This window comes from Rhodospirillales bacterium (genome assembly GCA_020638175.1).
Classification (GTDB): Bacteria; Pseudomonadota; Alphaproteobacteria; order Micavibrionales; family Micavibrionaceae; genus JACKJA01.
In genome coordinates this window covers 806,246-863,916 of record JACKJA010000002.1, presented here as the reverse complement: position 1 = coordinate 863,916, position 57,671 = coordinate 806,246, and the positions used below count along the sequence as shown (strand labels likewise).

At 54.4% G+C, this 57,671-nt stretch carries 49 protein-coding genes (2 of these 49 running past the window's edge); 24 read left to right on the top strand and 25 right to left on the bottom strand.

Going from position 1 to position 57,671, the window contains the following annotated elements; all coding sequences use genetic code 11:
• The 3 genes in view from H6868_04135 to H6868_04125 are tightly spaced (at most 9 nt apart) and all read right to left on the bottom strand, a layout consistent with a single transcriptional unit that may run on beyond the window.
• Positions 1-1,572 carry the 5' portion of a choice-of-anchor D domain-containing protein gene (locus H6868_04135; GenBank protein MCB9988509.1) on the bottom strand. 33 nt of this gene lie to the left of the window's left edge, so 1,572 of the gene's 1,605 nt are visible here — the first part of the coding sequence; the start codon lies at positions 1,570-1,572; the stop codon falls past the left edge of the window.
• Between the two features lie 9 nt (positions 1,573-1,581).
• On the bottom strand, positions 1,582-3,198 hold the full coding sequence (locus H6868_04130) for a type II and III secretion system family protein (GenBank protein MCB9988508.1): 1,617 nt from the start codon (positions 3,196-3,198) through the stop codon (positions 1,582-1,584).
• Entirely contained in the window at positions 3,198-3,590 is a 393-nt protein-coding gene (locus H6868_04125; GenBank protein MCB9988507.1) for a response regulator, read from the bottom strand. The genes H6868_04130 and H6868_04125 overlap by 1 nt, the downstream gene beginning before the upstream one ends.
• A gap of 231 nt (positions 3,591-3,821) precedes the next feature.
• Between H6868_04125 and H6868_04120 the strand changes: the two genes are divergently transcribed.
• The 6 genes from H6868_04120 (at position 3,822) to topA (ending at position 10,061) form a co-directional block, all read left to right on the top strand.
• On the top strand, positions 3,822-4,325 hold the full coding sequence (locus tag H6868_04120) for a prepilin peptidase (protein ID MCB9988506.1): 504 nt from the start codon (positions 3,822-3,824) through the stop codon (positions 4,323-4,325).
• Between the two features lie 87 nt (positions 4,326-4,412).
• A complete protein-coding gene (locus tag H6868_04115; GenBank protein ID MCB9988505.1) occupies positions 4,413-5,345 on the top strand; it encodes an aspartate carbamoyltransferase catalytic subunit in 933 nt (310 codons plus the stop codon).
• 1 nt (position 5,346) lies between these two features.
• Positions 5,347-5,988, top strand: a complete 642-nt coding sequence (plsY, locus tag H6868_04110; protein MCB9988504.1) for a glycerol-3-phosphate 1-O-acyltransferase PlsY — start codon at positions 5,347-5,349, stop codon at positions 5,986-5,988.
• Positions 5,966-7,105 carry a DNA-protecting protein DprA gene (gene dprA, locus H6868_04105; GenBank protein ID MCB9988503.1) on the top strand — a complete coding sequence of 380 codons (1,140 nt, stop codon included), beginning with the start codon at positions 5,966-5,968 and terminating at the stop codon, positions 7,103-7,105. The genes plsY and dprA overlap by 23 nt, the downstream gene beginning before the upstream one ends.
• Before the next feature lie 3 nt (positions 7,106-7,108).
• A complete protein-coding gene (locus H6868_04100) occupies positions 7,109-7,516 on the top strand; it encodes a GNAT family N-acetyltransferase (protein MCB9988502.1) in 408 nt (135 codons plus the stop codon).
• A gap of 73 nt (positions 7,517-7,589) precedes the next feature.
• On the top strand, positions 7,590-10,061 hold the full coding sequence (gene topA / locus H6868_04095) for a type I DNA topoisomerase (GenBank protein MCB9988501.1): 2,472 nt from the start codon (positions 7,590-7,592) through the stop codon (positions 10,059-10,061).
• Here topA and H6868_04090 read toward each other — a convergent pair.
• The 5 genes from H6868_04090 to H6868_04070 all read right to left on the bottom strand — a co-directional run bounded on the left by H6868_04090 (position 10,058) and on the right by H6868_04070 (position 14,329).
• Complete coding sequence (locus H6868_04090; protein MCB9988500.1) at positions 10,058-10,351, bottom strand: hypothetical protein; 294 nt, start codon at positions 10,349-10,351, stop codon at positions 10,058-10,060. The genes topA and H6868_04090 overlap by 4 nt on opposite strands.
• 83 nt (positions 10,352-10,434) lie before the next feature.
• The gene (locus H6868_04085) at positions 10,435-11,124 is read right to left on the bottom strand and encodes a DNA replication protein (GenBank protein MCB9988499.1); all 690 of its coding nucleotides are present in this window, start codon (positions 11,122-11,124) and stop codon (positions 10,435-10,437) included.
• Positions 11,124-12,254, bottom strand: coding sequence for an AI-2E family transporter (locus tag H6868_04080; GenBank protein ID MCB9988498.1), 1,131 nt, complete (start codon positions 12,252-12,254; stop codon positions 11,124-11,126). The genes H6868_04085 and H6868_04080 overlap by 1 nt, the downstream gene beginning before the upstream one ends.
• A gap of 15 nt (positions 12,255-12,269) precedes the next feature.
• Positions 12,270-13,112, bottom strand: coding sequence for an amino acid ABC transporter substrate-binding protein (locus tag H6868_04075; GenBank protein ID MCB9988497.1), 843 nt, complete (start codon positions 13,110-13,112; stop codon positions 12,270-12,272).
• Entirely contained in the window at positions 13,106-14,329 is a 1,224-nt protein-coding gene (locus H6868_04070; GenBank protein ID MCB9988496.1) for a DUF2066 domain-containing protein, read from the bottom strand. The genes H6868_04075 and H6868_04070 overlap by 7 nt, the downstream gene beginning before the upstream one ends.
• A 64-nt stretch (positions 14,330-14,393) precedes the next feature.
• Between H6868_04070 and H6868_04065 the strand changes: the two genes are divergently transcribed.
• Genes H6868_04065 through H6868_04055 form a run of 3 tightly spaced genes read left to right on the top strand, consistent with a single transcriptional unit; the run spans position 14,394 to position 19,494 of the window.
• Complete coding sequence (locus H6868_04065) at positions 14,394-15,467, top strand: phosphoribosylformylglycinamidine cyclo-ligase (GenBank protein ID MCB9988495.1); 1,074 nt, start codon at positions 14,394-14,396, stop codon at positions 15,465-15,467.
• Positions 15,458-16,054, top strand: coding sequence for a phosphoribosylglycinamide formyltransferase (locus tag H6868_04060; GenBank protein MCB9988494.1), 597 nt, complete (start codon positions 15,458-15,460; stop codon positions 16,052-16,054). The genes H6868_04065 and H6868_04060 overlap by 10 nt, the downstream gene beginning before the upstream one ends.
• Positions 16,055-16,107: 53 nt before the next feature.
• A complete protein-coding gene (locus tag H6868_04055) occupies positions 16,108-19,494 on the top strand; it encodes a response regulator (GenBank protein MCB9988493.1) in 3,387 nt (1,128 codons plus the stop codon).
• Between the two features lie 56 nt (positions 19,495-19,550).
• On the opposite strand, the gene ndk is transcribed toward H6868_04055, so the two are convergent.
• The 3 genes from ndk to alaS form a co-directional block, all read right to left on the bottom strand.
• Positions 19,551-19,973, bottom strand: coding sequence for a nucleoside-diphosphate kinase (gene ndk / locus H6868_04050; GenBank protein MCB9988492.1), 423 nt, complete (start codon positions 19,971-19,973; stop codon positions 19,551-19,553).
• Between the two features lie 88 nt (positions 19,974-20,061).
• On the bottom strand, positions 20,062-20,667 hold the full coding sequence (locus tag H6868_04045; GenBank protein ID MCB9988491.1) for a hypothetical protein: 606 nt from the start codon (positions 20,665-20,667) through the stop codon (positions 20,062-20,064).
• 105 nt (positions 20,668-20,772) lie between these two features.
• The gene (gene alaS, locus H6868_04040; GenBank protein ID MCB9988490.1) at positions 20,773-23,430 is read right to left on the bottom strand and encodes an alanine--tRNA ligase; all 2,658 of its coding nucleotides are present in this window, start codon (positions 23,428-23,430) and stop codon (positions 20,773-20,775) included.
• A gap of 52 nt (positions 23,431-23,482) precedes the next feature.
• Here alaS and hisN point away from each other — a divergent pair, with 52 nt between their 5' ends.
• Entirely contained in the window at positions 23,483-24,232 is a 750-nt protein-coding gene (hisN, locus tag H6868_04035) for a histidinol-phosphatase (GenBank protein MCB9988489.1), read from the top strand.
• Between the two features lie 3 nt (positions 24,233-24,235).
• Here the strand turns inward: hisN and H6868_04030 are convergent, their stop codons facing one another.
• Both H6868_04030 and H6868_04025 read right to left on the bottom strand, forming a co-directional pair.
• Positions 24,236-26,194 carry a lytic transglycosylase domain-containing protein gene (locus H6868_04030; protein ID MCB9988488.1) on the bottom strand — a complete coding sequence of 653 codons (1,959 nt, stop codon included), beginning with the start codon at positions 26,192-26,194 and terminating at the stop codon, positions 24,236-24,238.
• Between the two features lie 102 nt (positions 26,195-26,296).
• Positions 26,297-27,130 carry a uracil-DNA glycosylase gene (locus H6868_04025; protein ID MCB9988487.1) on the bottom strand — a complete coding sequence of 278 codons (834 nt, stop codon included), beginning with the start codon at positions 27,128-27,130 and terminating at the stop codon, positions 26,297-26,299.
• Between the two features lie 122 nt (positions 27,131-27,252).
• Between H6868_04025 and H6868_04020 the strand changes: the two genes are divergently transcribed.
• The 3 genes from H6868_04020 (at position 27,253) to H6868_04010 (ending at position 31,599) form a co-directional block, all read left to right on the top strand.
• Positions 27,253-28,830, top strand: coding sequence for an electron transfer flavoprotein-ubiquinone oxidoreductase (locus tag H6868_04020; protein ID MCB9988486.1), 1,578 nt, complete (start codon positions 27,253-27,255; stop codon positions 28,828-28,830).
• 97 nt (positions 28,831-28,927) lie between these two features.
• Positions 28,928-30,679 carry a tetratricopeptide repeat protein gene (locus H6868_04015; GenBank protein ID MCB9988485.1) on the top strand — a complete coding sequence of 584 codons (1,752 nt, stop codon included), beginning with the start codon at positions 28,928-28,930 and terminating at the stop codon, positions 30,677-30,679.
• A gap of 11 nt (positions 30,680-30,690) precedes the next feature.
• Complete coding sequence (locus H6868_04010; protein ID MCB9988484.1) at positions 30,691-31,599, top strand: 4-(cytidine 5'-diphospho)-2-C-methyl-D-erythritol kinase; 909 nt, start codon at positions 30,691-30,693, stop codon at positions 31,597-31,599.
• A 10-nt stretch (positions 31,600-31,609) separates the two neighbouring features.
• On the opposite strand, the gene H6868_04005 is transcribed toward H6868_04010, so the two are convergent.
• Positions 31,610-33,637: an SEL1-like repeat protein gene (locus H6868_04005; protein MCB9988483.1), complete on the bottom strand. Its 2,028-nt coding sequence runs from the start codon at positions 33,635-33,637 to the stop codon at positions 31,610-31,612.
• Positions 33,638-33,854: 217 nt separating this feature from the next.
• Here H6868_04005 and H6868_04000 point away from each other — a divergent pair, with 217 nt between their 5' ends.
• The 6 genes from H6868_04000 to wbaP all read left to right on the top strand — a co-directional run bounded on the left by H6868_04000 (position 33,855) and on the right by wbaP (position 43,162).
• Entirely contained in the window at positions 33,855-34,859 is a 1,005-nt protein-coding gene (locus H6868_04000) for a glycosyltransferase family 2 protein (GenBank protein ID MCB9988482.1), read from the top strand.
• Between the two features lie 54 nt (positions 34,860-34,913).
• Positions 34,914-35,924 carry an NAD-dependent epimerase/dehydratase family protein gene (locus H6868_03995; protein MCB9988481.1) on the top strand — a complete coding sequence of 337 codons (1,011 nt, stop codon included), beginning with the start codon at positions 34,914-34,916 and terminating at the stop codon, positions 35,922-35,924.
• A gap of 33 nt (positions 35,925-35,957) precedes the next feature.
• Positions 35,958-38,861 (top strand): glycosyltransferase, encoded by a 2,904-nt coding sequence (locus tag H6868_03990; GenBank protein ID MCB9988480.1) that lies wholly within the window; start codon positions 35,958-35,960, stop codon positions 38,859-38,861.
• Positions 38,861-40,579: an ABC transporter ATP-binding protein gene (locus H6868_03985; protein MCB9988479.1), complete on the top strand. Its 1,719-nt coding sequence runs from the start codon at positions 38,861-38,863 to the stop codon at positions 40,577-40,579. Before H6868_03990 ends, H6868_03985 begins: the two co-directional genes overlap by 1 nt.
• 114 nt (positions 40,580-40,693) lie before the next feature.
• Positions 40,694-41,743 carry a UDP-glucose 4-epimerase GalE gene (gene galE / locus H6868_03980; protein ID MCB9988478.1) on the top strand — a complete coding sequence of 350 codons (1,050 nt, stop codon included), beginning with the start codon at positions 40,694-40,696 and terminating at the stop codon, positions 41,741-41,743.
• A 3-nt stretch (positions 41,744-41,746) separates the two neighbouring features.
• Positions 41,747-43,162, top strand: coding sequence for an undecaprenyl-phosphate galactose phosphotransferase WbaP (gene wbaP, locus H6868_03975; GenBank protein MCB9988477.1), 1,416 nt, complete (start codon positions 41,747-41,749; stop codon positions 43,160-43,162).
• On the opposite strand, the gene H6868_03970 is transcribed toward wbaP, so the two are convergent.
• The 4 genes from H6868_03970 to H6868_03955 form a co-directional block, all read right to left on the bottom strand.
• On the bottom strand, positions 43,159-43,893 hold the full coding sequence (locus H6868_03970; GenBank protein MCB9988476.1) for a hypothetical protein: 735 nt from the start codon (positions 43,891-43,893) through the stop codon (positions 43,159-43,161). The two genes, wbaP and H6868_03970, sit on opposite strands and share 4 nt — an antisense overlap.
• A 6-nt stretch (positions 43,894-43,899) precedes the next feature.
• On the bottom strand, positions 43,900-45,207 hold the full coding sequence (locus tag H6868_03965; protein ID MCB9988475.1) for a hypothetical protein: 1,308 nt from the start codon (positions 45,205-45,207) through the stop codon (positions 43,900-43,902).
• Positions 45,208-45,234: 27 nt separating this feature from the next.
• On the bottom strand, positions 45,235-45,969 hold the full coding sequence (locus H6868_03960; GenBank protein MCB9988474.1) for a polysaccharide export protein: 735 nt from the start codon (positions 45,967-45,969) through the stop codon (positions 45,235-45,237).
• Between the two features lie 137 nt (positions 45,970-46,106).
• Positions 46,107-47,057 (bottom strand): glycosyltransferase family 2 protein, encoded by a 951-nt coding sequence (locus H6868_03955; protein MCB9988473.1) that lies wholly within the window; start codon positions 47,055-47,057, stop codon positions 46,107-46,109.
• A gap of 114 nt (positions 47,058-47,171) precedes the next feature.
• Between H6868_03955 and H6868_03950 the strand changes: the two genes are divergently transcribed.
• The 4 genes from H6868_03950 (at position 47,172) to H6868_03935 (ending at position 51,573) form a co-directional block, all read left to right on the top strand.
• Complete coding sequence (locus tag H6868_03950) at positions 47,172-48,062, top strand: hypothetical protein (protein MCB9988472.1); 891 nt, start codon at positions 47,172-47,174, stop codon at positions 48,060-48,062.
• Positions 48,063-48,171: 109 nt separating this feature from the next.
• Positions 48,172-49,614: a lipopolysaccharide biosynthesis protein gene (locus H6868_03945; protein MCB9988471.1), complete on the top strand. Its 1,443-nt coding sequence runs from the start codon at positions 48,172-48,174 to the stop codon at positions 49,612-49,614.
• An 82-nt stretch (positions 49,615-49,696) separates the two neighbouring features.
• Positions 49,697-50,659, top strand: coding sequence for a glycosyltransferase (locus tag H6868_03940; GenBank protein ID MCB9988470.1), 963 nt, complete (start codon positions 49,697-49,699; stop codon positions 50,657-50,659).
• Positions 50,656-51,573: a glycosyltransferase gene (locus tag H6868_03935; GenBank protein ID MCB9988469.1), complete on the top strand. Its 918-nt coding sequence runs from the start codon at positions 50,656-50,658 to the stop codon at positions 51,571-51,573. The genes H6868_03940 and H6868_03935 overlap by 4 nt, the downstream gene beginning before the upstream one ends.
• Here the strand turns inward: H6868_03935 and H6868_03930 are convergent.
• From H6868_03930 to H6868_03920, 3 genes are all read right to left on the bottom strand, one after another.
• Positions 51,545-52,612 carry a glycosyltransferase gene (locus H6868_03930; GenBank protein MCB9988468.1) on the bottom strand — a complete coding sequence of 356 codons (1,068 nt, stop codon included), beginning with the start codon at positions 52,610-52,612 and terminating at the stop codon, positions 51,545-51,547. The genes H6868_03935 and H6868_03930 overlap by 29 nt on opposite strands.
• 14 nt (positions 52,613-52,626) lie before the next feature.
• Complete coding sequence (locus H6868_03925; protein MCB9988467.1) at positions 52,627-53,247, bottom strand: hypothetical protein; 621 nt, start codon at positions 53,245-53,247, stop codon at positions 52,627-52,629.
• Between the two features lie 69 nt (positions 53,248-53,316).
• Positions 53,317-53,925 carry a hypothetical protein gene (locus tag H6868_03920; GenBank protein ID MCB9988466.1) on the bottom strand — a complete coding sequence of 203 codons (609 nt, stop codon included), beginning with the start codon at positions 53,923-53,925 and terminating at the stop codon, positions 53,317-53,319.
• A 165-nt stretch (positions 53,926-54,090) separates the two neighbouring features.
• Here H6868_03920 and H6868_03915 point away from each other — a divergent pair, with 165 nt between their 5' ends.
• Complete coding sequence (locus tag H6868_03915) at positions 54,091-55,266, top strand: hypothetical protein (GenBank protein MCB9988465.1); 1,176 nt, start codon at positions 54,091-54,093, stop codon at positions 55,264-55,266.
• Here the strand turns inward: H6868_03915 and H6868_03910 are convergent.
• From H6868_03910 to H6868_03895, 4 genes are all read right to left on the bottom strand, one after another.
• A complete protein-coding gene (locus H6868_03910; GenBank protein ID MCB9988464.1) occupies positions 55,250-56,143 on the bottom strand; it encodes an acyltransferase in 894 nt (297 codons plus the stop codon). The genes H6868_03915 and H6868_03910 overlap by 17 nt on opposite strands.
• A complete protein-coding gene (locus H6868_03905; protein ID MCB9988463.1) occupies positions 56,127-56,387 on the bottom strand; it encodes an acyltransferase family protein in 261 nt (86 codons plus the stop codon). Before H6868_03905 ends, H6868_03910 begins: the two co-directional genes overlap by 17 nt.
• Entirely contained in the window at positions 56,387-57,517 is a 1,131-nt protein-coding gene (locus tag H6868_03900) for an acyltransferase (GenBank protein ID MCB9988462.1), read from the bottom strand. The genes H6868_03905 and H6868_03900 overlap by 1 nt, the downstream gene beginning before the upstream one ends.
• Before the next feature lie 74 nt (positions 57,518-57,591).
• Positions 57,592-57,671: the end of an O-antigen ligase family protein gene (locus tag H6868_03895; GenBank protein ID MCB9988461.1), read on the bottom strand. Its footprint extends 1,165 nt past the window's final position; 80 of the gene's 1,245 nt are visible here — the last part of the coding sequence; its start codon lies off the right edge, out of view — the gene reads right to left on this strand; it ends in the stop codon at positions 57,592-57,594.

Genomic DNA, 57,671 nt, shown 5'->3' with positions numbered 1-57,671 from the left:
AGACGATCCCCCACTTACCGATTGTCCCGAAGTCCGGTTAACAGAAGATAAAGACCGGTCAAAAAGAAGAAGAACCTTGTCCCGGCCGCTGCGGAACTCAACGCCGCTGGTGCGGATATTGACATACCACAAGAACCCGCCAATCACGACTTCCTCGCCGTCAAAGACGATCCGGCTGCCGCCCGGTCCGGCGATAATAGCCCGTTTAGGGGCATGGGATGTCACGATAAAGCCGTCGAGAACGCTGGCCGGATCGACATCGTTATCGCGTACAACAACAAAATCGCTTAACCCTTCTCCGCCATCATCCTTACCCGATGCCGCGGATTTTTCGTCGGTCGTAACCGCCAGCGTCCCTGCGGACGACCCCAGACGCACGGCCTTTGTATCCTGGCTGATAATCGCCGTTGATTCCCCGCGCACCGGCAGGACCAAAATCCCGCGCGCGCCATCATGGAGCACCTGGATATCGTCGATCACCGAGCCTTCGCGCACCGGCGACCATGAAATCGTCAGCGGGCACGCCTCGACAGGTTCCAGAACCGTCAACTGGGCGCAGCCCTTTTTGCTAATGCTCAGACCGTTATCCGATCCGGCCAGACGAATATCCTCCAGCGTAATCGGTGAATCCCCGACATTGACGAGGGATACCGTAATTGCCGACGTTGTGGCGATATCGCCGCCGAAATCTATCTCTTTTTGGGACGCGACCAGCAAGCCTTTGCCCGGAACAGCTTCCGGGAACACTTCGGCTTCCTCGGAACTGTCGGGGTCAAACTCCCCGTCCAGATTGACGCTGGTGATGGTCGTGGGGCCGCTGTGATCGACCAGCAGAACGCCGCTGGCCTGCCCTTTCAGAACCGGCGACCAGATAAGCGTTACGATACAGGCCTGCCCCGGCTCCAAAGATTCACAATCGCTTTTCAGCGAATATCCGGCTTGCTCGGCGGCCTCAATATAAATGGCGTTAATATCGACCGTTTCCGATGTGATATTCCGCAGGACAATCGCCTTGATAATCGGCTGGCTGGTATTCAGCGTTCCAAAATCCAGCTCATCGGGAATGGCTTCGATATCGCTGATAAATTTATCCTTCGATCCTTCGCCCGCCTCGATCTGGCCGGATAAGGTTGCCGTCACCAAACGCGCCCGGCCGCTGTGGCGCATCAGCATTTCAATGCGCCATGACCCGGCCTGCAACCCCTTTACGGATAACGCCACGGCACAGACAGCGCCCGCCGCCAGCGGCTCGCCTTCACACTGGTTCAAAGATACATTGGCCGATACGGTTGATGACGGGTAAAGCTGGATCGCACCGGTTTGAAGAGGCCGCCCACTGTCGTTGCGGAACAGGACAACAACCTGCGCCGAAGATCCGATGGAAACCGATCCGCCATCCACAGACGACTCAACCGGCACCAGATCACCGCCCGACCCCGCAGACCCGGCTGTCCGGGAGCGTGGATCGTCAAACGCCGTTTGCGCGCGCACAGGCGCCGCAGACGCTTGCAACAAGAACAGCACCGCCAAAAACGAAAATACCGTATATATCCCAGTCTTATTCAATACCATGATCTACCATCATTGTTGCTCGCCCCCGTCATTCGGCGCTACAGCATCCGGAACGATCTTCAAAGGAGAAAAATCATACTCAAAAACAAGCTTGTCATCATCAATAACCGGGGTTGAAACATTTTCAGCCACCCCTCTTGTATCTTCATGTGTCACCGCCCCGCCGCGCGCCGCACCATAATATTCCCCTTCAGAAGGGCTGGTGTACACAATCACCCGCGGACGCAGCAGGAAGACCAGCTCCAGGTTATCCGCCGTTGCTGTGCGGCTGGCCGGGATAACCGGCTTGGCAAAGCCGGGGCCAGAGCTGCTGAAAGCATCTGATTCACGAACCAGACCGGCAATCAGCAACGAATCACCCGGACGGATACGTACCTGGGTTTCCAGTTCACGTTCCGTCGTTTTAGGAAGCTGGACCGTCGTCGAACCGCCATCAGACGATTCGAAGTTAAAGTCTTCAATCTCGGAAACATCCGACAGGCTGATTTCGATGTTCGCATAAATTGTCGCATTATCCCACGCACTGCCGATCGTGACCGTAAAGCCGGTATCGACCGAAGACGTGCTGACCGACGTTGTCGACTGACCGTTATCAATCGTTTGCGAAACCTCAGCCACATAGTTTTCCTTGTCTGCCGCCCGCAAACGCGCCTCAGACCCGGATAGAACCGTGATTTGCGGCTGGGATATTGTCTTCACAGCGCCAAACTGGGAGAGGAAGTCAAAGATATCGGTCGGAGAAAATGCGCCGCCCTCGGCCCCTTGCGTTGTCGGCAAACCGATACTGATCGGGTTCGAGAAGTCGGCGCCCACAGAGCCATTAATATCGATGTTGGCCGCAAATTTTCCAAACGTATCAAGCGTTTGCCAGCGAATCCCGGTCGAGTTCCCGCTGTTCAGCGACACTTCCCAGATATAAGTTTCAAAGACGATCAGAGCCGTGCTCGACCGCATGCGCTGGAAATAGCGCTCGGCCAGACTGGCCGTTCTTTGCGTTGCTTCATACACCAGCGTCCGGGTCGACTGATCGACAATCGGGGACGAGCCGATGATCGCCTGCAGACCGGTCGCCACATTGTTCATGAAGCTTTCATCCTGACTGATCGGCGGGATTTTGACGGTAAAGGTTTGCGTTTCCTTGACAATCAAAAGCCCGTCTTCGTAAGCGCAGTACATATCAGCCAGACCGCAAATCCGGCGCACAACCTTGTTCAGGGGCCCCTTCAGGTTTGCCACAGTGATCTGGCGGGACAGTCCTTGCTCCGATTCAAACGCCAACGAAACATCGTAATCAGCCAAAATCAGCTGCAAAGCCCCGGCCAGCGTTTCCGAACGCAGCTCAAACGGCCCCACGATTTCAGACGGCAAAGGATCGTCCGAGCCAACCTCCGGCACCAGAACGTCCCGGCCCAGCGGCAAATACAGCACACTGTCCGGGCGTTCATTGACCGCCGCTTCCCGCTCGGATGCAAAGGTCGGGTTAGGGATGCTGACCTGACGAGCGCCAGGCAAATCAGCCTGCGCGCACCCCTGCAAAACCAGAAGCGCCGCCGCCACTAAAAAGCAGAAAAAAGCCCGGCTTCCCCCGCGCCGCAAAATGCCAATCCTGTTCCCGACCCCGTACATCAAACTTTCTTCCCGCGCTTAATCCCCAAAACCGTTCTCTCCACCGTCTTCAACAGGCGTTCCTTTTCGACCGGCTTCATCAAAACGGCGCCCACACCCCATTTTTGCGCTTGCTCCAGCAAGTCCGGTGTCTGATCCCCGGTCGCCAATATAATGGGCGTTTTTATTTCACGCCCCCGGAGCGCCTTGACGAATTCAAACCCCCCGACCGGTTCCATTCTTACATCCACAATCGCCAAGTCAATCCCTTCATTTCCCAGCACAGTCTCCAACGCCGCCTGCCCCTCGGTCGCCTCCAACGTCTCATAGCCGGCACCCTTAAGGAACCCAACGATCTGCATACGCACAAAGTCGTTATCCTCCACCACCAGAATTTTTGCCATTTCAGCCATAAAAGCGCACAAGAAAATTAGGTACAAAGACATGGGATATTTCTATCCCACAGAAAGAATCACCTTGTATTTTAAAGACAAATACACAAAACACAAAGACAAAAACCATTCCCGCCTGAATTTACCGAATCAAGCTGTGGACAATATTCGGCTCCCCGCGTGCCGGATGGCCCTGCCGCGGTGATCGTGATATCGTCAGGGACAATGGTTTTACTCTAACGACAAAAATTAATGACTGTCTGGATCGCCTACATCTGTCTGCTTGCCGCTCTTGCCCTGCTTGCCGCCCTGTCGGTTATCGACCTGCGGACGCGGCTTTTGCCCGACAAGCTGGTTGCCCCCTTCGCCTTGCTGGGGCTGGTTTTTCACGCGTCTCTTTCTTCGGCTATCTTGTCGCCTGCGGCCATCGTTCTGGGCGGGCTGACCGGGTTTGTTACCCTTTACCTGATCCGCGCCGTTGCCAACCGGCTGTATAAAATGGATGCGCTGGGATTGGGCGATGTCAAGCTGATGGCCGCCGCCGGATTATGGCTGGGGCCGGATGCCGTGATGCTGGCATTGTCGGCGGGGGCGTTTGCCGGGCTGCTGCATGGTTTGGGATACGGCCTGTATCGGGCATGGAAAACCGGGCGGAAAACCGATTTTAAAAACCTCCAGATTCCTGCCGGGCCGGGCTTTGCCGTCGGCATTATTCTGGCGGGGATCTACCGGTTTTATGAATTCTTCCCTTTTTAAACGGAAGCGAACGCGCTATAGAAAGACTCAGTTTTCCCGTAACGCGTTTGAATCGACATGACCCTGGCTATGGAACTGATAAAACCGATGGATACATCCCGCCCCGTTTTCCCGCACAAGCATTTAACCGGCATTGCGCCGCTGGCCGCAGACGACATCACAACGATCCTGAATATCGCGCAGGACTACGCGAACATGACCGCCGAGGGCGGTCGTCCTGAACGGACCCTGAAAGGCAAAGTGATCCTGAATTTGTTTTTCGAGGATTCAACCCGGACACGCACGTCGTTCGAGATGGCATCAAAGCGGCTGGGGGCCGAGGTGATTAACTGGAACATGAAAACCAGTTCGATCAACAAAGGCGAGACCTTTATGGACACGGTGCGGACACTGGACGCCATGCACCCGGATGCCATTGTGATCCGCCACAGCGAATACGGCGCACCGGACTATGTCGCCAAGCGGGTGAGCTGCCCGGTCCTGAACGCCGGAGACAGCTGGCGCGAACACCCGACGCAAGCGCTGCTTGACGCGCTGACGCTGCGGCAATATTTCGGTAAACTTGATGGCTTAACCGTGGCGATTGTCGGTGATATTGCCCACAGCCGCGTAGCGGCATCCAACATGCACCTGCTGACCAAGATGGGGGCAACGGTGCGTCTTGTCGCGCCGCCGGTATTGCTGCCGGAAAAGGCGCCGGTGGATGGGATCGCGATGTTTACCTCGCTGGCCGAGGGACTGCCCGGCGCCGATGCCGTGATGACCATCCGACCGCAAAAGGAACGGATGGATGACGCGCTGATCGAAGATGCCAGCTATTTCCACGATTACGGCATGACGCATGAGAAACTGAACCTTGCGGGACCGGACGCGGTATTACTCGATCCGGGGCCGTTCCTGCGCGGGCTGATGATCGACGACGACATGGCCGATGATAAAACCCGGTTTTTGTACGACCGCCAGGTCTCCAATGGCGTGTTTGCCCGTATGGCGGCGCTTGATTTGCTGGTGGGGGGGTGACATGCAGCTTGTATTTTTCTTTCTTGCCTATCTTATCGGCTCTATTCCGTTTGGATTACTGCTGACCCGGATTGCGGGGCTGGGTGATATTCGTCAGATCGGTTCCGGCAATATCGGCGCGACCAACGTTCTGCGCACAGGGAACAAAAAGCTGGCCGCTCTCACTCTCTTGCTTGATGGGGGTAAAGGGGCGGCTGTCGTCCTGTTGTACAGCGCTTTATACCCTTATACACCTTCCCAAGATTCAGCACCGCCCGGTTTATTTATAGCGACATATTTATTGATTGGATTTCTGGCGATCCTCGGCCACAACTTCCCTGTCTGGTTGAAATTCAGAGGCGGGAAAGGCGTGGCCACGACGCTCGGCGTTTTGTTGGCAGCCGTGCCGTGGGCCGGGGTGGCGGCGTGTCTGGTATGGCTGACCACGGCGTTCATTAGCCGCATATCATCTCTGTCTGCGCTTGTGGCTCTGGCAATAGCGCCTGTTGTCACCTTCTTTGTTTATGGCGCTGAACCAGCCGGTATTTGCCTGCTCATTACCGCGCTGGGTTATACCCGGCACAAAGACAACATCAAACGGCTGCTGAAAGGCGAGGAACCCAAGATCGGGAAGAAGAAAGATGCTCCAGCCACAAACGAATGACCGGCCGCTTGGCGAGAGTGAAAAGCTTGCCTGGCTGCGGCTGGCGCGGACGGAGAATGTCGGGCCGATTACCTTTCATAACTTCCTGCAATATTACGGTAGTGCGGAGAAGGCGCTGGAGCAAATTCCGACGCTGGCGGCGCGCGGCGGACGGAAAAAGCCACTGGTGATCCCCCCGGTTTCGGTGATCGAGCGCGAATACAAGCAGCTTAAGAAAATGGGCGGAGAGATGATCTGCGCGTGTGAGCCTGCCTATCCGCTGGCGCTGTCTGCGTTGGAAGACGCGCCGCCGGTGCTATCCGTTATCGGTAACTCAGAGCTACTCAACAAACCGTGTATCGGGATGGTCGGAGCGCGGAACGCCTCACTGAATGGCCGGAAGTTTGCCGAGAAACTGGCGAGAGAGTTGGGCGAAGCCGGGCAGGTTGTCGCATCGGGCCTCGCCCGCGGGATTGATACGGCGGCGCATATAGGATCGCTCAAAACCGGGACGATTGCCGTAGTGGCAGGCGGCATTGATGTTGTCTATCCACCGGAAAATCAGGATTTATACGATGAGATCATTAAGCACGGCATCATCGTCGCCGAAAGTCCGCTGGGCCAGAAACCGTTTGCCCAGAGCTTTCCCCGGCGCAACCGGATAGTATCCGGCCTGTCCGCCGGGACGGTTGTGGTCGAAGCGACGCTGCGCTCCGGCTCGCTCATTACTGCGCGGCTGGCCGGGGAACAGGGACGCGATGTATACGCCGTGCCGGGCCACCCGCTCGATCCGCGTGCCGCCGGGCCGAACAAGCTGATCCGCGAAGGCGCGGTTCTGGTCCGCGGCGCCGAAGATGTATTGGAGGGGATCATGAATTTTTCCGGGCAGCCGAAAATGCTGTTCGATTCCGCGCGGCCGACTTACGATCTCGATATGCCCGCCAACGACAGCGAACCGGATGACAGCGCCCGCGAGGCTCTCCTCTCTGCTTTATCTTTCACCCCGGTGCAGGCCGATGACATCATTCGGCAAACAGAGATCAGCGCCGCCGCCGCCCAGACAATCCTGCTTGAGCTTGAACTGGCCGGGCGCATCCAGCGCCTGCCCGGCGGACGGGTGATGCTGGTAGAGGGATAGAATTTGGATATTAAACAATATGATTCCGTTCCTGACTTTGTACAAAACGCTCTGCACGAGGGATTTGAAGAGCATGCCCGTGAAACCACAGGCGATGGCCGGAATTATTTTTGCCTGACTTTGGAAGAAGGCGGCGTTATCAAAGCGGCTTGTCACGGTTACAGCTACACGGATGACTTGTACATCAGCCAGCTATGGGTTGACAAATCCCTGCGCGGAACCGGAATGGGCCGCCGTCTGATGGACGAAGCGACGAGTATCGGTCGTGAACGCGGCTGCGGAAAATCGTGGGTAGACACCTATAGCTATCAGGCCCCCGAATTTTACCTGAAGCTTGGTTTTGAAGAATATGAGAGAATCCGGCGCTATCGCGGCCCTTATGACCGGATTTTTTTCAGGAAGCTCATCTAGCACGGTTGACGACCACCCCGGTTTCGTGGCAATGGCTAGAGACTAAATTTAAAAAATACGGGGCAGAGACACATTGAGCGCACAAAATCTAGTCATCGTTGAATCACCGGCCAAGGCTAAAACCATCAATAAATATCTGGGTCCGGATTACGTGGTGCTGGCTTCGTTCGGCCATGTCCGCGATCTGGTCAACAAGGACGGTTCGGTTCTGCCCGATGACGATTTTGCGATGCGCTGGCAACTCGGCGAGCGCTCGGCCAAGCATATCGGCGATATTAAAAAGGCCGTCAAGCAAGCCCAGACCCTGTTTCTCGCGACTGACCCTGACCGCGAAGGAGAAGCCATTTCATGGCATGTGCAGGAGATCCTGAACGAAGATAAATTGCTGACCGGCAAAACCGTGCGGCGGGTAACGTTTAACGCGATTACCAAGAAAGCCGTGCAGGAAGCGTTTAAAAATGCGCGGGAACTGGACCAGCCGCTGATCGAAGCTTATCTGGCGCGGCGGGCGCTGGATTACCTGGTCGGCTTTACGCTGTCGCCGGTTTTGTGGCGCAAGCTGCCGGGCAGCCGCAGTGCGGGCCGGGTGCAATCTGTGGCGCTGCGCCTGATTTGCGAGCGGGAATCAGAGATCGAAAAATTCCGCGCCGATGAATACTGGAGCATCGACACCAAGCTGCATACCCCGTCGGGCGCGCCCTTTACCGCCCGCCTGACCCATCTGGCCGGGAACAAGCTCGACAAGCTCGACATTAAAAATGAGGACGCGGCCACCCATGCCGCCGACCGCATCCGCCACAAGAAGCTGGCCGTGCAAAAGCTGGAGAAAAAGCAGGTACGCCGCAACCCGGCGGCGCCGTTTATTACCTCGACCCTGCAAATGGAAGCCTCGCGCAAGCTCAACCTGTCGGCCAGCCAGACCATGCGGCTGGCACAAAAGCTTTATGAAGGGATCGAGATCGACGGGGAAACAACCGGTCTGATTACCTATATGCGGACCGACGGGATCGACATGGCCCCGGAAGCCGTCATGCAGGCCCGCGATGTCATTAAAGACAAGTTTGGCGATACATACCTGCCGTCCAGCCCGCGCATGTACAAATCCAAAGCCAAAAACGCACAGGAAGCCCACGAAGCGATCCGCCCGACCGACCTGCGCCGCACGCCCGAAGTGATGCGCCGCGCTCTCGACAAGGACATGGCGGCGCTCTATGACCTTATCTGGAAGCGGACCATGGCGAGCCAAATGGAAAACGCCGTTCTGGATCAGGTCAGCGCCACGATTTCCGACGGCACGGACGATGTGATCCTGCGGGCCAACGGTTCGATTGTTTCCTTTGACGGCTTTTTGACGCTTTATCAGGAAAGCCGCGACGAAGACAGCGCCGATGAAAGCGACCGCCGCCTGCCGCCGATGGATGAAGGCGATGCCCTGAAACTCATCGACATCCTGCCCGAACAGCACTTCACCCAGCCGCCGCCGCGTTATTCCGAAGCTACGCTGGTGAAAAAACTCGAAGAGCTAGGCATTGGCCGGCCTTCCACCTATGCCTCGATCCTGCAAGTCTTGCGCGACCGCAATTATGTGCGGATGGACAAACGGCGTTTCATCCCGGAAGACCGCGGCCGGGTTGTCACAACCTTCCTGTCGAAATTCTTTGCCCGTTATGTCGACTATGATTTTACCGCCAATCTGGAAGAGGAGCTGGACGCGATCGCCGCCGGGCATGTCGCCTGGAAAGAAGCGCTGCGTTTGTTCTGGAAGGATTTTTCCAAGGCTGTCGAGGAAACCAAAGGCCTGACGATCACGGAGGTCATCGACCATCTGGATGCCGAGCTGGGACCTCATTTCTTCCCGCCGCGTGAAGACGGCAAAGACCCGCGGGTCTGCCCGGCCTGTAGCGAAGGGCGCCTGTCGCTGAAGCTCGGAAAATTCGGGGCGTTTATCGGCTGTTCGAATTACCCGGATTGCCGCCATACGCAAAAGCTGGAAATCAAAGGCGAGGAAGAGGCCGACGAGGACGCTGCCAGCGCGGCGCTGGCCAACGAGCCGAAAGTGCTGGGAACCGACCCGGAAACCGGGCGGACGATATCGCTGCGCAAGGGGCCGTACGGTCCGTATGTCCAGATCGACCCGCCGCCGGAAAGCAAGGACAAACCCAAGCGCCAAGGACTGCCCAAGGGCGTATCGCCCGCCGATATGGATCTGGCCGCCGCGCTCAAATTACTGGCGCTGCCGCGCGATGTCGGGGAACACCCGGAAACCGGCAAAATGATTCAGGCCGGGATTGGCCGGTTCGGTCCGTATCTGAAGCACGACAACGTGTTTTCATCCCTGCCGAAGGACGATGATTTGCTGACCATCGGGGTGAACCGCGCCGTGGTTGTGATTGCCGAAGCCGCCGAGAAAAAAGCCGCGCGCGCCGCCGCCAAGGGCGACAAAGGTGAGGATAAAGCCAAGAAAGCCCCGGCGAAGAAGAAACCCGCCAAGAAAAAGGCCGCGGCTAAAAAGAAAGCCCCGGCCAAGAAAACAAAAGCGGGTTAACCCTTCAGAAAAGTAACCGGTCTGCCGGTTGCTTTCATCACGTTTTGGCCTATGCTATCGCGCACTTTTTCGTGGCCGCCATGATGATCTGGGAAGCGCAGTTCAACCGTTACGCAAACCGTGTTATTCCAGGCAACCCCCAGCCCACGAACACTCTCATCCACCTGACGCTGAAGATCGTCGATTGAAAGGCTATCCGGCTGTTCGGGAACCACCAGATTCATATGCGCCCGATCAACTTCCCGAAATGAAATACGCAATGGTTTTGCTTCTAAAACCGTCTCATTCATAGTAAACACCCTCGTTATTTTTTTTACGTACACGTCTTATGGGGCGTGTCTTACGTCAATAAAGAGAATAGTTCAAGAAAAAATCAAAGCGTTTGATTGAGCAGCACCCGCCGGATCAACGGCACGGAAATCGGGCGTTTTTCGGCCAGCGCCAGTTTATCGGCGGCGGCAACCAGATCACGGGCGGCGGCAAAAGAACGCTCCATGCGCGGCAGGATGTAATTTAAAACCTCGTCGCCGATCTGGAGTTGCCGGTCGGCAAAAAGTTTTACCAAAACCGCCGAAAGCAAAACATCATCAGGCGGAGCGATGGCAGCGGCGGGGGCGGCGCGCAAGCGAGACGCCAGATCAGGCAGAACAAAGGCGGCGTGTGTCGGCGCCATCCGCATGGTCAAAAGCAGCGAGCGGCCCTCTTCCTTCATCAGGTTATAAAGATGGAACAGTGTGGTTTCGGCATCCCGGTCGCCAAACCACAGATCAATATTCTTGAGCACCAGATGCGGTGCCTGCGCCGCGATTTGATCGGCGGCCTGCCCGGCCAGATCATTGGTATCGGCGAAGGCCGCACCGGTTTTCTCTCCCCAGACCGCCGCCAGATGACTTTTACCGCTGGCAGCCGGGCCATAGAGCACCAGCGCCGGAGCCGGCCATTCCGGCCAGCGGTCGATCCATGCCACGGCCTCTCTGTTACTGGGTGCGACCAGAAAATCCTCCCGCCCTTGGGCCGGGCGGTGAGACAAATCGAGAGGAATTTGCATAGCAACGACACTCATTATTTTGCCTTGGCGTCTGTTTTTTTCTTTGGTTTGGGGGCGGCCTTTTTCTCTTCATAGAACGGGCTGGCCTTGTATTGTTTAATGGCAAAAGCCAGCAACACCCCGATCACCGCGGCCACCGGCACGGCCAGCAACATACCGACGATGCCAAACAGCGTCCCCCCCGCCAGCAAAGCGAACAAAATCCACAGCGGGTGCAGGCCAACGCTTTTGCCCAGCAGTTTGGGGGTGAGGATATTGCCTTCGACAAACTGGCCGATCAGAAAAATCGCCGCGATCAGGGCAACATAGGTCCATTCATAACTCTGGAACCAGGCCACGGTGACGGCGACGAACAGGCCCACCGTCGACCCCACCAGCGGAATAATCGACAATATCCCGGCGCTGATGCCAATTAAAAATCCGAAATCCAGCCCGGCCACCGTCAAGGCCAGCGCATAAATCACAGCCAGCGCGAAAGCGACCGTCAACTGCCCGCGGATAAAGCCGGACAATTTGCCGTTAATCTCGCCCAGCAAACCCTTGATGGTGTCATAGCTGCCGCGCGGGATCAGATTATCAACCCATTTCGTCATGTTGTCCCATTCCTTCAGCATGAAAAACGCCACGATCGGCGTGAAAATCACCAGTGACAAAAACCCGGCGATGGCCTGTCCGCCGCTGGCGAGGATAGAGCCCCCGCCCTGCAGAACGCCCAGAGAGCCTTGCAGGATTTTACCGATATTCTGCTCGATGGTTTGCTGGTAGCCGGCAAAGTTGCCGTTGCCCAGTTTTTCCTGTACCCACAGCGTATAGGGCGCCATGGCCGTCCATAGCCTATCCAGCAACGCCGGCGCCGAATCGGCCAGCTGCGTGATTTCACGATAGGCCAGCGGAATCATCGCGCCAAACAGACCGACGACGATCACAATGAAAAGCCCCAGAATAATCAGGGCTGCCATATCACGGGTAATTTTCCAGCGCGCCAGTCGTTCGACCAGCGGATCAAGCAAATAAGCAATCGCCACGCCCAGCACAAACGGCAGGAGCACCCCTTTAAACAGCCAGACAAACAGCAAAAATGCAGCAAACGCCGCCAGCCAGAACCGGATATGGGTTTTCAAGGAAATGGTGTTGGTTTTCGGCATGATGACTCTCGTATTCTATTCTTGTTCGTAAGGGATAGCCACGCGTTTAAACGAACCCGGCCATTTTTCGTAGAGGGAGATAATTTCATCGACTTCCCCGTTATTGAGCATATGGGTCAAGGCCACGTCGATCATGTGGTTAAAACGGTATTCTCCCCCCTTCATCAAATATGAATTCTGGAAGACCTTCACCGGGCGATCGGCCGGCACCATGCGGACTTTGCCGGGATTGTTCTCCATAAAGGAATTCAAAATGTAATTTTCCATGAACGCCACGTCGGCCTTACCCGTCATGACATCGACCAACGGCTGAGCGAGGTCGGTCAGGTCCGGATAGGATGAAATTTTGGCGTTCGGGAACTGCGTTTGCGCGATCACAGTATAAGCCGAGCCATCGACGCTGCCGACGGTTACAGCCGGATCGTTGATCGCCTTCAGATTGTTGTCGAAGCGGATGTCACCTTCGCGGGAAACGGCATTCACAACCGTGTAATAAATCGGCTTGGAAAAAGCGGCGTAACGGGCCCGCGGCAAGTTCAGCCATGCCGCTGTACAAAGCATATCATAACGATCATTTATAAGCCCCTGTACCATTGTCGCGGTCCCTACTTCTTCGGCCCATTCGATTTCCAGTCCCAGACCCTCGGCAGCTTTTTTGATAACATCCGGCGACATCCCGTAGATTTCACCTGTATTGGGATCTTTTATGGTATTGGGCGGGTAAATGACGTAACCACAGCGGATTTTCCCGGTACGCATAACGCGTTCATACACCGATTCATTATCCGCCGCATGGGCGGCGGTCCCCATAACAAGGAAGATCAGAAACAGAGATAGTAAAAGCGCATGTTTTACCATGACTGTTGCTCCAGCGGGTTTTCCGGCGCCGCAATCGGCGGGGCCGGGGCATATTTGTTCAAATACAGATCATATACGGTATTCGCCGCCGGCCGGTAGCCATATTGCAGACCATAGGGATCGGTCGGCATCGCGCTTTCCGGCAAGGTCAGCGTCATATCGGCCTGCTCCAGCGCCAGCCGCAGGCGGTCCTCTGTTCCGCGATACACGAGTTCGATATCGGCTTGCCGCGGGGTCAGAGATTGAAGCTTCACGTCGCTGACGCCCTGCACGCTGCGCAGGGATTTTTGGGTATCCACCCATTCCTTCATCGAGCTATAGCGCACGCGGGCCTTCAGGCTGTTTTGCGGCAGGTTTGATTCAACCAGCGTTTTATCCTTCCAGTCTTTTTGCAGCGCCCGCCGCACGCCCATCACGGCGGCGGCAAAGACATCGCCATCCTCCGGCGCGTTAACATGAAAGTTCTGGACGAAAACCGGGCGAATCAATTCAGTCCGGTAAATTGTGATATTCAGTCCGGCGGGGGTTTCCGCCCCTTCCGGTTCCGGTGCCGCCAGAACAATTACACCATCGCCGGTGCCATAGCGTTCCATCATTTCCGCCATTTTCTGGGCGTCGTAGGTCAGCATGGTATCATCATTAATCGCAGCTACATCCTGCAGATCCCCGATCGGCACAACCACCGGCACCAGCCCGTATCCGGCGCCGCTGCGGTTCCATGCTTGGCGCCACGGATTGTTATCTTCCCAGATGACCATCCGCGTCCCCCATTGATAGAACGGCAGGATCAAAACCGGCTTGCTGGAAACATCGGTATAAGACACGCCGTAGCCAGAAAAATATTTACGAACCGCATCGTTTTTAAATCTGAAGATATAGGTTCCGACGTAGCGCACCGCGGATAACCGCTCTTCCGTGATTTCAAAATCCTGAATCAGGCTGGACACGACATCCGGCGCCGGCGGCGTCAGGGCCGCGGCTTGTGCGTCGGTCAGGAGCCGGGCAGCCAGCTCTTGAAAAGCCTGAACCTGTGCCTTCTGGAAAGCCTGCTCCCGCGCGGCCACGGCATCGTCCGCCGTCACGTCGACATGCACGCCCGTGACGGTAAAGGCATCACTGCCCTGCGCATATGCCGTTCCCCCTATGCCCATCAAAAAAGACGCGCAAAAAGAAAAGACTAGGATTAAACGCGGAAGTTTTTTATAAAATCTGCTCATATTCTCTTTCCTGTCGGATCGGTCCCACAGGATGTATATAACCTTTGCCGCGGCAGGATGCAAAATGAAAGACAGTGCTTACAAACAATCCGGCGTTGATATTGATGCGGGCGCCGAAGTGGTCGACCGGATCAAACCGCATGTCCAGTCCACGTTCCGAAGCGGCGTGATGCAGGGACTGGGCGGCTTTGGCGCGTTTTTCGACCTGAAACAGACCAAATACACAGATCCGGTTCTGGTGTCTTCGAATGACGGGGTGGGCACAAAATTAAAAATCGCGATTGATACCGGCGTGCATAACAGCGTCGGAATTGATCTGGTGGCGATGTGCGTCAACGATTTGATCGTGCAGGGGGCCGAGCCTTTGTTTTTTCTCGATTATTTTGCCACAGGCAAACTTGACCCGGCGGCCGCCGAAGATGTGATTGCCGGGATCGCCGCCGGATGCAAAGAGGCCGGCTGCGCCCTGATCGGCGGCGAAACAGCGGAAATGCCCGGCATGTACGGCGCGGGCGATTATGACCTCGCGGGCTTTACCGTCGGCGCGGTAGAACGCGACCGGATCGTGACCGGGGAGCGCGTGCAGGCGGGCGACGTTATTCTGGCGTTGGCCTCCAGCGGGCCGCATTCCAACGGTTATTCCCTGATCCGGCGGCTGGCCGAAAGTAACTATGACCGCCCGGCCCCGTTTCAGACAGACGCGGCGACGCTGGGCGCGGCGCTCCTGACGCCGACACGGATATACGTGAAAAGCCTGCTGGCGGCGCTGGAGGAAAACGATGCCGACGGCCAGCCCCTCATCAAGGCAATGGCGAATATTACCGGCGGCGGGCTGATCGAAAATATCCCGCGGACCATGCCGGAAGGCACGCAGGCCGTCATCGACGCCGCTTCATGGGAATTGCCGCCTGTGTTCCGGTGGTTGAAAGAGGCCGGGAACCTCTCTGCCGACGACATGGCCCGGACGCTGAACTGCGGGATCGGCATGACGGTCATCTGCGCAGCCGAGGCCGCCGCCAAGCTGACTGCCGTCCTCGAAAGCCATGGCGAAACCGTATACCGGATCGGCCATATCGCGGCAGCGCCGGGCGAAGAGGCGCATGTTACCCTCAAACATCAGGATGCAGAATGGGCGTAGAAAAAATCAATCTCGCCATATTTATTTCCGGGCGGGGGAGCAATATGGAGGCATTGATTGACGCCTGCCAAGCCCTTGATTTCCCGGCACAAATATGTGTTGTCTTCTCAAATAAACCGGAGGCCGTCGGGCTGGCGAAGGCACAGGCGGCGGGGATTGCCACGGAGGTTGTCGATCACCGGGATTTTCCGAAAGACAAGCCGGGGTTTGAAGCCGCGATCCAAGAGAAGCTGGCGCAATACCCGGTCGATCTGATCTGTCTGGCCGGTTTCATGCGTATCCTGAGCGCCGATTTTATTGCGCGCTGGCCGGGCCGTATTATCAATATCCACCCGTCCCTGCTGCCGAAATTCAAGGGGCTGGACACCCATGAACGGGCGCTGGAGGCCGGGGAAACCGAGCACGGCTGCACGGTTCATTATGTCGTGCCGGAAATGGATGCCGGGCCGGTAATTTTGCAAAAAGCCGTTCCTGTCCTTCCCGGCGACACCCCGGACACTCTGGCGGCCCGCGTTCTGGTGCAGGAGCACGCCGCTTATCCGGAGGCTGTGCGCACGGTCTGTGAAACCATTAAAAAATCCTCATAAAAAAAGTTATTAAGCTTCTCATTTTGTTCATGATTCTGTAACGATTTCAGGGCATGATAACCTCTGGTGCCGCCCGAACCCGCGGTGGCACGGGGGAGTTACAAGCGATGAATATCCATGCCGGGCGGCCCTGTCGGCCAACAACCGTCGTTATATCCGAGCGCTTACCTGTCTTCTGGCAGGCAAGTTTACTCCTGTTTCTGGCTGCCTTGATCTTGCTGTGCCCGCTCCCCGGTCATGCTGCCAAGATATCGCCTCTCGTCCTTCAGGACAGCCAAGACACCTATGAGCTCGCCCCGCACATGTTTGTGCTGCCCGATCCCGACAAACGCATGAAACCCCGTCAGGTCATTAAAAAATATCAGGAACAACAAACGCCTTACCGCGTTACCGGCAATATTTTGTCTTTGGGCACGTTGTCAAAGACTCCCCACTGGATTCTGTTTACCATTAAAAACAGCAGCTGGCGCGAAGGCTGGACGTTGTCGTTCGGGCAACATCTGGATGGCCGCTATGGCACATTGGCCCAGATCGTTATTTACAACACCAGCACCCAGACGAAAATCCTCGATACGCTGGCCTCTACCCAAAACCCCTATATCATTCAAAAGCACCTGACGACGGCGAAACCGCTGCATCTGCCGCGCGGTGAAGAGACAACCATACTGCTCTATGTCATTCCGGAGCCGGGATTGCCAACGACCCTTGTTCCGCAGCTTATTGAAGACAACACCTATCTGGCGATCCAGAAAACGCCCCTCTTGCCGTCCCGCATGCTGGGGTATTTCCTGCTTATTATGGCCGGTATATTTTTGGGGAGCTGTATGGTCACACGGCTGGGGACCTGCACGTTTATCGCTATTTACTATCTTTTACACCTGTTTTTGTTTTATGCGCAAAACGACTTGCTGTTGTCCCATGCGCCTCTGACGTCGGAAATGCCGGGTATTTTGTTTAACCTGATCGTGATTTCCTCCATATGGGCCAGCCGCTATTTCTATAGCTTCAGCCCCACACAACAAGCGCAGATACGAAGCGTGCGCGTTGCGACAGCCTTGATCCTTTTGTCATTAGTCATCGCCGTGATCCTTCCGGATTCCAGTATTTTCCGGCCTGTTCTGATGGCCTTTCCGGCGCTGGGCGGGCTTGTTTACCTGTCTCTTCTGGCTTTTTCCCAAGGGCTGGAGGGGCGTCACGAATCCTATCTTATGGCTTTTGGCTGGCTTATCCAGATAACCGGGGCCGTTACCACCGGTCTGGCCCTGACCGGGATTTTACCGCCGTCGCCCTTACTGATTAACGCTTATTGGTGGTCCTTGATCCCGCAAGCTATTTTGCTCGCCACGTCTGTCTTTATATTAATACGGCTGCAAGCCGACCAAAACCCGTATGAGAATAAAGGAAAGAACCAAAATAACGAGCTGTCGGATGAATTGCGCTCCACACGGATTGAAAAGGAAAACACCCGCCTGATGCGCCTGATCGATCATGAACGGGCGGCTATGAACGAGCTGCGGGAACGTGAGCTTCAGCAAGCCCGTGAAATGCGGAAATCCAAGGAAATTGCGGATTTAGCCAACCGCGCCAAGTCAGCTTTTCTCGCCGTGGTCAGCCACGAAATTCGCACGCCGATGACCGGGATCATGGGGATGGTGCGGTTGCTGAAAGAAACCAAGTTGAGTCAGGAACAACGGCAACAGGTCCAGACCATTCAGGATTCCGGCGATACCATGCTGGCGCTTTTGAACGACATTCTGGATTTTGAAAAAATTGAAACCGGCAAGCTTGACCTTGAATATATTGATTTCGACCTACCCCGCCTGATTAACGACATTGTGACATTGATGTCCGGCCATGCCGCCACAAAGAAGGTGTATTTGCGGGCGGATATCGATTCAGATCTGCCCCGTTTCGTCGTCGGTGACCCGATCCGCCTGCGTCAAGTGCTTCTGAATCTAGCCGGTAATGCCGTAAAATTCACCAAAGAAGGCGGGGTTACTATCCGCGTGAAACCTGCGCCGGGGAGCACCGACGATGTTTCGTCTTCTCATACGCAGCGTATCTTGTTTTCGGTCGAGGATACCGGCATAGGGATCGCCCCGGAAGCCCAAACGAATTTGTTTAATCCCTTTGCGCAGGCCGATAAAACGATCACCCGGAACTTTGGGGGCTCGGGGCTGGGGCTGGCCATTTCCCAGCGGCTGATTGAAGCCATGGGCAGCCACATTGCCATTGATAGCACCGAAGGCGAAGGGTCAACGTTCTTTTTCACCCTGACATTGAAAGAGGGGCAGGAACAAAATGCGGAAATGAGCTTTAAAAGTCTTAATCTGGCCAGCCAGACATCGGCGCAGATGATGAAAATTCTTGTGGTCGAAGACAATGAAATCAACCAGAAGCTGGTCCGGGAATTCCTTTCCCGGATGGGACACGAGGTTACGTTATCCGGCAGCGGTGAAGATGCCCTGAGCCTGATCGAGCAAACAGAGCCGTTCAATATGATTTTGATGGATATACACCTGCCGGGCATTAGCGGGATCGGGGCGACCAAGGCCATTCGCGCAATGGCCGATCCGGCCAAGGCCACCGTGCCCGTGATTGCCCTGAGCGGGAACGTCAGTGACAGCGATAGACGCGAATGCTATGCCGCCAATATGAACGACCATGTTCCCAAGCCGATCGAACCGGAGATGCTGAAACGGGTTATAGACCGCGTTATCAACGGCAGTCTGCCTAACCCGGTTGTCGTCGAAGGCATTGACATGGATAATTTGCCCCTCCCCACGGCTCCGGTCACGCCTGCGCCACAGCCCGATCACGAAGAAACCTTGCTCAAAGGGCCGGACGCTTTATCGTTAGAAACGGAGGAAAAGAGCGCCAGTGATGATGGGGATAGTCCTGTGGAGGATGATCCTCTGGAGTCCATGAACCAGACATCGCCCCTGCGGGATTATATTTTGAATACCGACCTGAGCGAACTGGGTGATATGGGCGATCTTGACGATCCTGATTTTGACAGCTTCGCCGAAGCGCTGGAACTGGCCGATGATGACGAAGATGGCGATAACGAAAACATGGCGGCCGCGATGCCGACCGACAATTTGCTCGATTATCCCATGCTGAACCTTTTGCGGGAGAATATCGGGCGAGACAAGCTGATTTCCCTGCTGGACGACCTTTACCAGAAAGCTGATGAGCTTCTGGCCGCTATTAAAGAGTCACAAAGTACGAGCGATACGCAAAACATCGCGGCCCGCATCCATGAGCTTAAAGGCATGGCCGGGAATTTCGGATTCAAAGACCTCAGCGCCATCGCCAGAACCATCGAGCAGGAAGCCAAAGCGGAAAAGAACATCACGGATCAAGAGATCAATGATCTGCAAAATTCCTATGAACAATCAAAAGAAAAACTGGTGGTCTGGCTGCAGGAAACGCAGTGACCATAAAAAAAGAGGGCTGAACGGCCCTCTTTTCCAAATCACTTCACTGCGGCTCTTTAGCCCACGATTTCATCATCATTGAAGAAATAAGCAATTTCGATGGCTGCGTTTTCAAGGCTGTCGGAGCCATGAACGGAGTTTTCACCGATATTCAGGGCATATTCCTTACGGATCGTGCCTTCGGCAGCTTCCGCCGGGTTGGTCGCGCCCATGACTTCGCGGTTTTTGGCTACGGCGTCTTCGCCTTCCAGAACCTGAACCACCACCGGCTCGGAGCTCATGAATTCGGTCAGTTCGCCAAAGAACGGGCGTTCCTTGTGAACGGCATAAAAGCCCTGAGCCTGTTCCAGCGTCATGTGGATGCGTTTTTGCGCGATGATGCGCAGACCGGCTTCTTCCAGCTTTTTGTTGATCGCGCCGGTCAGATTGCGACGTGTCGCGTCAGGCTTAATAATCGAAAAAGTGCGTTGAACCGCCATTGTTAAATTCCTTTTTTGCTATCGGTAGAATCTTTTCGTGCGCGCCTTATAACGCAGTCAGATCAGAAGAGCAAGAGAGGATTTCTTTTTAGAAAGCCAGTTTTAGCGCCGGGACAAATGGTATAAATCCGATTGCTTTATAAGAACATTCCTTGACAGGCACGTCGGATAGCGCGCGGGCGCTATTCATCACGCTGTCAAAAATCTCTTCATCCTTGTGATAGCCATTATCGACTAAAAACGGGAGTGTCCGACTAACCTTCAAAAACTCAAGACGATGCTGTTCTTTGTGGGGACATAAATGCTCGCCATTCGCCCTGTAGCTTTGATGCTTACCTTCGACATGCCCCAACATATTTTCATGATCCGGATCAATGTTGTGCGCTTTTAAAGTGTTTTTGCAATTTCCCCATGGCGCCGCAGACACTTCATCCAAAGACCATCCATTATTACCATCTTTGGTGAAAACAACGGATCTCTCATCTTTTACCTCGGCAAGATATCTTTTGGGGTGTGTTTGTTTAAATGTCAGATGACCACCACCAAGAGACAAAGAAGCCGACACATTATATTCACCTATGCGGGATGTCAGCGTTATACCATTATCCAGACTTTTTTCTTGCAGCCGGGACACAATATTTTGAATCTCTTCGGGATTGTACTGGATATTTTGCACACTCATCATTCTCTCCATTACCAACTATTATGTGTCATTATTTTGGGTGCTTTATAGTTAAGCGCCATCATTATGTCAATGAAAAATCATTAACATGCAATCACATTGGTTAAGGGGAAAGCCTTAGCCTGCCAGCGCGGTTTCGACAGCACTAACGGCATCGCTGGCAGCGCCTGCATCCGGGCCACCGGCCTGCGCCATGTCGGGACGACCGCCGCCGCCCTGCCCGCCGAGTGCCGCCGCGCCGGCCTTCACCAGATCAACAGCGCTGATCTTGCCGGTCAGGTCATCGGTGACGCCGACCACGATCGAAGCTTTGCCCTCGTTCGTGGCAATCAGCGCGACAACGCCGGAGCCAATTCTGGCTTTCAGGTCGTCGGCCATCGGCTTCAAATCCTTGGGCGGGAAGCCGTCCAGAACCTTGGCAACGAATTTGATGCCGCCAATATCGCGAATATCGTCGTTGGCGCTGCCGCCTCCCGATGCGCCCGTGGCAACTTGCCTGCGCAGTTCGGAGACTTGCTGTTCCAATTTTTTCTTTTCCTGCGCCAGCGCCTTCACCCGGTCGACCAGTTCTGCCGGAGAGGCTTTGATGGCCTCGGCGGCTTCGTGCAGGCGGCGGTCTTGTTCTTCAAGATAAGCCAGCGCACCGCGCCCGGTCAGCGCCTCGATCCGGCGGACACCAGCAGCCAGCGCACTGTCAGATACGATTTTCAGCAGGCCGATATCCCCGGTGCGGCGGACGTGCGTCCCACCGCAAAGCTCGACAGAGAACGGCTTGCCGCTATCCTGACTGGTCGTGCCCATGGTGAGGACGCGGACTTCTTCGTCATATTTTTCACCAAACAACGCCATGGCGCCGGCTTCGATTGCTTCTTCCTGTGCCATCAGGCGCGTTTCCACGTCGGTGTTGGCGCGGATTTCATCGTTCACACGGGCTTCGATCGCGGCGGCTTCTTCGGCGGTCATCGGATGGTTATGCGAGATATCGAAACGCAGGCGCTGGTCGTCAACCTGAGAGCCTTTCTGGGTGACATGCGCGCCCAGACGTTCACGCAAAGCGGCATGCAACAAGTGCGTGGCCGAGTGATTGGCGCGGATGTCGCTGCGGCGTTCATGATCGACAATCATCTGCACGGCATCGCCGTTTTTGATTGCGCCTTTTGTAACCTTACCGATATGAACCCAGAGTTTGCCCACTTTTTTCTGGGTGTCGGTAATGCTAACCGTGTCACCGTTCACCGTTTTAAAGGTGCCAATATCCCCGACCTGTCCCCCGGACTCGCCGTAGAAAGGAGTCTGGTTGGTGATGATCTGGACATCTTCACCTGTTTTGGCCTCGTCAATGCGTTTTCCATCATGGACCAGCGCTTTGATCTGGCCTTCGGCGACTTCGGATTTATAGCCGAGGAAATCGGTTGCGCCGCACTCGTCGAGCAGATCGTACCAAAGCTTTTCCGTGGCAGCGTCGCCGGAACCGGACCAGTTTTTGCGGGCCAGTTCGCGCTGTTTTTCCATGCAGGTTTCAAAGCCCTCGTTATCGACTTCGATCCCCTTGGCTTTCAAGGCGTCCTGCGTCAAATCAAGTGGAAATCCGAATGTATCATAGAGTTTAAATGCCACATCGCCGGGAAATTTCTTGCCAGCGGAAAGCCTCTCAGTTTCCTCGTCCAGAAGACGCAGCCCGTTATCCAGCGTTTTCTTGAAACGGGTTTCTTCCATACGCAGGGTTTCGGTCACCAGTGCCTCGGCCCGGCGAATTTCCGGGTAGGCTTCGCCCATCAGGGACGTCAGCGTCGGCACTAGTTTGTACATCAAGGGCTCTGCCGCGCCGAGCAAGTGCGCATGACGCATACCGCGGCGCATGATCCGGCGCAGAACGTAGCCGCGCCCTTCGTTCGACGGCATCACGCCATCGGCCATCAGGAACGTGGCGGCGCGCAAATGGTCGGCAATCACGCGGTGAGACGGTGCTTGGTCCCCTTCCGGCGAGACGCCCGTCAGGTCGGCGCTATGTTCAATAATTTTCCGCAGCAGGTCGATATCATAGTTATCACTTTTTCCCTGCATAATCGCAGAAACACGCTCCAGCCCCATTCCCGTATCAATACATGGATTGGGCAGTTTTTCCTGTTCGTCGGCGGATATCTGATTGAATTGCATAAATACCAGATTCCAAATTTCAACAAACCGGTCACCATCTTCATCGGGACTTCCCGGCGGCCCACCGAAAATATGTTCACCGTGATCGTAGAAAATTTCGGTACAGGGACCGCACGGCCCGGTATCGCCCATGCGCCAGAAATTATCATCGGTCGGAATGCGGATGATCTTGTTATCGTTAAAGCCGGTGACTTTTTTCCAGATCCCGGCGGCTTCCTCGTCCGAGCTATGGACCGTTACCAGCAGCTTTTCAGGCGGCAGGCCAAAATTTTTCGTGACCAGTTCCCAGGCGAATGCAATGGCGTCTTCCTTGAAGTAATCACCAAAGGAGAAGTTCCCCATCATTTCAAAGAATGTATGGTGCCGCGCCGTATAGCCGACATTTTCAAGGTCGTTGTGCTTACCGCCCGCCCGCACGCATTTCTGGGCCGTTGTCGCGCGGCTGTAGGGGCGCGTTTCCTTGCCTGTGAAAACGTCCTTGAACTGGTTCATCCCGGCGTTGGAGAACATCAGTGTCGGATCATTCTGGGGCACCAGCGAGCTTGACGGCACGATGGTATGGCCCTTTGTTTCAAAAAACTTCAAAAATTCACTGCGGATGTCATTGACGGTTTTCATGCACGGCCTCTATGTTAGCTAAGTCCTAATAACATAGTGATTGCGGGGATTTATGCAAGAATTGATTGAACTGGCGAACAAACTGGCTGACGAGGCCGGGATCATTGCCCGGCAGTATTTTCGTCAGCCCTTTTCAGTTGAAAGCAAAAGTGATGAAACGCCGGTGACGATTGCCGATCGTGCGATAGAAAAGAGAATGCGGGAAATCATTGAATCCGAACGGCCTGACGATGGTATTCTGGGTGAAGAATTCAGCATAAAGGAAAGTAAGAACGGCTATGTATGGGTGCTCGACCCGATCGACGGGACGAAATCCTTTATCGTAGGGCGCCCGACTTTCGGCACTTTGATCGCCCTTTGTAAAGACGATGTTCCCGTTTTAGGCGTGGTCGACCAGCCGATTTCAAAAGAACGCTGGGTCGGGGCGGAGGGCCACCAGACAACATTTAACGGCCAGACCGTTCAGACACGCCCGTGTTCATCGCTGAAGGAAGCCTGTTTTTCAACCACCAGCCCTGCCTACCTGCCTATGTGGGCCGGGATTCGCGAACGATGCGCGCTTACCGTCTGGGGCGGGGATTGTTATTCCTATGCCCTGCTGGCGTCGGGCAATATTGATATGATTATCGAGAGCGGACTGGCCCCGCACGATTTTGCGGCGCTTGTCCCGGTTATCCATCAGGCGGGCGGATTGATATGTGACTGGGCCGGCCAGCCGCTGAGCCTGAAATCAGACGGGTGCATTATCGCGCTGGGTGATCCGGCGTTGAAAGACCAAGCGCTGGCGCTTTTAAATGAATAAGGGTTACTGAACAGCAGCGAAGCGCTGACTATCCATCTGGACGTAGCGGGCCCACTGGCCTTCCGCCACAGCGTCGAGTGAGGGCGTATCCTGTTTCAGGCGCAGGCGGTAAATCCAGTAGTTCGACATCACACGCTCAACAAACACTCGCGTTTCACCAACCGGGATGCTTTCGATAAAGAGCAGCGGATCGTCTTGCATAAAGGCCAGTTCGCGCTTCCATTTGCGCAAGTTTCCCGGCCCGGCGTTATAAGCCACCAGCAGCGAAAACAATTCCGTCCCGACATGATCCTGATACAAGAGTTCCTCGACGTAACGCTGGCCGATATCCAGATTGACCTGTGGGTCTTTTAACGTATGGCGGCCATCAGCGGTGCGGAAATCGTGGGTCCGGGCGACATGGGTGGCCGTGGCCGGCATTAGCTGCATCAGGCCGACAGCGCCGCTGCCGCCATTTTCAGCCGCCGGGTTAAACCGCGATTCCTGACGGATCAGGGCATGAATCAATGCCCTATCGACCTTGAACCCGCCCTTGGGCGTCCATGGCGCCAACGGATAAAGCGCGGCATCATACAGCCCGCCCGATGGCGGCGCATAGCTTTCCGCCAGCCGCATCGAGAAAGCCGGAAGGCCGGTATTTTCGGCATAAGCCAGAAGGGCCACGCGTAATTCCTGATCGCCGACGATATTCACATTACGCAATTCGCTCTCGGCGAGGTGATATTGACCGGCCGCCACCAGAAGCATGGCGCGCTGAGCCGCCGGATTGCCCCCCAGTTTCTTTCGGTAGCTATCGGAAAACTCAGGTATATCCCAGTTAAAATCAAAATCCCATCCCAATGCCCGCGTAGCGATCAGACCATAGAAAGTACGGGGATTTTGCGCCGCCTTTTGCAGCCATGGGCTGACAGCCTTGACATTGCCCGCCCGCAAATGCGCCCGCGACGCCCAATATGCGCCGGCCGCCGCCGTCCACGGAGAAGCATAGGACGAGTCTGCCATGATCTCAAAATAACGAGCGGCTTTCGCATATTCACCTTGCCGCCATGATACCAGCCCGGCAACCCAGCCCGATTGCGGCGCCTGCGTCCCGGAACGAAGGGCGCTGACCCGTGCGATATCCATGGCTTTATCCAGTTTGCCTTCCAGCATATAGCTGCGCGCGATCAGGGATTGCAGACGGTCATATTCCACCGTATCCAAAAGTTTACCGCGCGGGTCTTCCAGCAAACGCTTGTAGGCATTCGTCGGGGCGCTGCGCGACAGGTCGCGGCGGATTTCACGGGACAGGGCAATAATCTGGTCACGTTGTGCCGCTGTCCGGCTTTTCTTTGATTTATAGGGCCGGTCCCGGTCATTGATAATATCAAGATACCCGCCAAAGCTGCCGCCGCGCGCCTCTACCGGCTTGCGCAACGCACCTTTGTAATCCGCGGGCATACGGGCCAACGCCAGTTTGTAAATACGGTCCGCCCCCGGATGATCAGCATACATATCCATCCATCCCGACAATTCATCGAATGTGGCGCTGTAAGCCGAGGGGTGCATATAACGCTGGAACAGCACATAGCCGCGTAGACGCTGATCGGAAAGCCGGTTCATTAAAGCGCCCGCCGTATCCCACTGGCCGCGCGTCTGCGCCGAAAATATTTTTTGATACAGCTGGGAATCCTGAGGGGACAAAGGCGCACCCTTCGCCGGGATCGGCCGTTTTTTGGGAACAGGCGCTTTACCGAAATTAAGGAGTTGCGCGACGGCCGGCATCCCGAAATCAGGTTTACGCGGCGGCAACGGCAAAGCGCGCTCAATAATGACACCGCCTTGAGCGGCGGCCTCATTTATCATCAACGGCTTGACCGTCGGTATAGGTGGAACCGTCATCCCCGCCCCGGCATTATGGACAGGAACAAGGACAAAAACAGCCAGCAGCGCCAGCTTTCGCCCGATTCCGGTTTTCATCATGTTTCGCATAACGCGTATGGGATAAACGATCTTGTGGATAAAGTCTACAAAATCCGGCGCGGTTATCCCGCGTTATCAACAGATTCGCTGTCCGGCGCGTTTCTACAGGGCTTTTATTTTCTGCTGAATGGTCAGCATATCCTGCCAGACAGCCTGTTTTTGCGAAGGGGTACGCAGCAGGTACGCGGGATGATATGTAGCAATCGCCGGAATGGCGCCGGCGCTCGTGATTCCCGGTGTCAAAGGCCGGTAATCATGCCAGCGGCGACGCAGGCGTGAAATGCTCTCACCGCTGCCCAGCAGCGCCTTGGCCGACACACCGCCGCACAGAATCAGGATTTTCGGCTGGACCAGTTCAATGTGGCGTTCGATAAACGGCAGGGCTACGTCTACTTCGCCCGGCGCGGGCGTCCGGTTACCCGGCGGCCGCCAGTTCAGAATATTGGATATATAGACGGCTTTGGCCGGATCATCAGCCGTCCGGTCAAGATCTATACATTTCAGGATACGGTCGAGAAGCTGCCCGGACACCCCGACGAATGGCTTGCCCAGACGGTCCTCATCGGCGCCCGGCGCTTCGCCGACCAGCATAACGGAAGCTTTCGGATTACCATCGCAAAACACCATATTGGTTGCCGTTTTCTTGAGCGGCAACCCTTCGAAACCGGCAATAGCTTCACGCAATTCATCGAGCGTCTGCGCCGATTGCGCCAGACGAATGGCTTCGGTGCGCGCCTCGGACGCCCCCAACGCCGCAGGGGAAACCGCCGGAAACGACGTTCCGGGCGTCACGGCTTTGGTTTTTGTTGCCGCGCTTTTTACTTCCGAGGCGGGCGCAGGCTTCAACGCTGTTTTATCAAGCGGCTCTGCCGCCAGTGCCTCATCGGCTCCGGCTTCGATTTGCCATTCCAGTGCTGATAAAAGAGCGTCGCGCATGTGCTTAAAGACTATTCCTTATTCTTCCAAGATTCTTTAGGATTATCGGATAAAGTAAAAAGACTCAAGAATTACCGAGGATCAAGAGCATGCCAGATACAATTCGCACCGACCGTGAAGCCATGGAATACGACGTTGTGATCGTCGGGGCGGGACCGGCGGGGCTGTCCTGCGCGATCCGGTTGAAACAAATCAATCCGGACATATCCGTTTGTATCCTTGAGAAAGGCGCGGAAGTCGGCGCCCATTTGCTGTCCGGCGCGGTGTTTGAAACGCGGGCGCTGGACGAGCTGATCCCCGACTGGGCAGAAAAAGGCGCGCCGCTGGCGGTCAAAGCGAAAAAAGACCACTTTTTGTTCCTGACCCGGAAAGGTTCGTTCAGGCTCCCCACTCCGCCGCAGATGAGCAATCACAGTAATTACATCATGTCGCTGGGCTTGCTGGGCCGCTGGCTGGCGGGTCAGGCCGAGGCTCTGGGCGTCGAGATATTTCCCGGTTTTGCCGCTGCGGAAGTTCTTTATCACGAGGATGGCCGGGTGAAAGGCGTGGCGACCGGCGACATGGGGATCGGCAAGGATGGCGAAAAAACGGCCAATTTCGAGCCTGGCGTTGAACTTCACGCCCGGCAAACCGTGTTTGCGGAAGGCTGTCACGGTTCCTTGACCAAGACACTGATTGCAAAATTCGACCTGCGCAAGAACAGCGATCCCCAGACTTACGGGCTGGGGATCAAGGAAATCTGGGAGGTTCCGCCCGAAAACCATGACGAAGGGCGGGTTGTGCATACGATTGGCTGGCCGCTGGATAACGATACCTATGGCGGCAGTTTCATGTATCACGCCGAAAACAACCAGATCTATGTCGGGTTTGTTATCGGGCTGGATTATAAAAACCCCTATTTGTCGCCGTTCGAGGAAATGCAGCGCTTTAAAACCCATCCGGCCATTCGCAAAACATTAGCCGGCGGACGACGCATCGCTTACGGCGCGCGGGCACTGGTCGAGGGCGGGATTCAGTCCCTGCCGACGCTTGAGTTTCCCGGCGGACTGTTGATTGGCGATACGGCCGGGTTTTTGAACGTGCCCAAGATCAAGGGCAATCACACCGCCATGAAATCCGGAATGGTCGCCGCGGAGGCACTGGCCGAATCACTCGACGCCCCGGCTTACAGCGCGAAAATGAAAGAAAGCTGGGTCTGGCAGGAGCTTTACAAGGTCCGCAATATCCGCCCCGGCTTTCACAAGGGGCTGTGGGCCGGCCTGATGAATGCCGCGCTTCAAACGCTGGGGCTGTGGCGATTGCCCGGCACGCTGAAAAACCATGCCGATTATGCACAGCTTGAAAAAGCAGCCAGCAGCGCGCCAATCGCCTATCCGAAACCGGATGGGACGCTGACGTTTGACCGGCTGTCTTCAGTCAACCTGTCCAACACCATGCACGAAGAAAATCAGCCCAGTCATTTGAAACTAAAAGATAAAAACGTACCGATCGAAAAAAACCTTCCGGAATATGACGAACCGGCGCAGCGCTATTGCCCGGCAGGCGTTTACGAAATAATAAAAGAAAACGGATCGGATCGTTTTGTTATAAACGCCCAAAACTGCGTCCACTGTAAAACCTGTGATATCAAAGACCCAGCCCAGAATATCAACTGGACCGTGCCGCAGGGCGGCGGCGGGCCGAATTACGGCAACATGTAAATCCATCCATAAAATCAACATAAGCCACTGGCCATTCCGGTAGTTATGCTATAATTGTTTTTTTTAGATATCTGCGAAAAACGCGTGAAGGAACGTCATGATCCGTCAAATTTTTCTTATGGTTTTATTGTTGGCCGCAATAGGAACGGCGTATGGCGTGCGGACGCTGTCCGACCACACAACGAGCGATGATACCGGCCAGACTATGACCGACGCGGCGCGGGCCAACCTTCAGCTCCTTCATATGGAACCCCGCAAAACCATGGCCGGGGAATTTCTGTCCAGCCATTTTGCCCAGTCGGAAAATGACTGGAAAAGCGCCAACGAACATCTGGGGCAGCTTCTGGTCTTCGATCCTGACAACGAAGAGCTTCTTAAGCGCTCCATGATTCTGGCCACCGGTTATGGGGATCTGGCTCTGGCGGCGCAGCGGGCGCAACAACTGGTCGACCGCGACCCGGAAAATGCGCTGGCCCTGATGATCGTCGCCGTCAATGCCATGACGAAAGACGATATGGACACGGCTGTCCGTGACCTGAAGGCCATGCCGATCGGCGATATTACCGATTACATACAGCCCTTGCTGCTGCACTGGGCCGAAGCCGGTCAAGGGACGTTGAATATGGACAAGTTCGATGCCACATCGATCCATGCTTTCCACGCTGCGCTTATGGCCCTGATGCTCGGTGACAAGGAAAAGGCCAGGGCCGCTATTGACGTTATTCTTAATGCCCCTTCGATAAATCCGTTCGAGGCAGAAAGAGCGGCGGATTTGCTGGCCCTGTCCGGCGACTACGAAAAAGCCATGGATATTTACAAGCAAACGGCCCTGCAAAACGGGCAGATGGATTCAGTCAGCAAAAAGATTGCCGCCCTGACCAAGGGGCCGGACGCCTTGTTGAAGCTGTTGAAGCCGCTCAAAATTGAAAATGCCGCGCAAGGGGCTGCGCTGGCCATGTATGACATGGCGGATCTTTTGTACCGCGAAAACAGTGCCACCAGCGCCCGCCTGTTTGCGCAACTGGCTTTGGCGCTCAATCCGGACCTGAGCGATGTGCATTTTATGCTGGCCAATGCGGCGGCCCATGACGGGCGGTATGATGAAGCTATCGCTCATCTGGAACAAATTCCGCCGGATCACGAGCAATATGTCGAAACCCAGCGCGCGGCCGCAGACCTGATGGCCCGGGCCGGACGGACGGATGACGCCATGAAGCTGCTCAACCGTCTTTTCACCGAGAATAACGATATTGAATCACTGATCCGGATCGGCGACCTGTATCGGAGTGATGAAAAATACGGCGACGCCCTGACGTATTACAACCGCGCCGCCGATGCGATCGGCCCGGATATTCCTGAAAAATACTGGCATCTCCTGTATGCCCGCGGCATGGCTTATGAACGCGAAGGCGCATGGGACAAAGCCGAACGCGACTTGAAAGCGGCGCTGGTTTACCGACCGGATCATCCTTTCCTGCTCAACTATCTTGGCTATGGCTGGGCCGATCAGGGCATGCATCTGGAGGAATCCCTTGACCTTATCAAGCGCGCCGTTGCCCTGCAGCCGCAAGACGGCTATATCGCCGACTCGCTGGGCTGGGTTTACTATATGATGGGCCGCTATGAAGAGGCGCTGCCGCCGTTGGAAAACGCCGTGGAGTTGTTGCCCTATGATGCGACGCTGAACGACCATCTGGGCGATGCTTACTGGCAAGTCGGACGGCGGCTGGAGGCCCGTTTCCAGTGGGAACGCGCCCGGAATTTTGCCGAAAACGATGAAGATCGCGCCCGGATCGAAGAAAAGCTGCGCACCGGGCTTCAGCCTGATGTCAAACAGGCCAAGAACTAGAGTCTGGCATCATGACTCCCTCTCCCCCTGTCCGCCGCCTGTTCGCCCCGGCCAAGGTTAACCTTTACCTGCATATTACCGGCAAGCGCGCCGACGGGTATCATTTGCTCGATTCCCTGATGGGGTTTGTCGATGTCGGCGATGAGATTACGATTACCCCCGCGCCGCACTTCGATTTTGCCGTTGACGGCCCCTTTGCCGGCGGGTTTTCCGCCGAAGAGTTAAGTACAGCGCCTCATTCCACCAATCTGGTTGTCCGCGCCGTATACAAGCTGGCGGATGCCTTAAACCGAACGCCGGATTTCAAGATCACCCTGACCAAAAACCTGCCGCTGACATCCGGGATGGGCGGCGGCTCTTCCGATGCGGCGACGGCAATCTGGGGCATATTGGAGCATTGGGATACCCGCCCCCAATCCGTTCCCGACCTGACAGACCTGCTGCTGTCTCTCGGGGCGGAACTGCCGGTCTGTCTGTCCTGCCGTCCGGCGCTGGTCAGCGGCATTGGCGAAACCGTTCACCCCGCCCCGCCGATGGGGGAGGTTCCTGTTTTGCTCATCAATCCGGGAAAGCCCTGCAGTACCGCCACTATTTTCAAGAATTTTCACGGCCCGTATCACACGCCCGTCACATGGCCCGCCCGGTTCGAAAAAACGAACGATCTGATTTCTTATCTGGCACGGCTGGAAAACAGCCTGACCGACGAAGCCGTCAAGCTGGTGCCGGAGATATCATCCGTTCTGGATATACTTACGGCACAAGAGGGCTGCGTTCTGGCGCGCATGTCGGGAGCCGGAGCAACCTGTTTCGGCCTGTTCGGCACCGAAGCGGAAACCATCGCCGCCGCCGCACGCATAAAAAAAATCCACCCGGAATGGTGGATTGCTTCCGGCCTTCTAAATCGCCCGGAACGTTATTGATCGCAGCGGATCATTCCTCGCGCGAGCCGACATCCCCCATCGCCGCATCCAGTTCACTGGTCAGCATATGCACCAGCAAAGCCTCGCTGGCACGGCCATCTTGCGTCAGGTTATAGGATGCCTGATAGCTGCGAATAGCATCTTCGGTCCGCGGGCCCATGATACCATCGGCCGGCCCTGGATACAGGCCAAAACGCTCCAGTTGTTCTTGAATCTGCGCCACCACAGCCCGCTCCTTGTTGCTGACTTCCGGGGCGGCGCTCATATCGGCGGAGGATAATTTGCGGGGAATGTGAAGACCATCGAGAATTTCCGGATCAATATTCTCCGCTTCAGGCGGAGCTGCTGCCGTTTTCCGGGTCTGCGGCGCTACCGCCGCGCCCGAACGCAAATCCACGGGAGGCTTGTTTGCCTTGCTTAGCTGGTCGAGCGCCATTTGGGCTTCCGGGCTGCCCTGTTCCGCCGCTTTTTGGTACCAGCGCATGGCTTCCTGTGGCTGGGGTGTTCCCAGCAGCCCGTTTTCATAGATCAGGCCCAGATTGTAGGCAGCTTCCATAATGCCGCTTTGGGCCGCTTGCTCAAAGAACCGGGCGGCCACCTGCGGGTTATAGTCAGCCCCGATGCCTTCGATATGGGCAATCCCCAGATTATACTGCGCTTCCGGGTGACCGAGGGCCGCCGCTGCCCGGTACCAGCGGATGGCTTCGTCGACATTACGGTCGACGCCCAGTCCCTGATGATACAAAACGCCGAGATTATAACGGGCGTTGCCGACCCCGGCGATGGCCGCTTCCCGGAACCATTGCGCTGCTTTTTTGTAATCCACGGCAACGCCGCCATGGCCCGCCGTATAAATTGCCGCGAGATCATGCTGGGCCTCCGGCACGCCGTCCAAGGCTTTCGCTTCGATTTCCTTGATAACCGCCGGCAGGTTTTTATCCTCGGCTATCCGTTGACGTACGGGCGTATCTGATTTCTGGTCCGCTATAAACTTTTCAATATCCGCGTCCCTTGCCGGTGGGGTCGGCGGCTTGACGGCCTGTTGTACCGGTGGCGGCGGTGGCGGCGCGGTTTCAACTTTATCCTGCGGCGTCAGGGCCGCCAGCTCGATCGCATCGTTTTCCCCGGTCCCCTGATTTGCTATTTCCTGCGGCTCTTCCGGCACCACCGCAGGGGCAGCTTCCGGTTCGATGGCATTCAACTTCGCAGCCAGCGCATCCGGGTCTTCGGCCATCGCGGCCAGTAATTCTTCCGCGCTCATCGTTTCCGGATTTTCGTAAGCGCCCACCGTTGAGAACGCCGGAATGATTAAACCGTTTTCATCAGGTGCTTCGCGATTGTCCGCATAATCAGCCGCAGGATTGCTCTCTGCTGTTTCTGCCGCCGCGACGGTGGAGGAGGCCGCGCCACGGGTCGTCATGCTTTGTTGCAAGCTGCTGGCGCTCCACCCGACAATACCGGCAACCAGAATCGTCGCCGCCATGCCGATTGCCTGCACATGAAAAGAGCGCTGCCACCATGGCGCGTCGTCAGATTTGTCTTTACCGGCGTCATCCATCGTGACCAAAGCGCCTGACCGGACGGTTTCCTGGGTTTCCGCCACAACTTCCTCGATCTGGTCGAGTTTGCGGATCATCCGGGTTTTGTCCTGATGTATTTTATCAAGGCGGCGGTTCAGGCGCGCCTGCTGGGCGATCGCCTCTTCGATTTTATCGGCAAGAGCCGCGGCCTTTTCAATTTTCTCGAATTTGTCCTGAAGCTCTTTTTCCATCTTTTGCTGACGAATCAAAAGCGCGCGCTCGGCGCTTTCACGTTTGGCAATCTGGTTCTGCAGGCCAATATAGGCCTTTTCGCCCAACATGGCGCGGTCTTCCATATCGGCAAACATTTCCTTGTGCTCGGCCAGCATGTTTTGCATAGCCCGGCGCTCTTTTTCGCTGCGGACCAGACGCGTCCCCAGTTGATTTAACAACTGGATTACCTGATTATCACGCCCCATCTTGCCGGGACGAGAGGGCTTTTGCATGGCAGAACTCATGTCGACGGCCTCGTATCACTGTTTTATTACCTGAATGAGCCGACTATAAACAGTTTTGTAAAATCACGCCAAGTTTTTCTGCGGCCTTTTCCACAAAGGACTTCGGATACTCCCGGCCTTATATTTTCCTTGCTCAGCCTATCATTATCGCAATAACATTATCTTCGTTAATCAACACTGGTTTTTGTTATTCGCCTTTTGCGCAGGGAATTTTTAAATGAGCACTTCGCTGGTTACCGTCATTATTCCGGCCTACAACGCCGAAACCACGATCACCGAGACAATCGATTCCGTTTTGGCGCAAACATATAAAAACCTGGAAATTATCATCGTTGATGACGGGTCAACCGATGGCACGCCCGCCTTGCTGGATGCCATAGCCGACAAGCATGACAACATCAAGATCATCCGCCAGAAGAACGCCGGCGTGGCCGCCGCGCGTAATACCGCGATTGCCGCGGCGCAGGGTTCTTACATTGCCCCTATGGACGCCGATGATCTCTGGCATCCGCAAAGAATAGCCATGCATGTCGCGGCTTTGGAAGCGGCCGGACCACAGACCGCTGTGGCGTACTCGCCCTTTCATGTCATTGATAAAGAAGGAAAAGTTCTGGGAAAATCATCTGTTCTTGATTTTTCCGGTAATGTCTTCCTGAAACAACTTGAAAGAAACCTTGTCGGTAACGGCAGCGGAATAACCGTCCGGAAAGACGCCCTGATCAAAGTCGGTGGATATGCCTCTCATCTGCGGAATAACGGTGCGCAAGGCTGCGAGGATTATCTGGTCCAGTTACAGCTGGCCTATGAGCATGATTATGTCTGCGTGCCCTATTACCTGATCGGCTACCGGGTTTATCCGGGCAATATGTCGTCCAATCACATACAGATGCTGCGCTCGGAGCTGTTAATGTATGACCACTTCAAAACCGGCTATGACGTTAGCAAATGGCGTCTTGCCAGAGAAACCGGGGAGACCCTGAGCGCGCTTGTTTTTCTGGTTCGCAGAGAAGATGGAAATATTGCCGCCATACACGAGATATTCAACCGGATAAGAAATACTTATGATTTGATGCTTTTTATTTGCATAATGTCAAAATCTGTCTTATTTAAATTGAAAGGGAAACTGGAGCGGTTCTTTAAAAAACCGGATCCTCCCGGGCCAAGGCGCGGGGAAAAAGAATATAAAACATTTGCTGATGTGGCGGCTATGGCGCCGGAGTGACCGGGCTAGACGGCATATATAACGGCATATATATAAGAGAGAGAGAACAGGGATATGAAAAAGATAATTGTTGCCGGCGGCGCCGGTTTCATTGGTTCGCATCTGGTCGACCGCCTGTTGACCCGCCAAGATATTGAAACGCTGGTTGTCGTTGATAATCTCTGGACCGGCGAGATCAGTAATCTGGCCCATATTCGCGATCAGCGCTTGAAAATTGAAATCCATGACATCGAAACCTTTCAAACGGATGTCAAATTCGACGAGGTCTATCATCTGGCTTCGCCCGCGGCGCCGCAGATCTATTCCTCGGAACCCGTCCGGACAATCGCCGCCAACGTACTGGGCGCCATGCGTCTGCGTGAAATCATGAAAGACGGCGGCACTTTTTGCTATGTTTCCACGTCCGAAGTCTACGGCGATCCGCTGGTCTCCCCACAGCCTGAGGATTATCGCGGCTCTGTAGATTGCACAGGCCCCCGTTCATCTTACGACGAGGGCAAGCGCTGCACGGAAGCTTTCCTGTTTGAATGTCACCGCGTCTACGGCATGAAGATCAAGGTTATCCGCCCCTTTAATGTATACGGCCCCCGTACCAAACCCGATGACGGCCGGGCGGTTTCGAATTTTGTAACGCAGGCTTTGACCGGCAAACCGATCACCGTCTATGGAAGCGGGAATCAATCCCGAAGCTGGGGTTATATCTCTGATATTATAGAGGGTATGAAGCGCTATTTCTGGCGCGATGGCATTGATTTTTGCGGGCCGCTGAATATCGGCAACAACCGTGAAATTCCGGTTTTGAAAGTGGCTGAATATGTCGCGGCGCTCGTGCCCGGCAGTGAAATCATATTTTTGCCGCCGCCGCCCCAGGACCCGACCAACCGTTGTCCCGATCTGACGCTGGGGCAACGGATCCTTCCGGGCTGGACTTGCGGCATCCCTTATGAAGAGGGGATCAAGCTGACAATGAAATGGTTTGCTGAATCAATCGACATTCAAAACAGCAATGAGGCTTTGTTTACACATCTGCGGGAAAACGGTTTACTGGCACAAAGCGCTGTATAAACCAGAACTCCCTGACGCCAGAAGGGCTCAAAAATGACCCGCCCCCTAGTTTCTATCGTAATGCCGGCCTATAACGCAGCGCAGACCATCGAGCAAAGCGTTGCCTCGGTTCGGGCACAGGATTACGAAGACTGGCAGCTTGTCATCGTTGACGACGGATCGACGGACGACACGGTTGAAACAGTGAAAAAGCTGGCCGATCAAGACCACCGGATTCACTATATACATCAGAGTAACCGCGGCGTTTCACGGGCCCGGAACACTGGCATAGAACAAGCCGAAGGAGAATGGATCGTCTTTCTCGACAGCGACGACACCATTCATCCGCGCTATTTGACCAAAATGCTGGGAACCGCCAGGAGAGAGAACGCCGATATCGTCGTATGCGGTTATGCCCGGACAACGGATGATGGTCACATCGTGTTTGCGGAAAAACACGGTATTCAATCTAAAGACGGCTGCGCCGAATTGGCGGCGCGCGCCTATTTTCCAATCCACGCCGCGCTGGTCAAACGATCGCATATATTGAAAGCGGGCGGCTTTGATCCGGCGTTAACGACCTGTGAGGACTGGGATTTATGGCTGAAGATAGCCGGAAGCGGCGTAACGTTTGCCGCGGTCGACAAAACTCTGGCCTATTACCGCAACACACCGCGTTCCCTGTCCAAAAATGCCGGGCAAATGTTTGACGATGCCAACGAGATATTGCGGCGGCAAAACGGGGAAAGTTATGGGCCTGCTATTGCCCGTTACAAGCCCGATTCCCTCGACATCGCCCGGCGGCAGACATGGCTATTGCTGTGGAACGCCGCGATTGCCGCGGCGCAAGGGGAAAGCACTGAATCCTTATACGGCAAGGCTGCGGCGCTGGCCGTTCCCACGCCGGGTGAACACTGGCACATTGATGCCCTTGTGGAAGGGCTAAGCATTGGCGGCCACGTCGACACAGAGCATTTAACGGCCATCTGGCCAACGGCAGAGCCAGCCATGACAGCCCTGCTCAAGATGATCGAAGATAAAACCGGAGACCGCGGGCTGGCAAACCGGATCATGCTCGACCTCTGCCGTGCATTTTTTGACAAGGGGCGTTTGCGAACGGCCTTGTACACCAACACCACCGCGTTTTTAAGGTTTTCCGATCTGTTGCATATAAACCGCCTGCCGCCGGATATTGATTGTCTTTATGTTCAGGGCTTCATCGGCAAAACATTTATCCGTCTGCCGGGAATTCCGGTTCTGGCACCGCCGACCGTCTTTTCTCTTATGCCTGTGATCGCTTTTGAACTGGCACAGCAGATTGAACCCGTGTCGTTCAAGCGGCGGGTTTTCAGAAAAATTTTAAAGGCTCTGACCAAAACCGGGCGCATTGGCAAACCTGCATCATACAGCCTTCTTCAGGCCGTCTATCTTTCCCGGACCACGGCGCCCGTTATCTCTCCGGACCGGGACGATCAACCAGAAGCCGCGCCGGAGAAAACCGCGGACAATGTCTGGGAACAACTGTTCACCACGGAGGATCCCTGGGATTACACCAATCCCTATGAACAAACAAAATACCGGCAAACGCTTGATCTTCTGCCCTCTGATAAAATTGAATCGGCGTTGGAGCTGGCGTGTGCCGAGGGTCATTTCACCGTTGCCTTGTGTGACCGGGTCGAACATCTTCTGGCTACGGATATATCGGAAACGGCGCTTAAACGAGCTGCGCAGCGCTGTGAGGGGAAAACAAACTCGCAATTTGCCGTCCTTGATTTTATGAACCAGCCGATAGACGGGCACTATGACCTGATCGTCTGTTCGGAAGTCCTCTATTACACGGACAACCGCAAGCAGCTTGACGGCATTGTCGTCAATATCGCTCAAGCCCTGAAGCCCGGAGGATACCTTCTGACCGCTCATGCCCGGCTGCTGGCCGATGATCCGTCCCGGACCGGTTTTGACTGGGATCATGAGTACGGGGCCGACCGTATTGTCGACGCTTTACAGGCCCATCAAGACCTGCGCCCGGTTTCAACATTATCGACGGAACTTTACCGGATTGATCTTTTCAGGAAATCAAAGGACGGAACGGATCATGTAAAGCACACAACCGCCCCTTTCGGCATCCCCCTGCCCGCCAACGTGGCGGCCAGCGTTGTTTGGGGTGGCGCCCTAAAAACCCGAATGGACGCCTTTCGTACCGAAACAACACACACCATTCCCGTTTTGATGTATCATCGCATTGCGACCGGCGGTCCTGAGGCGCTGGCCCCTTACCGCGTTTCGCCGGTGCAGTTTGAACAGCAGCTCCGCTATTTACGGCGTCACGGGTTTTATGCACTTTCCCCAGACGCCCTTCATCCCGAATGGCCCGATCAGACATTACAAGGCCGCCCGGTTATTATCAGCTTTGATGATGCCTGCCTTGACTTTGCCACAACGGCGTGGCCGATCCTGCAGCGTAACGGCTTTACCGCGCACATGTTCGTCCCGACCGGCCATGCCGGAGGGCACGCCCTGTGGGATGACTCTTACGGTTCTCCGGCGCCACTGATGGGGTGGAATCACATGCGCACCCTCGCCGAACAAGGTGTCACCTTCGGCAGCCATCTGGTCACCCACCGTCAGGCGACAAGACTGGGGTCGAAAGAGCTTCTGGAAGAAGCACGCCAGTCGAAAGCCGTTTTGGAACAAGAGCTGGAGCAGCCCGTCACGACTATCGCGCCGCCGTACGGCGCTTTTGGTTTTCGCGAACAACGCCTGTTCCAGATTGCCGGATACAGCACGATATACAGCGCCGGCCCCTATGGCCTTGCCCGGGCAGGCCGAACCGTTATCCCGCGTTTGCTGGTCGATGGCCGCCATGATTTAAACACCTTCGTCAGCGGTTTGGGCATGGATTTACCGGCGCCGGACAATTATGATCTGGATACAACCCCTTTTGAGACTGTTTTTTAATGACCCGGACGGCTTTGAAAAAACTTCCTTTTGTGAACCGCTTTATCGGCGACCTGAATAGCGTGCGCCAGCTATTGCCTTTTTTCACGGACATGAAGCCCCTGATTTTATTGTCTATCTTTCTGGGCATTTTATCGTCCATCGTTGAGAGTACGGCGGTGGGGCTCATCGTTTTGTTTGTTTTTAAAAGCCTGTCCGGCAGTTTTGAACTGCCCGTCAACAGCCTGATGAGCGACTTTTTCTCCGCTATTGATACCGCCACCGGTGACAATGTTATCCTTATATGGACGATCATTATCATTACCGTCGTCGCCAAGTCGCTGATTATCGGCGCGTATAATATTCTCGGCTCTTACATCACAAACACCATTCATCATAAGATCCGCTCGGCCCTGTTTGAGAAATACATGGCCCTGCCTTATAAAGATCTCGCCAAAATGGATTACGGCACCATGACCAATGCGCTGCAGGTTGAATGCTGGTATGTCTCCGAGGTCGTTCAGGCGCTGGCCAGCATTGTGATCGCGTTATGCGCCCTGTTCGTTTACCTGTTGATTATCCTGTTTTTCTCATGGCCGCTGGCCTTGCTGGTGATTGTTCTGGGCGTCTTTATCAAAGTCATGCTGGCCGGTTTGAAACAGCCCCTGCGCCGTCTTGGCTTTGAGGTTACAAAAATCAACGAGGAACTGGCCTTGCGTATGTATACCCGGATGCAGGCCATCCGGACGATCCGGGCGCATGGTCTTGAACATGAAGAGTCCCGTTCTTTTGTATCGCTGTCCGATGCCGTGGCCCGTGCCTTTACCCGGATGTCTCTGGTCGAGACGTATCTGCGGCCAGTAAATGATATTTCGGTTCTGGTTATTATTGCGGCCCTGATATGGCTATCCATGACCATTGGCAACCCGGTGACGGTCACGGCTACCGTTATTGCCCTGCTTTACAAGCTTCAGCCCTATATTTACAGGCTGGAAGGGGCGCTGATGACGCTTGTAAAGGCGCAAGGGTCCCTGACGGCCGTTCTTAAGCAGCTCAAAGCCCCGGATATGCGGGATGAAGCCACGGCCACCCTGCCCATGCCGAGCCCTTGGAAAACCATTCGTTTTGACAGTGTCAGTTTTGCCTATGACCACGAGACCGTTATCGACCGGCTGAGTTTTGAATTGCCGCGCGGCAAGGTTCTGGCCATCAGGGGACTGAGCGGCGCCGGGAAATCGACATTGGTAAACCTGTTTTTAAAACTGACCCGGCCTACATCGGGGAAAATCTGGATCGACGATCTGGATTTCGACCAAGTAAACCGCGAACAGTGGCTTTCCGGGGTGGCCGCCGCCGGACAGGATTTTGAGCTCATGGACGGCACCTTGTATGAAAACCTGACGCTGGGCCGGAATATCCCCGCTCATAACATTCAGGACGCGTTAGAGATCGCGGCGATTAAGGATTTCGTCGACGCCCTGCCTGACGGGCTGGGAACCAAGGTCGGGGAACGCGGCATACGCCTGTCCGGCGGGCAGCGGCAACGGATCGTTCTGGCCCGTGCGCTGGCCTCTGCGCCCGCCTTTCTAATCATGGATGAAGCCACCAGCGCCGTCAGCATCAATGTTGAAAAGCAAATTTACCAGATGATTAAAGATCGGCGGCCTGACATGACCCTGATTCTCGTCACACACAGGGATATTCCCGATGGTCTGGCCGACTTGCAAATTTCCGTTTAAGCCTTTGTTTTTCAGTCATGTACATCATTTTTTTTCTTGTATATTTTCGGCAATATTTATAATGTGCAGACGGCGAAAATAGACAATATATAAAAAAAATACAGGGAGTATGCCATGACACAACACGTTGTGCTGGTTACGGGTGGAGCCGGATATATCGGCTCACATGTGTGTAAGCTACTATCACAAAACGGATTTTTGCCGGTGGTATATGACAATTTGTCGTCCGGCAACCGCGAAGCTGTAAAATGGGGTCCCTTTGAAGAAGGGGATATTCGTGATCGCGCCCGTTTGGCCGCCGTCATTGAACAATACAAACCGACATCGCTGATGCATTTTGCCGCGCTGATCCAGGTCGGCGAGTCCGTTCAAAACCCGTCCGTTTACTATGATAACAATGTTCACGGATCGTGGTGCCTGCTGGAAGAAGCCCGCGCCCATAACATTAAAAACATCGTCTTTTCCAGCACGGCAGCGGTCTATGGCAATCCCCAGACCGACGCCATTACCGAAACGCACCCGCTGCGGCCGATTAATCCGTACGGCCACACGAAACTGGCCACCGAAAACATGATCCGCGATTACGCGCAGGCCTATCCGCTGCATTACGCCATATTGCGTTATTTTAACGCCGCCGGCGCCGACCCGGACGCCGAAACCGGCACGGCCTATAAAAAGGACACGCACATTATCCCGATGCTTATGCACGTCGTCAGCGGCACGCGCCCGGAATTCAGCCTGTTCGGCACAGATTACGATACACCGGACGGCACTGCCATCCGCGATTACATTCATGTCACGGATCTGGCGCAGGCCCACATTGCCGCCCTGTGCCATATTCATGAAAACGGTGAAAACCTGACGTTAAATCTGGGGACGAGCCAAGGACGCACCGCCCGTGAGCTCATCGAAACGGCCCGGTCCGTCACGGGGCACACCCTGCCGGTACAGGAAAGTCCCCGGCGCGAAGGCGACCCGGCCGTGCTCGTCGCCGATGCCACGAAAGCGCAAAAAGTCCTGAACTGGCGCCCTGTGCGTTCGGATATAGCCACCATCGTCGACACGGCGTGGCAATGGAAACAAAAACAAAACCTTTACGGAAAGACAGAAGCCTTTACCGCTTCCAACACGGATCAACCCACACAAAAGAAAGTCGTTAAATAGGCCATGCAAACCCGCCGCCTGACATTGTTAATTGCCGATGTGATAGGAATGGTTCTGGCCCTTTTCATAGCTGCGATTGCCGCTGCTACATTTTCCGAGCTTTTTCTGGACAGGATTTATCCGCACTTTACCAGTCCCGACACGAAGAAACTGATTATATTGTACGGGATTTTGTCGGGCGTCGGGGTTGTCTGGTTTTTCAACAAGGGCCATTACGGCTCCCGGACTCCGTGGTGGCAACAAGTCGAGCACGTCATTTTATTTTGTCTTTCGGCGCTGCTGATTGAGGGATTTGTCAGCTATGCGCTTCAAACCCCGCTCCCCCGCTTATGGGTCAGCCTGTCGTGGCTGCTGGCCGTTCCCTGTATTTTGATATATCGCTGGGCCGCACGGGCAATCTTAATCAAAACAGGCCACTGGGCAAAACCGACGATCCTGATCGGCGGCTATCTTAATGCGAACGAGACATTGTATGCGTTAAAATCCGATCTGTACCTGAAATATGACGTTAAATACGTCGTTTTGCTGGGGGCCACCCAGGAAGAAAAAGAAAAATTCCAGAACGCCCATGGCGATATTGAGATCAAATCCGAGCTGGGAGATATGCAGCCACGGGATTATATCGTTCTTGCGCCTGACTTCCGCGATCAAATTCTGCTCAAAAACACGATTGCCAAAATCAAGGAATTCGGCGCGCACTATGCCATTGTTCCGCCGCTGGAAGGCTTTTCCCTGTATGGGCTATACCCGCAATATTTCTTTGGCTACGGGATTGTTTTGCTGGAGCCGATGCGCCGGCTGCAAACCCTGAGCGGTCGTTTTATGAAATCGGCGCTGGATAAAACTGTCGCCTTTCTTATCCTGACCGTGTTTTCCCCTGTCTTTTTATTCCTGATCTGGCAGGTCAAAAAAGACGGTGGCCCGGCTTTTTACGGCCAGACCCGGATCGGGCGGGACGGTAACCCTTTCAAATGCTGGAAGTTCCGTAGCATGGTCACCAATGCCGATGATATTCTCAAGGACTTGCTGGCGAATAATCCTGAGGCGCAGGCGGAATGGGAAAAGGATTTCAAATTGAAAGACGACCCCCGCATTACAAAAATCGGGCAGTTGCTGCGCAAGACCAGTCTTGACGAGATCCCCCAGCTTTTTAACGTCCTGCGCGGGGACATGAGCCTTGTCGGGCCCCGTCCGATCGTCGAGGACGAAAAGAAATACTATGCCGATCAAATCAAATATTATCTGGCCGTCAAACCCGGCATTACCGGCATGTGGCAAGTGAGCGGCCGGAACGATATCACCTATGCACAGCGGGTTTATCTGGATGGCTGGTACGTCAAGCACTGGTCGATTTGGCACGACATTGTGATTTTGATTAAAACGGTTTTTGTCGTGATCGGACGCCGCGGGGCTTACTAGCTCGATTTAAACAACAGCCTGTACAGCCACAGCGGAATGTAATGACGCCGCTTGTTCAAAACCGTCCCCGTTACTTTACCGCCACTGGATTCGATTATCTGCAGCAGTTCCTTGACAACCGGAACGCGGGTGCGTTCGGCTTCGATAACAATCACGTTGCTATCAGACAGGCCGGCAAATGTTTTGGCCGGCCCCGTGCCCAGCGCCCCTTCCGAACAAATGACAATCATGTCAAACATTGTCCGCAATTTGCCAAACAGAGCCGTGAAAAACGATTTACCGGCCGAGGCCAGACGTTCGTTCGACAAGAATGCGTAAAACAAAGATATATCTTCGACAACGGTAAACGGCGCGCCAGAGGATTTTCCCGTACCCTGAGCGAAAGAATCCAGTGACAAAACTGCCGGTGTCTTCAGACCTCTGGCATTGGCCGGGATTCCCGCCCCCATATCCAGAAACAAGACCCGTTTATTTGACTGGACCGCCGCCGCATAAGCCATTTCAAAAGCGATGGACCGCGCGCCTTCATCGGTATACGCGCTGGTAAAATGAACAAGGCACGGCTCGTCCGCCGTTAAATCATGTTCGATCGAGGCCAAAAGGTTGCATGTCTTCTCGACCGGGAAAGCCGGAGAAAACCGAAAATCCACCGGTGTTGCCGATGCATTATCCAAAGCATTCCAGATTTCATCTTTATTGCCTGACATTTTATTTTGTGATGCTTTTGCCATGACCGCCTACGCCCCTTTCGCTTTGCCGAAGGCCGCCAGAACCGGCACCCCCAGAGTGGACGTTATCTGTTCGGGAGATGTCAAACGATCATCCAGCAATTCAAACGTCAACGCCACCCCCAGACCGAACAAAGCGCCCGCCATCATGAAAGCTATCAGAATAAGCTTTTTACGGGCCGGCACCGGATACATCGGGATGGCAGGTTTGTCGACAACAGAAATCCGGGTGATATTTTCTATGTTCAGCAGATTATTGATCCGCGCCTCTTCGCCGCGCTGCTGATAGTATACATAGTTTTCTTCATCCATTTTCACGCGCTGTTCCAGCTCGTTATATTTGCCACGCTGCGCTTCCAGCCAGGCTATTCTTTCGTCAATCGCAGCGATTTTCGAATTCATGGAGCTTTCTTGTTTATCCGCGTCGTCACCCGTTTCTTCCCCGGACTCTTTCCCCGTTGCATTCAGGTCGTACTGACGATCGTGAAGTTGCCGGCGCGCGACGTCTATCGACTGCCGCAAGCGTTTCATAACGGGGCTGTTTGCCTTGTAGGTGGAGCGCATTTCGGCTTCTTTGGCCTCCAGTTCGGACAATGTTGTCTGTGCCCGCGAGACAGACTGGAAGGCCAAATTTGACAGCTCGCTTTTTTGCCGCAAAAGCTGGGTCATTTCTTCATCAATGGCTGAAATACCGACTTCTTCCTTGAAGTCAAAGAAGTCCTGCCGGGAAACTTCCAGCTTTTGTTTCATCTCGGTCGTCTGTTTTTCGAGAAAACTGGTCTGGGCCGTATTGTAGACTTCGGCCTGCCGGATCATAAACATTTCCATCAGCTTGTCTGTGAACAAGGCAGAGACTTCCGGATCCTTGTGCCTTACCGCAACTTCGATGATGTTACTGGCGCCGCTGGTCTGTACACTCACGGCACCGAGAATACGGCCCGTTGCCTGCCGCAGGGCCATCGCTTTATCTTGCTCATCATCCGCGGCCAAACCCGGGTACAGTTTTTCAACACCAACCGCAGAGACGACGTCACTTAACAGACTCTGGCTTTTTAGAATCCGGATGTTGGATTCCATAATTTCTTTCCGGTCACTGCTGGTCAGTTCGTTCGGGCGATTGTTACCCGGTAAATTAACATCCGGCCGCGCCCCCTGGCCAAACTTGACCAGAAGACTGCCCCGCGCCTCGTAGACTGGCTCGATACGAAGAACAACGGCAAACCCCAGAACAAAAAACAGGGAAAAAACAAGTATTATCTTTTTTTTCTGCCTGAAAAGAGCATTAAGAAGCCCGCGTATGTTATATTCTATATTCAAACTATTCCAACCACTTCTAGATGTATATTACTGATTATTTCCAACTGCATAGTAAGCACCAATCCCGATACTAGGCCGTATGAACTGCTGTACATACTGTTCGTAGTATTTGTGGAACTCCGCGATACCCGTGCGCGGGACAAAGACAACATCATAAGCCGCCAGCCGCACATCGGCTTCAGGCTCGGCCCCGCTGATAGCGGCATCGTAATCGGCAAAGTAAGCTTTGGGCTCCTCGCCGCTTCCGCGCCGTAACAAAATAATTTCGTTTGTATCCGCAGAATTTTTCACCCCGCCCGCCAAGGCCAAGGCCTGTAACAACGTCATACTCAAACCTTCCGACAAATATTCACCGGGGTTATTGACCTCGCCCATCACGTAAATGCGCGCGGGAGCAAAGGTTTTAACAATGACCGCTACACTGGGGTCGCTAAGATGCGTTGTATAGCGTTCATTCAGCAAATCCTGCAACTCTTCGGGGGTCAGGCCAAAAGCCAAAACATTTTGGGCCACGGCCGTCGAAATTTTACCATCCGGGCGGATAATAACTTCTTCGTTGAGTTCCGGATTTAACAGCATCTTGATTTCAAGGACGTCCCCGATCTGCATCCTGTATGGCGGCAGCTCGTCGGCGATCGCGGCGATCGGCATTATGTTGCGCGGCGCCGGCGCGATTTTTGCACTGGCACACCCCGTCAAAAGCAACGCTATAGCACAAAAACACGCAATTCCGGATTTTCGCAAAGAAAACAAATTCGACATCCCCTGTCTTTCTTAATTTTTTTAGCCGCTACACTTACCAAACTTGCCCCTCTTTATACAATAAAAAAAACTAAAAGAGTAGAGGAACAAGCTCAATAGAACAGCGAACGTATAAAAAAAGAGGCTTTGCCTTCCGGCTATGCTTTCAGGCGCAGCCCCCTGATAACGGCTTGCTCCCCCAATTTACCCAACAGGTACAGCGGGACAGGCCATGGACGAACGAATGTCGCGACCCCGGACAGGATGTCCCTGTTTTTCACAGCATTGATTAAAAGCCGCCACTGCAGCCGGCAATCTGTGTTGCGATAATGCCGGCGCAACGCCTTTCTATCTTTTCCGTTCAGTTCAAATTCTTGTTCGATCGTCCGGTTACAGTCCCTGAGAAGTCTCAAATCCTCCTCTGTATGCTGACCGCTCAGCGAATTCGCCCGTATAACCGCGACATAACCCTGCGCCGGCACCAGAAGCAGACGCCCGCCCGCCGCCAGCGCGCGTGCATATAAATCATAATCCTCGCCCAATCTCATATCTTCGCGATAAGAAATACCATGGGTTTCCAGAAACGTGCGCCGCATCAGCGGCTTTATGAAACCGAGTTCCCGGCGCTCCCGGCCCGGCTTTGTAATATTGGACAGAACAAATTCCTGAAACCCTACGATACGCGGCAAGAAGATTTGCTCTCCCAACACAAGACGTTTGGGGCCGTCCGGGTTTTCTTCGGAAACCTGCCACAGATCATCGGCAACCATATCGGCATCGTTCGTATAAGCCCACAATCCGGCAATCCGGCCGGGCAACAAAAAGTCATCGGAATCCAGCAATCCCAGCCAGGGAGACGTGCTCTCCCTTATCGCGCGGTTACGCGCCGCTGCCGGCCCCCCATTTTTGTCCTGCTTTAAGACCTTGAGACGCCCCGTGCCATCGTCACAGGTCTGCGCACAGGCCACGGTGTTGTCCGACGAACAATCATCGATAACCACGACCTCCTGAACGCCGGGTTCGCCCAGTGCTGAGCGCACAGCCCGCGCAATCGTTTTTTCAGCATTATATGCCGGTATTATGATACATACTGATGGTTCGGTACTCATAGCGAATGCTTTTAAGACAGATACCTGTCTTTGGCAAGAAAAGCTGGACTTGATCCGATGTTAACTATATAGGTTATGAAAATAAATACCGTAACAGTGTAACAAAGAGAATTCATGAAAATCATCTACTTTCAGGGAAAGCGTCCCAATTTCGGAGATGAGCTAAATCCGTGGCTTTGGCCCCGGATCCTGCCTGATTTTTTTGATGATAATGACGATATCGCTTTTCTAGGCATTGGATCAATTATCGGTAAGGCTCTGCCGGTGACCACCACACGAAAAATTGTCTGCGGCGCTGCTTATGTCGAAGAGTACAGCCAGTATAAACCGAACCTTCGGGGCGCAGACTGGGATGTCTTTTTTGTCCGCGGCCCCCGTACGGCTTCGCTTTTGGATATACCGCAAGATCTGGCTCTGGGCGATTCCGCCCTTTTGCTGCGCACGGTTGTGGATACATCCCGGTATAAGCCGGAAGTGGTTTCCTTTATGCCTCACTGGGAAAGCCTTTCCTGCGGACACTGGGAAGAAGTCTGCCGTCTGACGGGCATTAACCTGATTGATCCCCGCCAGCCTGTGGAAACCGTGCTGGATGAAATGCTTCGGTCGAAAGTCGTTATTGCCGAAGCCATGCATGGGGCCATCGTTGCCGATGCCCTCCGGATCCCCTGGATTCCCCTGCTGCCGATTCACAGTTCACACCGGGGAAAATGGAAAGACTGGTCCGGCTCCATGGCGATGGACCTTTCCCCGCAACGACTTTGGCCCTCGAGTCTGCAAGAAGCGCAAAACGCCTTGATCCGTCATCCCTTTTTATTGCGGGCCAGCACCCTTGCCGCCGCATCCCCCGTATCCGGCGTGATCGACAGTGGGTTAATCCATATGGCGGCTTTTATGCTCGATCGGGTCAGCAAAACACCCCCGATGATGAGCGAAGATCGCCGCATAGAAACCATCACGGAAAAGATGTGTGAGAAAATCGAACTCTTACGCAAAAAGTACGGTTAAACCCCATGCATAAATCCCCGTATAAAACGAATTTACTTCCCGGCAGGCATCTGCCATGTTGCGGGCTATTGCCCGCGCTCTCTGGGCGGGATAAAAAACAGGGATAACCATGTCGCTTCGTAAAGTAACGCTCAATACGGCTTTTATATCTTCCGTCAGCACCATTCGGCTGTTGGCGCAGTTCTTCGTGATCCCCATTTTATCACGGATATTGTCGCCGGAAGATTACGGGCTTATGGCGATGGCCATGCCGATTGTCATGTTTACCGTTATTTTTGCCGATGCCGGGCTCGGCCAATCACTGATAAGGTCCGCTTCGGACGACAAGAAAACCTGGTCGACGAGTTTTTGGTTTACGGTTCTTCTCGGCCTGGGGCTGGGAGTGATTATCGCCGCCCTGGCTTTTCCCGTGACGGCCTTTTTCAAGGAACCGCGATTGTTCGTCATTATACTGGCGCTGGCGCCTGTCGTCCTGTTCCAGTCTGCGTCCACAATCCCGGAAGTTTCAATCAGGAAGAAACATCGTTTTGGCCTGATTGCCGTCATGGAAATAATAGCCCTCACATCAGGGATAGCCACGGCGGTTATCGTCGCCCTGAATGGCGGCGGCGCATGGGCGCTGGTTGCCCAGCAACTTGTTCTTTATATCTTGCGGTTTGTTATGGCCTTTACCCTGTCGGGTTTTCGTCCGTCTCTGGATTTCGATGTAAAGGCGATCACCGGACATCTGGTTTTCGGGCGCGATGTGCTTGGCACCCAGTTCGTCTATTACCTGATTAACTCGGCGGACAGCTTTATCGTGGGACGGATTCTCGGCTCGGTATTGCTGGGGTTTCATACCATGGCATTTTTGTTCATCAAGCTGCCTTTGCGAATGATTATCGGGCCTCTTAATTACGTGCTCTATCCCCACCTTGTGCCCTACAAAGATGATATAGATACGCTACGCCGTACCTACCTGTTTTTAACCCGTGCCCTGGCCATTGTCGTTTTCCCCGGAATGGCCATGGTTGCCGCTTCCCATCACGCTTTTTTCAGTTTGTTTTTATCGGAAAAATGGCAGCTTTCAGGCGAAATTTTTATGATTACCGCCCCGGCAGCGGCCCTTTCAACCGTGTCCGGCATGCGCAGCACTTTTATGCTGGTCGTCGGGCGTGCCGATATTCCTTTGCGCACCAGCCTTGAATATCTGGGGGTTTTCCTTGTTGCTCTTATGTGTTCCGTCTGGTTTGGCCTGAAGGGCGTCGCGATCGGCTATAGTCTGGCCGTTTTCCTATATGTCCCGCGCGGATTGTCCTTAACCCTGCCGCAACTGAATTGTCCGGCGGCGGCCTATTGGCGCACGTTGGCCGTTCCGGCGCTGGTAACGGCGGCATGCGTTGTTATCTACCGCGAGGTTTTAACCATCGTCACTCTTGATAACTGGCCACAACTGGGAGTGGCTATTGCTCTGGGGATCGTTGCGCTGATCGGCGGCGTAGCCCTGCAATTCCCGGTTCTAAAGGAAGAAATCGCCCTGCTGCGCAAAAACTGGGCGACCGCGGCCACATAAGTATTTATTTAAATGTTATCAGAGCATATAACTGTTTCCAGAAACTTATAAAAAACGGCGAAAACAGGAGGGGTAAAAGACTATGAAGATTTCCGTTATCATTTGCACGCGCAACCGCGCCCACGCCATTACCCCCTGCCTGGATTCCGTGGCGGCGGCGCTGGGGAAAGCCCAGCCCGTTACAGCCGAGATCGTCGTCGTCGACAACGGATCGACAGATGACACGTCGGCCCGCGTGAAAGAATGGGCCAAAGATCAGACCTTTCCCGTCAATCTTGTAACCGAGCCACGGCCGGGCCTGTCCTGTGCCCGTAATTGCGCGCTGCGCACAGCTCAGGGAGACATTCTGGTCTGGACCGATGATGATTGCCGGATGGATCCCGATTACATTATAGATGCCCTGCGCCATGACGCCGCCGATAGTGGCCTCGTCCTCCGTGGCGGCCGGGTCGAACTGGGCAACCCCGGCGATCTGCCCCTGTCCATAAAAACCGCAAAAGACATCCAGCGCTGGCGCAAAAACGATCCCGATAGCCAGCATGAGCATTTCGGGAACGCGATTGTCGGCTGTAACATGGTGATGAGAAAAGAAGTCGCCCGTACCCTCGGCGATTTCGATGAAAGACTGGGGGCCGGCACGAAAATTCCGGGCGGCGAGGATCTTGATTACATTTACCGGGCTTATCTGGCGGATATTCTGATTGAATATGTCCCGGACATGGTTGTTCACCATTTTCACGGGCGCACGCAATACGAAGAAGGTAAGAAATTGCTTCAGGGCTATTTTATTGGCGACGGTGCCTTATACGCCAAATACATGTTTTCCGCGCCCCAATTATGCCGCAACTTTTTCATTGATACGAAAAAAACGATCAAGGATATCCTGACGGGTCAGGACCGGCATTTCAAGGTTCTGAAATTTTCGTATAAGCAAAGAACGGTCTGTAATATCAAAGGATTTTTCCTGTTTATCCGCGTTAACCTGTCGTCCCTTTTGCCCGCGCCCTCTTCAAAACAGACAAACAAGCCGGGAGCCGCCGCATGAACGTTTCCGTTATCGTCTGCACCCGCAACCGGGCCCATGCCATTACGCCCTGTCTGGATTCCATGGTCGAAGCCCTGAAAACGGTCGATATCCCGCAAAAGGAAATTATTGTCGTCGATAACGGATCGGAAGACGACACCGCGGCCCGCGTGACGGCATGGGCAGAAAACTGCCCCGTTCCCTTTCGTTTGCTGTCCGAACCGCGCAAGGGCGTTTCCAGAGCCCGTAATATGGCCGTTCGTGAGGCAAAGGGCGATTTGTTGATCTTTACCGATGACGATTGCCGCCTTGATAAAAACCATGTCCGGGATGCCTTGAAGCATGCCGAAGCGGACAAGATACCGACCGTGCGCGGCGGGCGAATAGAGCTGCCCGACCCGACGGATTTACGCCTGACCTTTAAAACAGACCCCGACATACAGACATGGGAAAGAAGCCAAAATGATGCCCGTTACAAAACAATGCGCGGCGCGGTATCCGGATGCAACATGGCGTTCCCCCGGAAAATCATAGAAACCGTTGGCTTTTTCAGCGAACGGCTGGGGCCGGGCACCTTTATTCCCGGATCAGAGGATACGGATTTTATCTACCGTGTTTATCTGGCCGGATTTCCCGTCCAATATGTTCCCGATATGACGGTTTATCACGCACACGGGCGGAAAACGGCGGAAGAAGGAAAGAAACTGTTAAGCGGCTACTTTATCGGTAGCGGCGCGGTATACCTTAAATACCTGTTTATCCACCCGAATTTCTGCCGGCCGTTTATCTGGGATATCAAGAACCTGATCCGGGAGATCAAAGCCGGCGAAAGCCTTTATATCCCGGAATACGGGCTTTCCTTTAAATATCTCCTGCTGTGCAATCTGAAGGGGATGGGGCTGTATCTCAGGGCGCTTTTGACGCCGCAGCCTTAATCGCCGCTTCCCACATATCGACCTGCGTTTCCGGGTCCAGCGCCGGGCGCGCGGCATGCGCCCGCGCCGCTTCGCTTGTTTTTTCGTAGAACGCGGCGTCGTCCCAAAGCCGACGAACGGCGGTAATCCAATCATCCAGCGGACCGTCGGGATCAACCAGGAAGCCGCCCGGCCCGACGGCTTCCGGCAAGCCGCCCCGGCCCGACGCTACGACGGGAATGCCGCTGAATTGCGGTTCGCTGGCGACCCGGCCATAGGCTTCCTGCCAGCGGCTGGGGGCCAAAAGGATTTTACAGCGGCCATAAATTTTCTTCATGTCCCTGACCGGCGGATGAAGCGCGACATTGGGCAAAGCCGCCAAGGCCGTCATCAGGCTTTCCCGTTCCGCCGGTTTCAGCGGCCAGCCCTCGACAAACGAAAACGGAATATCCGGGCAGGCCTGCGCCACGGCCAGTGCGATATCCAGCCCCTTGACCGGCTGGGGGTTGATAAAGGTCACATTTTCCCGCGTGGTCGCCGTCCGGTACGCCGCGCCGTTGATAATCGGATGAATGACCCCCGGATCGACGCCAAAATGATCGCGGTAAAAATCGGCGGTAAATTGTGAATTGGCCACGCAGGGCACCGCCCCCAGATCAGCAAACGCCCCGCCGTGATCGTCGATTTCGACATCCTGCAACATCATCAGCACAGGCAGGCCCAGCTTTTGCGCGGCCAGCGCCATTTTCACCGGCTGGCGCGCCAGCACAACGACAACGTCGGGCTTATCGCGAGCGACAACCTCGGCCATGCCCTCCCACGGGAACCACGAGCGCCAGACCGGGTAGCCGGGCTGGGTATCGCGGGCGGTTTTGCGCCGAAACAGTTTTTGAATCAGGCGCCCGCGCGCCCCCCAGTACCCGCCGGGCATCAGGGCGCATAAAAAGGACACCTCATGCCCGCGCGCGCGCAAACGCGTCGCCAGCGTATGAGAGGACGATTGCAGCCCCCCGACCATCTGGGGCAAAAACGGGTGTGCGGTGGCAAACAGGATTTTCATGAGATGCACTATAGCTAGACTTTTACTACCGACAATAGCCGGCAGAGTATCTGGTTCACTATTTTCCTTTTTCGGGATGCATATATTTGTCCCGCCTTGTTCGCATGCGGGAAGGATTCATCGGGGATATCTTTCCCCAGAAAAGAACATAATTTCTCCCAGCCATCACCATTTTCCCAGCATATTTCAAGAAAATCATCCGGACGGTCTTTAAAATAGTTCCGTACTTCTTCGTTATGCCTGTTATAAACATCTATATGCCCTTGTTCGTGGCCATGAGGATAATAATATCCATATGCCCAGCGATTACATGGAAGCAGCGGCTTCACAAGAATTGTGTGTTTTTTCAAGCTCTCCAGCCATTTCCGTTCATTCTTTCGAACGGTCAGAATAAATTTGCTGCCCGGAAGCATTTCATCAAGTTCTTTATAGATCAGGGGATACGGCCAATCTTCGAACAAATCGTTTTGCTCGACCACCCTCTTTAAACGGCTGTAATCATTCCGGATAACATCTTTTACCAAACCCAAATCATACGTGGAACACTGTAGACCTAATATATTACCACATATATTTAATGTAGTTGTCCCGGTTTTATTCAGGCCAATTCCAAAAATCTTAGAATTACCCGAAATCTCTCTATTTTTTTTCCCATATCAATTTTCTATTATTCTATACTTTTTTTGAATCCCTAATGACTTCGTTCACTTTAAGGAACGAATTTTCTTCGCAGGAACCCCCGCCATTAAAGTGTATGGTTCAACATCCTTGGTAACGACAGCACCAGCCGCAATCACAGCGCCCTCTCCAATAGTTACACCGCCAAGAACCGTCACGTTCATTCCCAGCCAACATTTATCTTTAATCTCGATGGATTTACCACCGCCGCCCCATTTTGTTTCAGAAGACCACATCAGATCGTGGTATCCCGTTTCCAAATTAACATTAGGACCTATATTACAAAGGCTTCCTACGGTAATTGTTGATGGCTCTACAAAACCAGTTCTAAAGCCAGTATTAATGTACGTTCCGCCCCCTATGGTTAATCGATTAAATCCATTATAAGTCGCTATACAAATTGGAGGGCATATAGTGCAATTTTCTATTTTCACCCCTAAAAACCGCAATAATCTCCATCTGTTACGGTCTACTTTTGATGAACGAATAGGAAGATTTACCGCCCACAAAAGAACTGTTTCTTTCAATATTATCCATAGACGCATTCCTTTCTTCCCCCCTTTTAATTGACGGCTATTTAGAGTCCGTATTTTTACCTTAAAAAGACTGTAAAATATAATTTTTCTTTCTGGCAAACATCCTTAAAAACACCATTCTCCGGGAAATTGCAACCTTGACATGAGGCGCAACTCGTGATAGGAATTTATTCACAAACAGGGGGAATCTATCCAGGGGAGACCGCCTGTTTGCTTTGCGCCCTGCGCCCCATTACCCAAACATGACCATAAAGGAGTCTCCCCATGCTTTACACCATCGGCAGAGGCATGAGCCCTGCGCAACGTACAATACAGGCTTCGGCCCCGTCCGGCCCTACGGCGGCGGAAATCCTCGCGCTGAACACGTATGATCTGGACTTTGTGACCGGCACCTATACCGGCGGATCGCTGGGCGCGTATTTACTGCAAAACCGGGGGTATAATGCCCGCTATGATCTGAAAGCCGATGGCACCTATCAATATAACAGCGGCAGCGTCCTGCACCGGACGGACAGAGGGCTGTGGGTGATTAATGACTGGGGGTCTTGCCTGAAATACACCCGCGATCTGACGAATGCGCTGTGGGCCAAGACCAATATGACCGTGGCCAAAAATGTTACGGGCTACCCAAACAACGATGCCAACGGCGCTTGCCAGTTAACGGCCACGGCGAACAACGCCACCGCAATCCAGAATATATCCAGCGCCAACCCGATTACGCCGCTGGTGAGTGTGTTTATCAAGCGCATTTCCGGCAGCGGCACGGTTGAGCTGTTGCAAGATGACGGGGTGACGTGGGAAGCCGTTACAATCACAGGCGATTGGCAGCGGTTCGAGGTTACGAAAGGCGGCACGCCGGGAACAAACCACTATGCCGGGATACGGCTGGGGACCAGCGGCGATGTAGTGACGGTCGATTACTTCATGTCCGCCTGTGCCGGGTTTAAGTTGCCGCCGACCTACCGGGCCGACCCGTGGATCAGCTATTACGGCGACCGCCCGACCTGTACCGTGGCCACGCATACCGGGCTGGGGACTTTGCTGAAAGGCGCGTTCGGGTTTTACATGGAAATCGGCGCGGACCGCGATGATACATCCACCGGATTTATTGTGTCGGACTCGACGGGCGGACAGGGGCGGATTAATGCCAATGGGTCGGTAACATTCGAGAACGCCATGACCAGCGCCGGGGAATTTATCCATGGCTGGGACACGGTGAACAAGATTGCCGGGTTTATCGACAGCGGCGGCAACAGCTATATATGCGCTAACGGTAATGCCGTGGCCAGCGGGGCCGGGAGCCTCGCCTCTGCCGCCACGCACTTTGACTTCGGTACTAACGGGGCGATGGCCCTGTGCATTAACGGGTATTTCCCGCGCATGACGTTCTTTGCGGACGGGGTTCTGGATCAAACGATGCTGCCTATTTTAACGGCGTAGACGCGGATTTTGTTATCTTTTTACCCAACCGCATCGCCGGCATCTCTACGAACCGGTTGAATATATCTGCGGCCCCTAAGATAACAGGCAGCGCCAATAACAAAGTCACAGGAACAGGTATTTTATCGCCGAACAAATACAAAATCGTCAGCATTACCGGCAGGTGAACAAGATACAGGCTATACGAAACCTTGCCGAGCCATTGCAGAGCCGGGGTCAACAAAACCCGGTCTACGCGCTCGAAACTGATACAACATAATACAAAGTAAACAGCCGCGCCGCCGTACCATAGCTCAACGATTGTAAAGTGATTATTCAACCAACCATGGGGCGTCAAAAATATCAGGGCCACAACCACCAGATGAATGCCGTACGGCACACGCGCCATCCATGTTTTCAGTAATTCCATCCGGCTGGCAATCATAATACCCAGCAGAAAAAACGGGATGTAGTAAACCGTCAACAAAAGTGCCCCCGTTACGGTTTCCGCCATATAGAAATTATAGGATCCATCAAACCGGGAAAATATCTTGGCGGCGACAAAGCCCAAAATAAAACTCCCCAGCAATCCACCCCATGAAAAACGGGTCATCAGGATTACGAGCAGCGGAAAGATCAAAGACACCCGCATTTCAATGATAAGCGTCCAGATTGGCGGGTTCAAAACATTGCCATCCGTCAAACCGCTCATGAGGATGTGAGATAAAAACACACCCGCATCGACCGGATGTGACCAGTCACCGCCATAGGGGGCCCTGGTCAGGTCGGGGGCCGCCGCTATCAGCCAGAGAGCGCCCGCCAGCACAATTGTCACAAGAAACGGGATATATATGCGGCAAACCCGGCGGATAACATAAGCGCTATAAGGGGGGGGCACGGCCCTGAACATAGGGAAGGGAAAGCACAAATCCACTCAGCACGAAAAAGATAATGACGGCTTGCCGGCCAGCGATCAGTGTGTGCAGCGGCGTGTACGAAAACAGCCAATTCTCGGAAGACGCCAGCGCCGGAATTACGCCGTAAAAATGGTTAAACACCACAACCAGTGCGGCAATCCCACGCAGGGAATCCAGGCCGTGAAATCGTTGTGATTTCGGCTGAACGCTTTGATCGCCCTTCATTACGGCTTCACTCTTGATATCCGGAAAATTGTCGTCCAGCGCATATTCATTAACCCTTTGCGCAACCAGCGGGTAAAATCACGCTCAATATATTTCTGGGAATAATGGGACACAATCAATGTCGGTCCCAGCGCCAGAAGGAAAAAGCCCAGTTGCGACCATTCCCCCAAAATATCCGGCAGGTTCAGAACATACATGGCCTTTTTAATGATCGCCATTGTCACGGTTTGCCAGAGATAGAGGCTGTAGCTGATCGTTCCCAAATACTGTGCCGGCGGCAAGATTAAAAAACGTGAGAACAGACCCGCGCCGATAAAAACGCCTGTCAGCCCGTATAAAGCAAACGCCAGAGCCAGTACGAATAGCAACGCCGCATAAGGGGTCGTCAGGAAATTCAGCAAGGTAACGTGCCCTTCGGCATCCAGAGCCGAGAAGGCCATATGACAGGTAAAAACAGAAAGAAACAGGACGGCGCCGCTTCCAAACAGCTTTCGACCCCGGTTTTCAGTTTCCGGTTTATCCTTGAGGAGGACGCCGGACAGGAGCGCAATCAAAACGCCGATAGCGAAGAAAACCGTCCGCGGATGAAAATAAATCAACGTTAAAGCCGCCACGCCAACGACGACAAAAGCCAGCTTTCTTGGGAAAACCAGCGCCACCAGCGAAAACAGGATAAACATGCTGTAGAAAGAAAATTCATAGCTGAGCGACCATGCCGCCGGATGAATAAGCCCGATGGGAACGATCGGCGGCAAAACAAACAGGTTCCCCAAAACCGTCAGAGGATCGGAGGGAATGTAGTGGTCGCTCTGGAAAACCGACAGCCCCAGAATGACAAAAATGCTCGCCCACAACACCGGGAAAATGCGGGTGATGCGGTTAATGGCAAAATCCCGGATGCTTGGATCTTTCTGATAGGCGAACACGATCACCACGCCGCTGATGCAGAAAAACAGCTCCACCCCGCGCTCAAACGTCATGAACGTATCATGGAAAAGCGTCGCCACCGCACCGTCAAACGTCGGCAGGCCGGAATTCACAACGTGAAAAACCACAAGCATCATCGCCAACACGCCACGCAGACCGTGGATGTAGGGATTCCTGATATTATCTACTTTTCCCTGCGACAAGGCACACCCTTAAAAATATTTTCCAGAATTACTTCGCACGCTATCATCTTTGTCCCGCCTTTGCAAAGAAAACCCTATGATTCCGCCGCGCGATTTTCCGCCGTTTCCTTTGCTATCTGCGCCTTGTGCTCCCGGCGTCCCAACAACAAACGCG

What these genes read in the sequence shown, in the direction of transcription:
- H6868_04130 (MCB9988508.1), bottom strand. Translation starts at nt 3,198, where the DNA reads ATGTACGGGGTCGGGAACAGGATTGGCATTTTGCGGCGCGGGGGAAGC.
- H6868_04125 (MCB9988507.1), bottom strand. Translation starts at nt 3,590, where the DNA reads ATGGCTGAAATGGCAAAAATTCTGGTGGTGGAGGATAACGACTTTGTG.
- H6868_04120 (MCB9988506.1), top strand. Translation starts at nt 3,822, where the DNA reads ATGACTGTCTGGATCGCCTACATCTGTCTGCTTGCCGCTCTTGCCCTG.
- H6868_04115 (MCB9988505.1), top strand. Translation starts at nt 4,413, where the DNA reads ATGGATACATCCCGCCCCGTTTTCCCGCACAAGCATTTAACCGGCATT.
- plsY (MCB9988504.1), top strand. Translation starts at nt 5,347, where the DNA reads ATGCAGCTTGTATTTTTCTTTCTTGCCTATCTTATCGGCTCTATTCCG.
- dprA (MCB9988503.1), top strand. Translation starts at nt 5,966, where the DNA reads ATGCTCCAGCCACAAACGAATGACCGGCCGCTTGGCGAGAGTGAAAAG.
- H6868_04090 (MCB9988500.1), bottom strand. Translation starts at nt 10,351, where the DNA reads ATGAATGAGACGGTTTTAGAAGCAAAACCATTGCGTATTTCATTTCGG.
- H6868_04085 (MCB9988499.1), bottom strand. Translation starts at nt 11,124, where the DNA reads ATGAGTGTCGTTGCTATGCAAATTCCTCTCGATTTGTCTCACCGCCCG.
- H6868_04080 (MCB9988498.1), bottom strand. Translation starts at nt 12,254, where the DNA reads ATGCCGAAAACCAACACCATTTCCTTGAAAACCCATATCCGGTTCTGG.
- H6868_04075 (MCB9988497.1), bottom strand. Translation starts at nt 13,112, where the DNA reads ATGGTAAAACATGCGCTTTTACTATCTCTGTTTCTGATCTTCCTTGTT.
- H6868_04070 (MCB9988496.1), bottom strand. Translation starts at nt 14,329, where the DNA reads ATGAGCAGATTTTATAAAAAACTTCCGCGTTTAATCCTAGTCTTTTCT.
- H6868_04065 (MCB9988495.1), top strand. Translation starts at nt 14,394, where the DNA reads ATGAAAGACAGTGCTTACAAACAATCCGGCGTTGATATTGATGCGGGC.
- H6868_04060 (MCB9988494.1), top strand. Translation starts at nt 15,458, where the DNA reads ATGGGCGTAGAAAAAATCAATCTCGCCATATTTATTTCCGGGCGGGGG.
- H6868_04055 (MCB9988493.1), top strand. Translation starts at nt 16,108, where the DNA reads ATGATAACCTCTGGTGCCGCCCGAACCCGCGGTGGCACGGGGGAGTTA.
- ndk (MCB9988492.1), bottom strand. Translation starts at nt 19,973, where the DNA reads ATGGCGGTTCAACGCACTTTTTCGATTATTAAGCCTGACGCGACACGT.
- H6868_04045 (MCB9988491.1), bottom strand. Translation starts at nt 20,667, where the DNA reads ATGGAGAGAATGATGAGTGTGCAAAATATCCAGTACAATCCCGAAGAG.
- alaS (MCB9988490.1), bottom strand. Translation starts at nt 23,430, where the DNA reads ATGAAAACCGTCAATGACATCCGCAGTGAATTTTTGAAGTTTTTTGAA.
- hisN (MCB9988489.1), top strand. Translation starts at nt 23,483, where the DNA reads ATGCAAGAATTGATTGAACTGGCGAACAAACTGGCTGACGAGGCCGGG.
- H6868_04030 (MCB9988488.1), bottom strand. Translation starts at nt 26,194, where the DNA reads ATGATGAAAACCGGAATCGGGCGAAAGCTGGCGCTGCTGGCTGTTTTT.
- H6868_04025 (MCB9988487.1), bottom strand. Translation starts at nt 27,130, where the DNA reads ATGCGCGACGCTCTTTTATCAGCACTGGAATGGCAAATCGAAGCCGGA.
- H6868_04020 (MCB9988486.1), top strand. Translation starts at nt 27,253, where the DNA reads ATGGAATACGACGTTGTGATCGTCGGGGCGGGACCGGCGGGGCTGTCC.
- H6868_04015 (MCB9988485.1), top strand. Translation starts at nt 28,928, where the DNA reads ATGATCCGTCAAATTTTTCTTATGGTTTTATTGTTGGCCGCAATAGGA.
- H6868_04010 (MCB9988484.1), top strand. Translation starts at nt 30,691, where the DNA reads ATGACTCCCTCTCCCCCTGTCCGCCGCCTGTTCGCCCCGGCCAAGGTT.
- H6868_04005 (MCB9988483.1), bottom strand. Translation starts at nt 33,637, where the DNA reads ATGAGTTCTGCCATGCAAAAGCCCTCTCGTCCCGGCAAGATGGGGCGT.
- H6868_04000 (MCB9988482.1), top strand. Translation starts at nt 33,855, where the DNA reads ATGAGCACTTCGCTGGTTACCGTCATTATTCCGGCCTACAACGCCGAA.
- H6868_03995 (MCB9988481.1), top strand. Translation starts at nt 34,914, where the DNA reads ATGAAAAAGATAATTGTTGCCGGCGGCGCCGGTTTCATTGGTTCGCAT.
- H6868_03990 (MCB9988480.1), top strand. Translation starts at nt 35,958, where the DNA reads ATGACCCGCCCCCTAGTTTCTATCGTAATGCCGGCCTATAACGCAGCG.
- H6868_03985 (MCB9988479.1), top strand. Translation starts at nt 38,861, where the DNA reads ATGACCCGGACGGCTTTGAAAAAACTTCCTTTTGTGAACCGCTTTATC.
- galE (MCB9988478.1), top strand. Translation starts at nt 40,694, where the DNA reads ATGACACAACACGTTGTGCTGGTTACGGGTGGAGCCGGATATATCGGC.
- wbaP (MCB9988477.1), top strand. Translation starts at nt 41,747, where the DNA reads ATGCAAACCCGCCGCCTGACATTGTTAATTGCCGATGTGATAGGAATG.
- H6868_03970 (MCB9988476.1), bottom strand. Translation starts at nt 43,893, where the DNA reads ATGGCAAAAGCATCACAAAATAAAATGTCAGGCAATAAAGATGAAATC.
- H6868_03960 (MCB9988474.1), bottom strand. Translation starts at nt 45,969, where the DNA reads ATGTCGAATTTGTTTTCTTTGCGAAAATCCGGAATTGCGTGTTTTTGT.
- H6868_03955 (MCB9988473.1), bottom strand. Translation starts at nt 47,057, where the DNA reads ATGAGTACCGAACCATCAGTATGTATCATAATACCGGCATATAATGCT.
- H6868_03950 (MCB9988472.1), top strand. Translation starts at nt 47,172, where the DNA reads ATGAAAATCATCTACTTTCAGGGAAAGCGTCCCAATTTCGGAGATGAG.
- H6868_03945 (MCB9988471.1), top strand. Translation starts at nt 48,172, where the DNA reads ATGTCGCTTCGTAAAGTAACGCTCAATACGGCTTTTATATCTTCCGTC.
- H6868_03940 (MCB9988470.1), top strand. Translation starts at nt 49,697, where the DNA reads ATGAAGATTTCCGTTATCATTTGCACGCGCAACCGCGCCCACGCCATT.
- H6868_03935 (MCB9988469.1), top strand. Translation starts at nt 50,656, where the DNA reads ATGAACGTTTCCGTTATCGTCTGCACCCGCAACCGGGCCCATGCCATT.
- H6868_03930 (MCB9988468.1), bottom strand. Translation starts at nt 52,612, where the DNA reads ATGAAAATCCTGTTTGCCACCGCACACCCGTTTTTGCCCCAGATGGTC.
- H6868_03915 (MCB9988465.1), top strand. Translation starts at nt 54,091, where the DNA reads ATGCTTTACACCATCGGCAGAGGCATGAGCCCTGCGCAACGTACAATA.
- H6868_03905 (MCB9988463.1), bottom strand. Translation starts at nt 56,387, where the DNA reads ATGAAGGGCGATCAAAGCGTTCAGCCGAAATCACAACGATTTCACGGC.